Genomic DNA, 57671 nt, shown 5'->3' with positions numbered 1-57671 from the left:
CAATAAAGATTGCTGCGATACTTTGGTAAAGTGTAGAACCGTCGAGGTTAAATGAATAACCTGTTGGGATCACAAAACTGGAAATTGCTTTTGGCGCACCGTAAGCTTCCATTTTTTGCATAATACGTGGTAAAACTGTTTCCGAGCTTGCTGTTGAGAATGCTAAAATCAATTCATCTTTTAAAATCTTAAACAAGATAAAGATGTTGATTCCAAACATTTTTGCGGTAATACCCAAAACCACAAAAGCAAAGAAAAAGATAGCGGCATAAACCAACACTACCAATTTAGCTAATGGAATGAGTGAAGTAAAACCGAAGTTAGCAACAGTTACTGCGATTAAACCAAACACACCCACAGGTGCATATTTCATGATGATGTGCGTTACGCGGAACATCGTTTCTGAAACTGCATGAAACACATTTAACAATGGGTCTTTAGTAGTTGCTGGCAATGAAGACAGACCAATACCAAACAACACAGCAAAGAAAATCACAGGCAACATTTCACCGTGTGCCATAGAGTTAACAATATTGGTTGGAATCATGGACAAAATTGTCTGTACCAATCCATGTGACTGAGAACCAACTTCTTGAGCTGTATGCTGATATTGCGAAATATCAGTCGTCACTAACATCGCTTTATCTACACCAGCACCTGGTTGGAAAATATTTGCCGCAACCAAACCAACCAAAATAGCAATAGTCGTAATAATTTCAAAATAGAGAATGGTTTTAAAACCAAGTCGCCCTAAACTTTTCGTACTGCCAACACCTGCAATACCTAAAATCAAGGTAGAGAAAACGATTGGAATAACAATCATTTTAATCAGGCTAATAAAGATCTTACCAAGTGGGGTAAGAACATTATTCACAATACTGTCTCTGATTTCAGGCTGGTTATGTAAAACAGCCCCGACAACTATCCCTAGGATTAAAGCAATTAAAATTTGCCAAGCAAGGCTAAATTTAAAATTCTTCATAAGACAATCCTTATGCACCGCAAAGTATCAAATATGAGAGGGAGAAGAACACTAACTAAGAGTGAAACCTCAACATGTACAGTAATTTCCAAACAGAAATTTAAATGTACAAACAAATCACACCCCGCCGATCCGGCGAAGTAAAAAACAATGCCTGTTGACGATCCAACATGTCAACGATCGGCACATTCTATTGAGATTTATTAATTAAACAACCCCAATTTATCTTTAAATAAATTAAAGCCTATATTTATTCATCAATAATCTATAAAAACAAAAACTTAGATAAAAAAAATTTTGTATCTTTTTTCATTAAAAATTGCGCACATGTACATGAAAATTTATGAAGGCTTAACGCGAATTAAATAGATTTTAAAAATAAGATAATCTTGGAAATTTTTATATGATTTACAATAAATTTAATAAGGTATATAAAAATATCAACCCGAGTTCTGCGTCCTGCAAAACTCGGGTAAATGAGGTTGTGCTTTCAGGTTAATAATTATTTTTATCGTTTCCGTTCCAACATCTGATCCGTGATGCTATTCCATATCAGCTTTGTGTATCCTTACGTGGGATTATCCATTCCCGGTTCCGTGTGCCGATGAATGTAGAATAAGGTTTTTATAACACTCTGCCTATTCGCCCTAGACTCAAATCTTTGTACGATATTGCTTACATCACTTTTTATATTCTTTTTATTTATAAGGCTGTGCAATTTTATCAGTTACTACTTTTTCTTCAGCTTCAGCCTTTGCAATTCCTTCTTGGATAGCTCTTTGTGCCTCTTCTTCATCATCTTGAGTTTGTTCCAATTCCTCTTGAATATGCTCAAATATTCGACCAGTCTGCAAAACCACATAGACAGGAAAATGATCAGATCCGATATGAGGTAAACGCTGCATCTTCACTAAACCGAAATCTGTACTATGGAAAATATGGTCTAAAGACCAGCGCAATAAAGGATAGTCCGCATGAAAAGTATTAATAAAATGTCGCCCAACACGCGGATCCAGTAATCCACTAATTCGTTGAAATAACCGTGTAGTACGTGACCACGCTACATCGTTTAAATCACCCATCACAATACAGCTTTCATCTAGATCTTTAATTTGGTCGCCCACAATTAAAAGTTCAGCATCGCGTAAAGTCGAATCCTTCGCCTCAGTTGGACTAGGGGGCTTAGGATGCAAACAATAGAGTTGAACTGGCATACCAGACCGTAAAGTTACAGTGGTATGAATAGAGGGAATTTCATCACTGAGAATAAATTTAACTTCAGTATTTGATAAAGGTAGACGGCTATATAAATGCATGCCGTAGAGGTTATCTAAGGGTACAGGAACGCGATAAGGATAGTCACCTTCGATCTCCCTTAAAGCATTTTCCCATGTCGTATCGCTTTCCAATGTAAGCAGCAAATCTGGTTTTAATGTCCTGATCTGTTCAAGCAATAAATGATACTTATCATTAGGAGTGAGCACATTCGATACGATTAATGAAATCTGCTTTTGTGGATCTAATTGAGACGTCTTCACCTGTTTAACCTGTTTTTTCCAAAACAAGGTATAGGGCAAAATCATTTTAAGCTGATAGGCAATGGCAGCAATGAGCGCAGCCAGCACGACTTCACGCCAGAGATTCCATTCGGTTGGCCAAAACAGCATTCCTATAAAAGCTAAAAGACCAACAAATAGAATCTGCAACCTAGGAAAATCGGCACCACGAAACCACCACTCATCACGAGGAATAAGTGACCAGAAACTTAACCAAATCACCAGACCAGCTAGAACTTCGATATAAATCATTGAATTTTCTCTTTTAAGATGATTTGTTTTTTAAAGTTTTTGTCATCTTTATCAATTTTGTATGTAACATAAACAAGATATTCTACTCAATAAAGATGGTGTTTTGTTTCTGTAACGCTTGCAGTTGTGGACACTTTTGATACACTCAACTCCCCCTAACAATTTTAACGCACCGAGGCAAAATGACATGAAAGTAGGTCTGGTCGGTTGGCGCGGGATGGTCGGTTCCGTCCTTATGCAACGTATGGTTGAAGAGAATGATTTTGCTCATATTGAGCCATTTTATTTCTCTACCAGTAATGCAGGTGGTGAAGCTCCTTCATTTGGTGGTAAGACTGCCCCAGCACTTATGGAAGCTACAGACATTAATAGTCTGAAGCAAATGGATGTCATTATTACCTGTCAAGGTGGTGACTATACGTCTGAAGTTTTCCCACAGTTAAAAGCGACTGGTTGGGATGGCTACTGGATTGACGCAGCTTCAACTTTACGTATGTCAGATGATGCAATCATCGTTCTTGACCCAGTAAACCTTAACGTTATTAAAGACGGATTGGTTAACGGCACCAAAACTTTCGTAGGTGGTAACTGTACAGTATCACTTATGTTGATGGGTGTAGGTTCACTTTTCCAAAATAATTTGGTGGAGTGGATGACTGCTATGACTTATCAAGCAGCATCAGGCGCTGGCGCACAAAACATGCGTGAGCTACTAACTGGTATGGGCTACTTATACAACAATACTAAAACATTGTTAGATGATCCTAAATCTGCAATTTTGGATATTGATCGTCAAGTTGCTGACTTACAACGTGGTGAAGGTTTCCCTTCTGCTAACTTTGGTGTGCCATTAGCGGGTTCATTGATTCCTTATATTGATAAGCAACTTGAAAGCGGTCAATCAAAGGAAGAGTGGAAAGGTCAGGTTGAAACCAACAAGATCTTGGGTAACTCACAAATTGTTCCTATCGACGGCCACTGTGTCCGTATTGGTGCGATGCGTTGCCACTCTCAGGCGCTTACTATCAAGTTGAAAAAAGATGTGCCGCTTGATGAAATCGAAGATATGATTCGTACTTCAAGCCAATGGGCGAAAGTTGTACCAAACACTCGTGAAGCGTCTATGACTGACCTTACACCTGTTGCTGTAACTGGTACCTTAACTGTGCCTGTAGGTCGTCTACGTAAACTCAACATGGGTAAAGAGTATCTAGGTGCATTTACAGTGGGTGACCAGTTACTTTGGGGTGCTGCAGAGCCTTTGCGTCGCATGTTACGTATTTTAGTTGAATACAAAAGCTCATAATTTGATTTGAATTATTCAGTCAAAATAAAAAGCCGATCACATTAGATCGGCTTTTTCGTAACTGGTTTGTGAAAATTTTACAATTTATTTACATTTCATTATTGTATAATTTTGAATGACTTTACGACTTATTAGGTCATGGATTGAGATGACTGTTTATAACAAATTAAAAATTGCCATTTTCACCATTATGTCTTCGCCTTCTATTTATGCGATTACATTAGACCCTATACAAATTCAGTCCGCACCTGGCGATTTGTTATATGCCGAAATGAATTTTCAACAAGCTGACCCCAACGCCAATCTACAAGTCAGTCTAGCGACTCCTGAAGATTTAAGCGCGTTAGGGGTAACTCATCAGCCGCCCGGAAATCTTAATTTTTATACGCGCCAAAACGGTCAAGGCTCAGGGGTTATTGTGATTACCTCATCTCGCCCTGTGATTGATCCTGAACTAAATATTGTAGTAAAAATTAGTGAAGGTTCTGCCACCCGTTTGCAGCATATCAAAACCGTAATTAAGCCTTCTTCTATAAAAAAGACTGAAAATAACGAAAGTACTTTGTCACCTCAGTTTATTGTCAATGAAAAAGACATTGCTCTAAATCTGCCAGAAAGTACTCGATATGCATCACCAACCTCGGCCTCAACTACAAATAATTCGAATGGTGAACACAGTCTTACTATTAACTCTGGAACTGCTCCAGCAATAAACACAAATTCATCCAATACACTTAGTGCAAATTCTTCTACTCAACTTACCCAACAAGTTACAACAGCTACTACCCCAGATCAGACAGAAATTAAACCAACCAGCGCTAAGACACCTACAAATAATTCACCAAAAACTCCGGTCAAAAATCTAACAGCGCAAAAGAAATCTGTACCTCAAAAAGCACTTAACCAAAATCCTGCGAAGAAACAATCGTTAAGTTCCTACAAAGGACCAGCATCATCAGGTAAATATGTGGTACAGCGAAATGAGTCTTTATGGAGCATTGCTAATCGTATTGCCGCGAAAACAAAACAACCTGTTGCGAAAGTCATGCATGATATTCAAACACAAAACCGACATGCTTTTATTCAAGGTGATGTAAATCGTTTGCGTCAGGGAATCGCACTTAACCTAGCTCACTCTCCTGCAGCTAAACCTCAGCAAAACAAGTCAAAAACAGATATCGCACATACTGCAAAATCAACTTCTGGCAAAGCAAAATACCGTTTACAGCAAGCCGAAATGAGTATTGTGGCTGAAAACAGTCAAAATTCTACGCATGGAAGTGCTAAAAAGAGCACACAACAAAGTCAAAACAATACTGAGTTAGCAGTAAAAGTTATGACAACAAGAGAAAAAACCGTTACATTACAAAGGAATGTAACCAAACTAAATCAAACTTTACGTTTAAAAGACCAACGTATTCAACTTCTGAATGCACGTTTGGCAGAGTTACAACAGCAGTTACAAGCACAGCAACAGACTCATAAGCAAAAGCATTAAGTTAAAACCAGAGTCAGCTCGCTTTATATTGCAAATATTTATTTTTTAAGGGGAAAGTAATGTTATATGTGATTCCATTCATCATATTGCTCGTGGTCGCTGTCATTTTAAAAAAACGCGAAAATAGCCAAAAGCAAGAGTCGAATTCCCCTAAAACAATAAATAGAAAAACCAATAAAAAAACGAACTCTAAATCAACTAAAAACTCGCGTGAAAAAACTAAAGTAAATGTAGTTGATGAATCTATTCCCTCTACTCCACAAAGCAGTCCTGTTCCAGACGCTGTTCGTCAGAAGATTCAGCTACTTATTCAAGAAAGACAATTCTCAGCCGCTGAAGCTCAAGTCAATCAGGCGCTCAAAAAAGATAATACGCAACATGAACTTTATTTATTGCTACTTGAGATTCATATTGCACAAAAAGATGAGTTTGCAATAACTCAACTGATTAGCCATATTCGTAGCTTAGCGCTCAATGAAATAGCCATTCAAGCAGAAGCCAGACAAAAAGAATATGAGTCATCAAGACAACCAGATGCGATCGATTTTCCTCATGCTCAAACATACCAAGAGCCAAAAAATACATCTGATGCAACAGCTCAGTTTGACCAATTAACAACAAGTTCTTCTGAAACTTCTTTTGATGAATTGCAGCAAGACTATACCCCTGTAAAGCAAGAACCTGCTGTTGAAGTTGAACCTTTAGAGTTTAACTTTTCATTTGAGCAAACCACGACTACCGAAAGTACCAGCCAACCAACACAGAAATCAGAGTTATCGCCATCTCAAGAAACAAATGAGCTAGCTGACCTAGAGTTTTCTTTTGACTTGGCACCTCTGCATGAATCTGAGGAAAAAAACCAGACAATAGCGGCACCAGCAGCTCAAGAGAACACCAATGCTTTGGATTTTAATCTTGAATTAACCCATGAAGATCCAGAAGTAAAACCTAATGAACAGATCTCATCATTAGATGAGCTTCAACTCGTAGAACAAGCTCCATTAGAGTCGAATTCAATAGCACCTATTGAGTTTTCGCTAGACGAGCCTGCATTAGTTACAGCACCAGAGATTGAAACTCAAAACCTTGTAGACCTAGTAGGCGAAGAAACTACCCCAAATCAAACTAAAGATCCCCTTGTAGAAGCTTTTCCAGAATTAAAACAGTTAGATGAAAATGAGCTTGATTTAAAACTAGCTGAGCAATACATCAAGTTAGGAGCCTACCCAGCAGCTCAAGCCTTATTGGCAAGCAATGAGCAAAAATTCAACACAGAACAACAACAACGCGCGAAAAACTTACTTAATCGCATAGCTTCTTAGAACTGTTCGATTTACCATAAGCAGTCAGAGATGACTGCTTTTTTATGCCTGCAAAAATATGAAAAAAATAGCCTTATTTTATATGGGTGGTACTTTTGGTTGCATTGGTGAACCTTTAGCTCCTATGCCTTATGAGCAATTCTTGCCTCAACTTGAAAAAGTGATTCCCCCACACTTAACAGTTGACTGCTTTGCTGCACCCAATATTGTTGATAGCAGTGCATGTACGGCACCTGACTGGTTACACCTGATTCAACGTATACAACAACTACAACTTGAAGGTTATCAGCATTTCGTTGTTATTCATGGTACAGACACGCTCAGTTATGCGGCTGCGACCCTAGCCCGCTTTTTGGGCCAAAGCTGTCATATTGTGATTACCGGTAGCCAATACCCGTTACTCAATATTCAAGGCGATAACACCCGTGAATTTACTGATGCAATTGAGAACTTATATCTTGCATTAGAACAAGTGATTGCTTTACCTGTGGGTGCTTATCTCGCATTCCACCATCAAGTATTCCACGCGCAGACTGCATTAAAAACGCATACGACTGAACTCGATGCATTTTCAGGGTTAAGTAGTGAAGCTGAGTTTACGCCTCAGCAAAATGAATTGATCGTACAAGACGCCCAAATTGAACGAGCTGCTTCCTTCCAGATTTTAAACTGGATGATGCAACCCATTGCAACACAGCACTTAGTACAACAATTACGTCACTTACTTTCAGCCCCACCACACTTTTTAGTGTTACAAGGTTTTGGTACTGGCAATATTGCAGTAAACCAAGAATTACTCGCAACATTAGATGAACTTTACGCACGTGGCTGTATTCCAATTCTTACCACTCAGGTGACATTCGGTGGTATTGATCAACGTTATGCGATTAGTGCCTGGACCAAAACTGCAAAAATTGTCATCAGTGATGCTCATAGCCATGCAGATCTCTATGCAAAAACCCTTCAAATCTATTTAAAATACCCAACCCCAGAACAATGGCTCAGCCATTGGAATGAAAATTAGCATTAAATAGAGGTGAAGCTATGCAACGTTATGCAGTCGGTATTGAATTTAGCGGAGTTCAATACCGAGGTTGGCAAACACAACAGCCAGGCGTTGCCAGCGTTCAGGAAACGATCGAGCGTGTACTGAGTAAAATTGGAGATGAGCCCATTGCACTTCACGGTGCGGGTCGTACTGATGCGGGAGTACATGCAACGAATATGGTGGCACACTTCGACACGAACGCTATTCGTCCAGAAACGGGGTGGTTAAGAGGGGCAAATAGTCAACTACCTAAAGATATTTCTATTCAGTGGATTAAACTGATGGATGAAAGTTTTCATGCCCGCTTTAAAGCGACTGCCCGACGTTACCGCTATATCATCTATAACGCACCGCATCGCCCAGCACTATTACATAAGCAAGTTACGCACATTTACCAAAAGCTAGACGTGCAAAAGATGATTAAAGCTGCTAGTAAGTTCGAAGGAACGCATAACTTTGAAACTTTCCGCGCAGCAGCATGCCAATCAAACCAGCCTGTTCGACATGTAAAACATTGTCGTTTATTTGAACATGGACGCTATTTAGTTTTAGATATTCAAGCAGATGGTTTTTTACATCATATGGTGCGTAATATTGTCGGTTGCTTACTCGAAATTGGTCAAGGTATGTATGAGATTGATCATATCGATGCAATGTTTGCAGCGCAGGATCGTAAGGCAGCTGGGGTAACCGCCCCACCCGATGGCCTTTATTTTATTCAGTGTAATTATCCTGAGCAGTTTGATTTGCCGCAGCCACCACTTGGGCCACATTGGCTAAACTTACCTGAGTAAGCTTAGCCAACTTTACATATACTTATCTAACGATGCTGCTTACGCTTACGGTATTCAACAGGTGTTTCATTCGTCCAACGCTTAAATGCACGATAGAACGTACTTGGTTCAGAGAAGCCAGTTAAATACACAATACGTTCAACACTCTCATTGGTATTTGCCAGAAGCTTTTTAGCCAAACGACAACGATAGTCAGAAAGTATTTGTTGAAAACTGGTATTTGCCTCACTGAGCTGAGTACGTAAACGACGCGGCGTAATATTCAACTGAGCAGCAACCGTCTCTAAAGTTGTTTCTCCACTTTCAAGTGTCGAACCAATCGCACGACGAACCTCACCCACTAAATCATAACGGGCGAGTTCTTGTAACTTTTCAATCGCTAATTGTTCATGCAATTGAAGTAACTCTGGCTCTGCCTGCCAAAGCTGAAAATCTAAAATAGCTGGGTCAAAATATAAACGTGTCTCTTTCTGACCTAAGCTAACTGGGCAGCCAAATACACGGAAATATTCATCCTCAGAAGCTCCTTCGCTAAAATTAAAATCGATGAAGATAGGATGAAATTGTCCTTCAGTAATGAACTTAAAAAATCTAAGCACGCCCGAAATTGCACATTCAGAGAAATGACGATTGACGAGATTGTCAGCACCAATCTGTTCACCATTGGTTAAATAACAACGTCCTTCTTCAACTACTAGTTTTGCATCAAATGCATCACTAATCAGTCGCTGATAAGCTAAAGCTCGTTTTAAGCCTTCACCAAAGGTTTCACTACTAATAAATAGATGTTCAATCACCTGCCCTCGATACAAAGGCAAATGCTCACCTAAATGCAGACCGATGTCTGGATCTTTACTGACTTCCTGAGCGGCAGTCCAAAAGGCGTACTGTGCACTTAACGGTGTACGTGCATTGGTATCGACCTGATTTAAAGCAACTCCCGCTTTGGTTAATATTTCTTCTGTTGGCAAACCCGCACGACGAATCGCTTGGTAGCCAAAGCGTAATACAACTGATGCATCTGTTAGCTGACCCACGCAGTGCCCTTCCATGTAGATACTTCATTGATATTTAGGGCTGTTGACCTTTATGCAATTAACAGTCCCTAATAACTATGATTTTAGATTAGCGTTGATTGACCAAACTGACAACAGAATTACACTTCTTTTGTGAAAAAAATTACATCTTTTTTTATTAGTCATACTTTAACCAGATGCTTTAGCAGAAGTGTGTCTATCTTGTTTTTTTTAAAAAAATTGACTATAATTTGCGCCTTTCCAATTTGATCATCAGGTAGGCTATGGCCAATAAAGAGGAACTCATTGAGTTCGAAGGCGTTGTCACCGAAACGCTTCCTAATACGATGTTCCGTGTACGTCTTGAAAACGGTCACGAAGTTATTGCACACATTTCTGGTAAAATGCGTAAACACTATATTCGTATTCTTACTGGCGACAGTGTAAAAGTCGAAATGACTCCATATGACTTAACTAAAGGTCGTATTACGTACCGTGCTCGCTAATTAGTGAATGCAAAAAAGCCACTTTATGATGTGGCTTTTTTATTGCGTTATTTATTCACTTAAGCGACTGGTTTTACATCCCACCGTTTGGCATTCACGCAATCTTTCTTGCAGCCAATGGTTTCTTTCTTGCGTTGTCTGTAAACGACATTGCACGTCTACACTATTCCTATTTGAATCTGTACACTCGGCATCACGTTGACGTATCCATGCAAGCTGAGACTTCTTAAGAATATTTTTCTGCGCGGTGTTTAACTTTACTCGCAGTGCTTGATAATTCTTATTCAAATCTGCATCAGCACTCGCATAAATTTTATTTGTACAGTAAATATCATCATAAGTATTGCGGGCACTATCACAGTTATCTGCATAGACTGAAGTCATGCCAAAGCTGCATAAAAAAGCAAAAACTATTTTTCTCATACTATTCTTCCTTAAGTTTTCTATGAAATTATTATTAAAGTGATTCGAATGTAATTGATAAATCGAAAGACAAATTAACCTTCTATTTATCATAATCCTCCTTTTTTACTTTACAAGCTTGTAAATACAACCTATTGTTCTTTAATAATAAATATAATTTTATATAGTGAGAAAAATGAACATATATACCCGCTGCCAAATTGGCTTATTATCTTTCATCATTATTTGTCTTAACGGTTGTGCTAGCCACCCACGTCAATCCGTAGATTTACAGGAATATTTAAAAGGCTTTTTAGGTAAATCCTCGGCGACCATTCAACAAGATATCAATCTACGTAGTCTTGGTTTTCAAGTCGCCAATACACCGCAAAAAACATCCAATCAACTCATCTATACGATTTTGCGTCCTTTAAGCATTCCAATTCCGATGGTAAGTAATGTTGATATGAGAGGAAGCTCTATTCCCGTCCAATCAGGAAATCTGAGCGGCAATTCTTATGATATTAATTTCAATTGCAAAGTGATTTTCCAGCTTAAAAATGACATTGCCGAGTCAATTCAATATGAGGGTAAAGCCTGTTAAAACATAGGCATAAAAAAACGCAGCTCAACGCTGCGTTTTTTTATCATAAGCTTTTAAGCAAGAGCAGCTACAACAGCCTCACCCATTTCAGCCGTACCTACTTTTGTCATACCTTCAGACATAATATCTGCTGTACGCAAACCTTGATCAAGCACTTGACCTACTGCATCTTCAATTGCTTTTGCAGCAGCTTCTTCACGGAATGTGTAGCGAAGCATCATTGCAACTGAAAGAATAGTTGCTAATGGGTTTGCCACATTTTGACCCGCGATATCAGGTGCAGAACCATGACAAGGCTCATACATACCTTTGCCATTTTCATCTAACGAAGCCGATGGCAACATGCCGATTGAACCTGTAAGCATTGCTGCTTCATCAGATAAGATGTCGCCAAACAAGTTACCCGTTACGATCACGTCAAACTGTTTCGGTGCACGTACAAGTTGCATTGCAGCGTTATCAACATACATATGTGAAAGCTGAATATTTGAATAATTTGCTTGCTGTAAATCAGTAACTGTTTGCTTCCAAAGTTCTGTAACTTCCAAAACGTTAGCTTTATCTACGGAACAAACCTTTCCACCACGTAAGCCTGCAAGTTCAAAAGCTACTTTTGCAATACGCTTAATTTCGCTTTCAGAGTAAACGTCAGTGTTATACCCTTGCTTTTCACCGTTTTCGAGTTCACGAATACCACGTGGCTGACCAAAATAGATACCGCCAGTTAATTCACGAACAATTAAAATATCTAAGCCAGCAACAATTTCAGGCTTCAAACTAGAAGCATCTGCTAATTGCGGATATAAAATCGCTGGGCGCAAGTTAGCAAACAAGTTAAGTTCACTACGAATTTTTAAAAGACCACGTTCAGGGCGAATAGAGCGCTCAATAGTGTCCCATTTTGGTCCGCCTACCGCACCTAATAAAATTGCATCAGCTTTTTTTGCTTGTTCACTTGTTACTGCTGGGTACGGTTCACCATGCGCATCAATTGCCGCACCGCCTAATAAGCCATGTTCCCAAGTTAACGATAAATTAAATTTTTCATTTACTGTATTTAATACTTTTTCTGCTGCCCCAACAATTTCAGGACCAATACCATCACCAGCTAAAATTAAAATCTGTTTAGACATGAACTTTTTTCCATTTTCCAAAGACAAGCAGTGCTACAACTACCGCGGTGTTAGTTTTTTCTGCTCAAGGAATTCACCTAGTCCTGTTGTAACATCAAATGGTCGACAAAAACGGCGAATGACATGCCCATCTTGTTCTAAATCGACACATAATGGATCTGGTACAGAAACATTCAGCAAACTACCCGAACGGTTAGATTTGTCTCGGTACATTTTAAATGTATAGCGATGGTTAGCATTAAACTGGTGAATCACATGAAATGTTTCTGCACGATCCGGAGAGATCGGATAGAAACGGATCACCACTTCATATTGTTTAGCAGGCACAGATAAATATAAGCTGTTAGTTTGGCTAAGCACTGAACCTTGTAATCTCACAATCCCTTGATGAATTGCCTGATTACTAATTCTTCGTGTTTGCGCATCCACTACAGTAATATCATTTAGTCGTTCAAATTCACAACTCTTCGCGCCCGAACAATATATTGCTGCATTCTGCCCCAAATTTTCTTGTTCAGCCTGCTTAATGCGGACAGTATCCACTACATTGTAAGTGCTTTGACAAGCACTGAGTGTTATTGCGCACAGGCTCAACAAAAAGCTATGAGTAACGTTCCTCTTCATTGTTCAAGCCCAATCCTCATCTAGTGCATAATTCTAAGGTGTTTTTATGCTTTAGCATGTTAGCAAGAGTTTGAACGCTACGCCATGGCTATGTTTAAAATGTACCGAAAGGTTAATTCAACTCTTGGAATACCCAAGGACGAACTTGTTTAGTTTTTTCTTCATAAGCGCGAATTGCGTCCGCATTTTGAAGAGTTAAACCAATATCATCCAATCCATTTAACAAGCAGTGCTTACGAAACGGATCAACTTCAAATTTAAACGCTTCACCTGTTGGCGTACGTACTTCTTGAGCTGCTAAATCAATTGTTAATTGATATCCCTCATTAGCAGCACATTCTTTAAATAACTGCTCAACTGTTTCTTCTGGCAAAATGACAGGTAACATGCCATTTTTGAAACAGTTATTAAAGAAAATATCAGCAAAGCTTGGTGCAATAACGGTACGGAATCCATATTCATTTAATGCCCAAGGCGCATGCTCACGACTTGAACCACAACCAAAGTTAGTACGAGCAATTAAAACAGTTGCTCCTTGATAACGAGGCTGGTTTAAAACGAAATCCGGATTTTTTGGACGTACTGAATTGTCTTGCCCCGGATAACCTTCATCTAAATACCGAAGTTCATCAAATAAGTTTTCGCCAAAACCAGTGCGCTTAATCGACTTTAAAAACTGTTTTGGAATAATTAAATCTGTATCAACATTGGCACGATCTAATGGTGCAACGATACCTTGTTCAACTGTATAAGCTTTCATGGTTTGCTCCAGACCGAATTAAAATGAACGAACATCAACGAAGTGACCAGCGATTGCAGCCGCTGCTGCCATTGCCGGGCTCACCAAGTGAGTACGACCACCATTGCCTTGACGGCCTTCAAAGTTACGATTAGACGTCGAAGCACAGTGTTCACCTGGTTGTAACTTATCAGCATTCATTGCTAAACACATTGAACAACCCGGCTCACGCCATTCAAAGCCAGCTTCCAAGAAGATTTTATCTAAGCCTTCTTTTTCAGCTTGTTGTTTGACTAAACCAGAACCCGGAACAATCATGGCTTGCTTAATGGTGGATGCCACTTTACGACCCTTAACCACCTCAGCAGCAGCACGGATGTCTTCAATACGTGAGTTAGTACAAGAACCAATAAACACACGATCAAGCTGAATATCTGTTAATGCCTGACCTGCATTTAAACCCATATATTGATAAGCACGTGTCCAATCATTACGTTGAACGTCATCTTTCGCTTGTTCTAAAGTTGGTACAGCTTCAGTAACAGGAATAACCATCTCAGGTGAAGTTCCCCAAGACACTTGTGGTTCAATTTCTGCGCCATTTAATTCAACAACTGCATCAAACACAGCATCTTCGTCTGAATGCAATGTGTTCCAGTAAGCAACTGCTTGGTCCCATTGCTCGCCTTTTGGTGCGTAGCTACGGCCTTTCACATATTCAATAGTTTTGTCATCAACAGCAACCATACCGACACGAGCACCTGCTTCAATCGCCATGTTACATACCGTCATACGCCCTTCAATCGACATATCACGGAACACTTGGCCACCAAATTCGATTGCATAGCCTGTACCGCCAGCTGTACCAATTTTACCGATAATGGCCAACACAACATCTTTTGGTGTTACGCCTTTACCCAATACGCCATCTACACGAACTAACATGTTTTTAGATTTTTTCTGAATCAAGCATTGTGTTGCTAACACATGTTCAACTTCAGATGTTCCAATACCATGCGCCAAACAACCGAAAGCACCGTGAGTAGCTGTATGAGAATCACCACATACGACCGTCATGCCCGGTAAAGTTAAGCCCTGTTCAGGTCCAACCACATGCACAATACCCTGACGGATATCATTAATACTAAATTCAACAATATTAAAGGCTTTACAGTTGTCATCTAAGGTTTGAACTTGAATACGAGATGTATCATCTTCAATACCAGCGATGCCTTGGTCACGTTCCTTTTTAGACGTTGGAACATTGTGGTCCGGTGTAGCAACGTTTGCACTTAAACGCCATGGTTGACGATCCGCAAGTTGCAAACCTTCAAATGCTTGTGGACTTGTCACTTCATGCAATAAATGACGGTCAATGTATAGTAAACATGAGCCATCATCACGCTGTGAAACAACGTGGTCATCCCACAATTTGTCATATAAAGTTTTGCCTGCCATGTCGTCTTGCTCCATTGGACTGGGTAATTCTGATCTTTATTCGATTATAGCCAGAGTTTCACATAAATCTAATTTATCATTTTTATAAATTAGAAAACTTTTTGGAATAAATTATAATTTCCATAAGGTGCATCAAATTTAATAAATCGTTTTTGTTAATGATTATCATTTGCATAATCAATTTTTAATCTTATACTCTAATGCCTATACTAAAAATATCTAAAGTGGCTAAAGAGAAGGATCATGGCTAATATCCAAAAATTCGTTATAAATAATCAACGTACCTTAAAGAAAACCTTAAGCTATTACATTATGCATATTACTGTCGCAATGCTAGTCGCATACTTTGTAACAGGTAATATCTGGATGGCTTTAACATTAAGTATGCTTGAACCAACCGTACAAGCTTTTGCTTTTTTCTTCCATGAAAAAGTTTGGGCTGCTAAAGATCGCCGCATATCAGCCTTAGCTGAAAAAGAAACAACGGCTTAGGCTAAGATTAGTGCGGTAATTCACAACTTTCTCACTCGTTTTGCTGCAAGCATGATACGATTTTGGCTCGGCAACTTTAGCCCCTCGATTTTTCTATTCCAAGTTGAGTTGTATTATGAATCTTGCAGCCTTTGAAGCTTTTGTAAAAGTTATGGAAACAGGGTCTATCTCTGTGGCAGCAGATCAGTTATTTATTACTCAACCTGCTGTTACCAAACGAATTCACAGCTTAGAAGAATATTTTGGCGTAAAACTATTCGAATCTGCAGGTCGTGGTGTTCAAGCAACTCATGCTGCACATTCATTACTTCCTAAAGTTAAAAACTGGTTAAATGAGCTGGGTGATATTCACCATACGCTGAGCCATGAACAAACTCAGGTACAAGGCCGCTTGAAAGTCGGTACGAGTCACCATATTGGTTTACATCACTTACCTGCACCGCTTAAACATTTTGTTCAGCAATTTCCTCAAGTCACTCTAGATGTGCATTTTGTTGACTCAGAGCAAGCCCATGAACAAGTATTGGCTGGTGATTTAGAACTAGCATTTTTAACGCTTCCTCCTTCAGGAGATGAGCGTCTTAACTACATTACAATTTGGAATGATCCTTTAGTTTTTGTTGCTGCCCCTTTTCATCCGTTGGCGCAAAAAAAGAATCTCACCTTACAAGACTTAATTGAATATCCAAGTTTATTACCCGCTGCACAAACTTATACTGCCCAAATCACTTTAGCTGAGTTTGAAAAACAAGGACTTAAACCAAAAATTACCATGAGTAATAACCCTCTCGAGTCTATTCGCATGTTGGTGTCGATTGGTTTGGGTTGGTCAGTTTTACCTAAAACTCTGCTGAATCAGGATATGCAGCAGCTTGATTTGAATGTTGAGATGAATCGTCAATTAGGTATGGTTTGGCATCCTGCACGCACTCAATCTAGAGCCATGCAGGAGTTAATTAAAATGATGCAGGATGCATAAAAGGCTCTTATTTAAGCATCTACTCTAATTTAATTTATCCAAGCTTTAAGAGGCTTCGAATTTGTTGCACCATTTGGTTTTCATCAAGCATATGATGTGGAATCGTCATCGTTAATAGCTGATCTGATCGAAAATGGCGGTCTACTTCAAGCATAACGTGAGTTTGATTAGGTTCAGCAACGAAAGAAACTTCAACCTCATTAAATCCGCTAAACATATGTGAAGAGACAAATTCAAGCTCTTGGTAACAACCAATCGTTGATCTAAAATTTCGCGCAGTAAGCTGCCCTTTTTCTACATCTACTGTCGATAAAACAAAGCCACATCGCTGCATAGCCTGTAGAAATATTTGCATGGCTGAAGTTGGCAGAACCTTTAGATAATCACGATCAGTTGCATCTAATCCCCAATCAACATCCATATGGGTTTGAATCCAAACACGTGCACCATTTCTTCGGCAAGCAACCTCAGTAATCGGTGTCTCAAATGGTAGTTGAATACTAAAAGGGAAAGAATGCGCTTGATGTGCTGGCAAGAGGAATCGAGAGTTCACTAACCACTCTTGTAAAACTAAAGGTTGGTTAAACTCATGATCACCAGATTCGACTTCTGCCATCGTCACCAATTGCAAATAAAGACCATTAATCTCTTTATCAGATGATCCGCCTTTAAAGCTAATTTCTCCATGCAATGTGCTGCCTGCTTGCAAGCTTGGGTTCTGTAAAACAGTTTCTACCGTCACACCTTGAAGACCCAAACCAGACATAATTTTACTAAACATTTTTCTCTAACCTTTCGAATTATTTCATGTCATCTGTAGCAGCATACTTATTATTAAAGTGCATCATCTCCAGCGAGCTGAATCTTACCATCTGCAACTTCATTCATAAATTGATCATAGTCATTTAGATTACGTTCTGCATATTCTTCTGCATACGTTTGTAATACTTCTACTATCGTATTACCTTCGCCAAGGTATCCCATAAGTACATCTGCATTTCCAGATTTAGCGTGGGCATGAGCTAAGGCTAAACCACAACTTTCGGCATACTCATAGAAATACTCATCATCCATGTCACTAAGATCAACCGAGATTTTCATATCACGTAACTGACGTACATGAAAATGTTGATTTGATATGGAAGAGAACCCAAGAAATATATCACTTGCGGCCTGCATGAGCTGCTGACCATGCACTACACGCTCACCTTCGTGATTTACCTTGTCTACAAATAACGGGTTGAGAATTGATGGATTCGCTTCTTTCATTTGTAAAATTAACGGTTCCCGATCTGCATCTTGAAATAATGCAATCGCGGATCGTGTACCAACACTTCCGACACCCACCACTTTCAAAGCTACATCGGTACGTTGATAACGATCAAAAAGTACTTGGCGATCGTATTTCAAAGAATCACGGTATTGTTGAAAGAATACATCAACATCTTTACCAAATGGTTCATTTGCACTTGGATGCCATAATAACGGCGCATCATCCACAAAATGACGAAATCCTGTATCTTGATCTTGCTGGGTAAGCTTCGGCAAAACAGAGTACGCAGTTCTTTTCTGTGCTGAATCGAGGTGCTTCTCGCGTTTCTTTCTTAGTTTTCGACACTCAGTATTTTCTAATAATGTACTGGCATCAACTTTTTCATACCAAACTTGGAGTGGTGAAAGTTCTGTAATTTCTAATAAGTGCTGACGATAACTATTCAGCATTATTTTAATTGCTTTTAACCCGACTTTCTCTGCAAGATGAATATCACGTGCCGCGATTACAAAACTGGTTGCTAAGCGCTTTACATCCCATTCAAATGGGGCAACTAAAGTTTCGTCAAAATCATTAATTCCAAATAACAGGTTACGTTCGGGACTTGCAAAACCGCCAAAATTACTTAAATGACAATCCCCACAAATCTGTTGAAATAAGCCTGAGTTTACCGGCTCCCACGCTTGATCAAATAGCATCAAAGAAGGCATGCCACGATAAAATGTAAATGGAGAAACACTCATCCGTTTTGCACGAATCGGTTTGAGTTTTTCTAAACGACCTTGGTTACTCCAATCATAGATCGTTAAAGCAGTTGTACCTTTTGGTCGTTCAGAAAGTTTTGATAGGTGTTCACGTGGAACTTTTTTACGTTGAGCCTTACCTAATTTGAAACCTTCGCTTTTATTTAGTAGTTTCCCCTGATAGCTATGACGTGTTAAATCAATACTTTCATCATTCCAAAGTTGTTTTGGTAATTTAATTTGTACTGTTTTTGACATTATTTCCTCATTTTTAAATTAAATTTTTTTATATTCTGAAATCTTTGCCAAGATAGAATTTATTTTATTAATCAGAACAATATCTGTTTTTAGCTAAGATCTATAAGAGATATTAAAAAATGATTTTAAATATAATTAAGAGTTGGAAGACCTCAAAACTTTTCAAACTGTTCTTCCAACTCCATAATCTTAAATCGACCAGTCCTGAATGTCCCAGTTATGTTCTTGAGCCAGTTTTTCAAGACGATCATCAGGGTTTACTGCAATTGCATGCGTTGCATATTCAAGTAAAAAACGGTCATTAATTGAATCGGAATACGCCCAGGACTCAGACACGTTACGGCCTTCCAACCATGCATCTAGACGTGCAAGTTTGCCTTTTTGATAACACGCTAAACCAGCAACTTTACCCGTATATTTTCCGTCAGCCACTTCAGCATTGGTTGCTAAAATTTCGGTAATCCCAAATTCACGAAAAATCGGTGCAGTAATAAAATCACTTGTTGCCGTAATACCCACAATGGTATGGCCTAAATCTTGATGCTTTTTGATTGCATCAAAACCTTTTGGACGCATTTGCGGACGAATGACTTTTTGCATGAACAATTGGTGGAGCTCAGTTAAGTAGTCATTGTCATGCTGCGTTAAAAATCCAAAAACAAATTCATTATAAGCATATGGGTCAAGTTGGCCTGCTTTGTAATCTTCATAAAATTTATCATTCATCTGACGATGATGAACCGGATCAACCAAACCTTCATTGACTAAAAATTCACCCCAAGAATGGTCTGAATCGGTATTTAACAAGGTATGGTCTAAATCAAACAACGCCAGTTTCATGAAAATTCTCGTTTAAACTGAAATTTAAGAAAAAAAATGTAAATCTATCTCCGCTAGTCGATAGAAATTCGTTAAGATCGTATCAATTTAAACATTTTACTTTGATCTTTTCGAGCTGGACATAAAAAAGTGTTTGTCCCCGCGATTAAAGTCAACGATATAGACAATATTTAGGTAGCCAAATGATCGATTCAGAAGGTTTCCGACCGAATGTCGGGATCATTTTGGCAAACGATGATGGACAGGTTTTATGGGCAAAGCGCATTGGTCACAATTCTTGGCAATTTCCACAAGGAGGCATCCAGTTTGGAGAAACCCCTGAACAGGCACTTTTTCGAGAACTGAGAGAAGAAATCGGCTTATTGCCCGAACATGTCCAGATTATTGCGCAAACCAAAGGATGGCTGCGTTATCGTTTGCCACATCGGTACATTCGGTCAGACTCTGACCCCGTATGTATCGGACAGAAACAAAAATGGTTTTTACTGAAGTTAACTGCGCCTGCAAAAAATATTCAGTTAAACCTTTCCGACCCGCCCGAATTCGATGAATGGCAGTGGGTTAGCTATTGGTATCCTCTTGGACAAGTGGTGAACTTCAAGCGTGATGTTTATCGTAAAGCCATGGTGGAGTTGTGTACACAGTTGCCGATGCAACAATTACCCTAAAAATCATTTATCTAGCAAATGATTTTTATTAAAAGTGCTGTTATAAATACATTCATAGTCTAAAAAAATACTGGAGTATACATCCATGTCAAACATGCAACTCGACACTCTACGGCGCATTGTCCAAGAGGTTAATGCGTCCGTCAGTTTGCATGAATCATTAGACATCATGGTTAATCAGGTTGCTGAGGCCATGAAAGTGGATGTTTGTTCTATTTATTTACTCGATGAACGCAATCAGCGCTATGTATTAATGGCCTCTAAAGGCTTAAATCCAGAATCTGTAGGCCATGTTTCTTTGCAACTCGGTGAAGGCTTGGTTGGTCTGGTCGGGCAACGCGAAGAAATCGTTAACCTTGACAATGCGCCAAAACATGAGCGTTTCTTGTATTTACCTGAAACAGGCGAAGAAATTTATAACTCTTTCCTCGGCGTACCGGTCATGTATCGTCGTAAGGTTATGGGCGTTTTGGTTGTCCAAAATAAACTTCCTCAAGATTTTAGTGAAGCTGCCGAGTCCTTTTTAGTTACACTGTGTGCTCAGCTTTCTGGCGTTATTGCTCATGCTCATGCAGTAGGTAATATTGACGTATTCCGTAAGCCGAGTAATGGACCTGCCTACAAAACCTTTCAAGGCGCTTCAGGTGCAGGCGGTGTTGCCTTAGGTCGCGCTATTATTTTATATCCCCCTGCCGATTTGGGTTCTGTGCCTGATCGTGAAGCAGAAGATATTAGCGATGAACTTCGAATTTTAGATCAAGCCATTTCATCAGTACGTTCAGAGATTCGTTCTCTGGATGAAAAAATGCATGATTCACTCATGGCCGAAGAGCGCGCTTTATTTAGTGTTTTCTTAAGAATGCTAGATGAAAATGCATTGCCAGCAGAAATCAAAGAACTCATTCGTGATGGACATTGGGCACAAGGTGCAGTACGTCGTGTCATTGAAAAACACACTGCCCTTTTTGCACAAATGGAAGATGACTATCTTCGTGAACGAGTTTCCGACCTTAAAGATTTAGGGCGACGTATTTTAGCCTCTTTGCAAGAAGAAGACTCTAGCCATCGTGACCTGAGTCCAGACAGTATTTTAATTGGTGAAGAAATTAGTACTGCGGCTCTCGTTGAGTTGCCAGTAGACAATATTGCAGCGATTGTGACGTCAGAAGGCGCAGCCAATTCGCATATGGTGATTGTTGCCCGTGCATTAGGTATTCCAACCGTAGTTGGTGTAACTGAACTGCCAGTGAACACACTTGATGATGCAGAAATGATTGTGGATGCCTATCAAGGCCGTGTTTTTGTAAACCCTCCACGTCGTTTACGTCAACGCTATAAAGAAATCCAAAAAGAAGATGAGCAAATCGCAAAAGATCTCAAACAATACGAGACCAAAGAAGCGATTACACCAGATGGTGTGTCTGTTCAGCTCTATGTGAATACGGGCCTCATGATTGACGTAGTACGCGGAGTACAACGCGGTGCTCAAGGCGTCGGTCTATACCGAAGTGAAATTCCATTCATGTTACGGGAACGCTTCCCAGGTGAAGAAGAACAACGCGCAATCTACCGTCAACAATTGAGCCATTTCGCCAATAAACCTGTAGTGATGCGAACTCTGGATATTGGTGCCGATAAAGACTTGCCGTATTTCAGTATTGAAGAAGAAAACTCGGCATTAGGCTGGCGTGGTATTCGTTTCACGCTCGATCATCCCGAGATTTTTTCTTCGCAAATTCGCGCCATGCTCAAAGCCAGTATTGGTTTAAATAATTTGCATATTTTATTGCCAATGGTCACTACAGTCAGTGAAGTAGAAGAAGTACTTTATTTACTTGAGCGTGACTGGATTGCAGTGCAAGAAGAAGAGCAAGTTAAAATTACCAAACCAAAAATTGGGATTATGGTTGAGGTGCCGAGCGTACTGCTACAAATTGATGAGTTTGCCGAACTCGTCGATTTCTTCTCGGTCGGTTCAAATGACTTAACCCAGTATTTACTTGCAGTTGACCGTAATAATCCACATGTGGCAAACGTTTACTCACACTTTCACCCATCCATTCTACGTGCGCTAACCCGCTTAGTTAAAGAATGTCATGAATACAAAAAACCTATCAGTATTTGTGGTGAGATGGCAGGTGATCCATTATCAGCAATTCTGCTCATGGCGATGGGCTTCAATACCCTTTCGATGAGTTCGAGTAACATTTTGCGAGTAAGAAAAGCAATTTGTCATGTCCCTATGACAGATGCACAAAAATTGCTGGATGATGTCATGAAAATGAATAATCCACTCATCGTGAAAAGTTGGCTTGAGTACTATTTTAAAACTCACGGTTTAGCTGATATGGTGAAATCGAATCGAATCGTAAATGTTTAATATATAAACAATAAAGGAGAGCAATGCTCTCCTTTATTCATTTGAGATCGCTTCTACTACAACTCAATATAAAAAATTTCATCTCACTATTGCCGCCATCTTAATCTATTAAATAAACATATAATCGGTTTTTTAAATCAATATTGACAGTTTAATCCATTTGAAAAATAAGACTCCTACTCCTAGTATATTTACAGAGCGTTATTAAAAGATCTTACGTTGTTCCAACAATTGAAGAGGTAATTCTATGCATCGTTATTTACAAGTTTCATCTTATTTTTCCTCTTGTTTTTTAACCTTCATGCAGTAAATTGGAGGAATAACAAGTAAAGGAATCTGATGCATTATTAAATAAAAAATAATGGCCGACATCTCAGTGAAAAGACTTTTAAACGGTTTCTCTCACCATTTGTTCTCCCATTTCTTTATTTAGTAAACATGAGTTTTTAAACCAGAAGTCCAGGAAAATGAGCCCTAACATTTTACGAAGAGCTCAATAATTATTACCCAGAGAGAATATAACCATGTCAGACGAATCAAAATGCCCTTTTTCAGGCCATAAATCAAAATCAGAGGTAACGGTCGGTGGTGGCACGCCTAGTTTACACTGGTGGCCAAAACAACTACGCGTCGACCTACTCAACCAACATTCAGAACGCTCTAATCCACTCGGTAAAGAATTTAATTACCGTCAAGAATTTAAAAAACTCGACTACTACACCCTCAAAGCTGATATCAAAAATGTATTAACCGATTCTCAAGATTGGTGGCCAGCCGATTGGGGAAATTATACAGGCTTATTTATTCGTTTAGCGTGGCATGCTGCCGGTACATATCGCATGGGCGATGGTCGTGGTGGTGCTGGTCGTGGTCAACAACGTTTTGCGCCATTAAATAGTTGGCCTGACAATGCAAGCTTAGATAAAGCGCGCCGCTTATTATGGCCAGTTAAACAAAAATACGGTCAAAAAATATCGTGGGCAGATTTATTTATTCTTGCTGGAAACATCGCACTTGAATCTTCGGGTTTCCGCACCTTCGGTTTTGGTGCAGGTCGTGAAGATGTTTGGGAACCAGACAACGATGTAAACTGGGGCGATGAAAAAGAATGGTTAGCTCATCGCAACTCTGAAGCATTGGAAGGCAGCAATCTAGCTGCAACCGAAATGGGTCTAATTTATGTAAACCCTGAAGGCCCACAAGCCAGCGGTGATCCAAAATCGGCTGCACCATTTATTCGCGCGACTTTCGGCAATATGGCAATGGATGATGAAGAAATTGTTGCCTTAATCGCGGGCGGTCATACTTTAGGTAAAACTCACGGCGCTGCCTCTGCTGACCATGTTCAGGCTGATCCTGAGGGAGCATCAATTGAACAAATGGGCTTTGGCTGGTCAAACAGTTTTGGTACTGGTGTGGGTAAAGATGCAATCACCTCAGGTTTAGAAGTGATTTGGTCACAAACGCCAACACAATGGAGCAACTACTTCTTTGAAAACCTATTCAAATACGAGTGGGTACAAGAGCGTTCACCTGCTGGTGCAATTCAATGGGTAGCAGCAGATGCTGAGGCAATCATTCCAGATCCATTCGACCCATCAGTTAAACGTAAGCCAACAATGCTTACTACAGATTTGACCTTACGTTTTGATCCTGAGTTTGAAAAGATCTCTCGTCGTTTCCTTAACGATCCACAAGCATTTGCCAATGCTTTTGCTCGCGCTTGGTTCAAATTAACTCACCGTGATATGGGGCCAAAAGCACGTTATTTAGGTCCTGAAGTTCCGGCTGAAGATTTAATCTGGCAAGACCCATTACCTGCTGCCAGCGCTATACCATCTGCTGCTAGCATAGATGATGCAAAAGCAAAAATTGTTGCATTGGGATTATCTGCTGGTGAGCTAGTTTCCCTTGGTTGGGCTTCAGCATCCACGTTCCGTGGTGGAGACAAGCGTGGCGGTGCAAATGGTGCACGTATTGCTTTATCGCCACAACGTGAATGGGACGTAAATAAAAAAGCCGTTGAGACTTTAACTAAAATTGAAGAACTCAAAGCTTCTACTCAATTATCATTAGCTGATTTAATCGTGCTTGCAGGTAATGTTGGTGTAGAACAAGCTGCTCAAGCGGCAGGTTTCAACATTAGCGTTCCATTTGCCCCTGGTCGTGTTGATGCATTACAAAGTCAAACTGATGTCGAATCTTTCCAATTACTCCTTGGCCTTGCCGATGGTTTTAGAAACTGGAAAAAAGAGGGTGTCAGCGCAACAACTGAGGCATTATTAATTGATAAAGCACAACAACTGACTTTGACTGCACCAGAGTTAACTGCATTGATTGGTGGCTTACGTGTACTGGACACCAACTGGGATGGCTCACAACACGGCGTATTCACTCAGCAAGTTGGTGTACTCAGCACAGACTTCTTTACGAACTTACTCGACATGTCAACTGTATGGGCACCTGTTGACTCAACAAGCGAAGTATTTGAAGGCAAAGATCGTAAAACAGGCGCAGTAAAATTTACCGCAACACGTAATGATTTAGTCTTCGGTTCAAACTCAATCTTACGTGCATTAGCCGAAGTTTATGCTCAGGCAGATGGTAAAGAAAAATTTGTTCAAGACTTTGTTGCTGCATGGACTAAAGTCATGAATCTTGACCGTTTTGACTTAGCCTAATTTAAGTCAAAATAGTAAAAAGCCAGTTCAATTTGAACTGGCTTTTTTAATATCAAGCATCGTTTTTTAAACAGTAAGTTTGTGTCCTTCCCGAATGCAATAAAAAGGATTTGCAAGCTTTGACGAAGCTTTAATTGCCTGTGCTAGAGCATGCTCTGGATCTTCTCGGTCTTCATCAGTCAACTGGAAAGTCCGATAATGAATCGCAATAGAACGATGAGCCTGTAAATCGAAGTGCGCATGTAGCGCATCTTGCGGGTTCATATGAACATAGCTCATCAATTCACGTGGCTCATACGCACCTATTGGAAGTAAGGCAACTCGCGGTGCGCCATAACGGGCATGTATTTGCTTAAAATGACCCGCATAACCGGTATCACCCGCAAAGAAACAATGACCTGTTTTAGCCACGACCGAAAAGCCGCCCCAAAGTGCCTTATTCTGGTCGCGCAAACCACGACCTGAACCATGCTGTGCAGGTGTATAGATTATTCTTAATTCGTGATAGGGAATTTCTTGCCACCAATCCATCTCAATGACATGAAACTCTTTAGGTAGATAAAACCCATTCCCAAGTCCAGTGTAAATTGGCATTGCGAATTTTTTATGTAGCCATTCAAGTGTTGCCAAGTCCATATGGTCATAATGATTATGGCTGAGCAAAACTCCATGAATCGTCGGTAATTGTTCTAGTGCAAAACCTGCTGGGCATACACGGCGTGGGCCACGCCCTTGTGAAGGACTTGCATAATCACACCACACTGGGTCGGTAATAAAGTTATAAGGACCAATCTGAACCAATACCGTTGCATGCCCAACGAACCAGACTTGCCAATCATCCAGATCTGCCTGAGGTCGATTTTGCGGCAAAGCTACAGCCGTATTTACACGGGTTTCATATTCATTTTGAATATCCACATTCCATGTAAAAGACTCACGCGTAACCAACCAACGCAATAACTCTTTTGAGCCACGAGCAGGTGATTTAGGTTGTTGATTATAAAAACGTGTATCCGTTTCATGCCCAGACTCGGGATGACAAAAAGGAGGTTTTATCCATGTATGCGTCCAACAGGACTGAGTCGGCAATTGATATGTTAATGTCGGCTTGTCTTTCATGGGCTTTTCTATGTTTTAGCATCAGCAGAATGGATGTGATCAGGTTTCTATCTTAACGATTAAAACAAATTAAGCTATGGCACTTACACTTATTTATCATATAAATATCCATTTTATCGTGGTCATAGCCAACCTAAGTTAAATTAGAGTGCCATAAAAAACACTTAGATGTGTTGAGTTTATGCGTCAGTAATTACCATTCTTACTAAGACTTCTTGTATAACATAACAATTAGAAGATGACGAAAAGCCGCCATAGAACCTGTCTATTTCATCTTTGTCACCCGTAATTTTTAACTTAAGATTCTTCTGTGCAATAAAAACAATATATTTAGTAACAATTACATTTGGGTAGATCTTAGCGACCTCTAGGTTATAAATTTATTTTATTATTCTAGTTTTTGCATAATATGAGAATTTCTTAAATGAATATTTAAATCCTTTAGAAAATTCTTTGATTAATTAAAAATAATGTATTTATTATTTAATTATTAATATATTTTATGAATTATTAGAGCTTATATTCCTATATTAAATCTTTAATGAAAATTAAAATTCCATTTATTTTATAAATACCTAAATCACCTTCACGCTATATCTATTTATGCTTTATACTTCACTTAAATCATAGTAAGACATTTTTTGGATTAGTCTTATGGAACTACGCCATCTCCGATATTTCATTACCGTTGCTGAAGAATTAAATTTTAGTAAAGCCGCTCTTAAACTTTTTACCGCACAGCCCTCTCTTAGCCAACAAATTAAAGATTTAGAAGAAGACGTTGGTGTACGACTTTTAAACCGCACAAAACGCAAAGTTGAGTTAACAGAAGAAGGCGAAGTATTTTTAGAACATGCTCGACTCACCCTCGCTCAGGCTGAAAAAGCGGTCGCTATGGCACGACAAGTTTCTAAGGCTAAACAGCAATTGTTACGTATCGGTTTCGTTCCCATCGCAGAAATGAAAATTTTCCCTTATGTGCTTCCTAATCTGCGACTACAATACCCAGACCTTACTATTGAACTATCTAATTTAAACAATACTGAACAGCTTAAAGCCTTAAAAAAAGGAGAGCTGGACATTACGTTTACCCGTGAAAATACAGATAGTGATGAAATACAAAGCCAATTTGTTTTAACTGAACCCCTGATTTTCTTACTTCCTAAAAATCATCCACTTGCTCAATATGATCGAATCCCAGTCCATGCCTTACAAGGTATTGACTTTATCATTCCGGCAGCCGAACAATCACAAACCTTACATAACACCATTTTAGATTTCGCTAAAACTCATAACATCGAACTGAATATTGTTCAAAAAGCAGACAGTATATTATTCAATATTAACTCTCTTGGTTCTGGATTAGGCTGTACAATTTTACCTGCCTATGTTGCGCCTTTAGGCATCAAAAACACGATAGTTCGTCCACTTGATGTCGACTTACCAACACTTGATTTATTCGTAAACTATCGTAAAAACTCACAGTCTTTAGGCGTTCAAAAATTCATTGACCAGCTCACTAAAGTATTTCATTTAGATAAAAACTTAAACCACGCTTAATTATTACGAATAATTTTATTATTAAGCGCATGATTAATAAGATCATCTTTATAAAAAAGTATAAATAAATATTCCTTTTATTTATTTTATACTTTTTATAAACAGTTTAATCCACGGTAATGTCCTATTTTACCTAATAGGTAAAATTAAATATCTCATGAATATAAATGAAAAGAATTGAAATAAAATCTATATAAAACCATATATTATTTTCACCATTTAATAAAAAATAATATATTTCCCGTGTAATAAAGGAGACTAGGAAAATGGTTGGCTTATTTCAACATCTAGGACGTAGTGTACAAAACCGCCCACATTTCTTTATTGCTTTATTCATAGGTATTGTCACAGCCGGTATTTTGACATGGTTAACATCATGGAAGTGGTCAACTATTTTATTAGTCAGCTGGAATGCTTCCGTTAGCATATATTTACTACATGTTTGGCAACTCATGAAAAGTGCCGACCATTCACAAATGCAACAGCAAGCTAAAAAACAAGATGAAAGCAAATGGGTCATTATGCTGATTGTTTTATTAGCATTAATCATGTGTTTGGTTGCTATTCTAATTCAACTGTCACAACTCCCTTCCGATAGTTCTGCAAAGTTAGGTCATGTGGCTTTAGCTTTACTCACCATTGTGTCTGCATGGCTTTTTATGCATACCGTTTTTGCTCTACATTATGCCCATGATTTTTATATGGCTTTATCTAGAAATGAGGAAAATGGAGGGTTAGATTTCCCTGGTACAAAACAGCCAACTTATCCTGATTTTCTATATTTTAGTTATATTATTGGTACTTCTGCTCAAACTGCGGATGTGTCAATTACCACCAAGCACATGCGTCTTTTAAACTTATTTCACGCTGTGTTGTCTTTTGGATTTAATACCACCATTTTAGCGATTTGTATTAACGTTGCTGCTGGTTTTCTTACCAATTAAAATCTTTATTTGAAAACAAAAAAGCCACCCCTTTGGGTGACTTTTAAGAATATTAGGTTTACAGCAGTTGCCCCATAGTACTTTGTTTTAAGCCTTCACGCTGTTTGATCGTTTCAACATAACGGGTAATAGCAGGATGTGATTCAATCGCATTCATTTTTAACTGCCATAAAAGCATTGCTCCCACACTTACATCTGCTGCGGTAAATTGCTCACCACATACATACGGATTCGCTTCACTCAATCCCTGAACTAAAGCTTGATAAGCATCGTTGTAATCGCCATAGCCAACAAACATTTTTTGCTCAGGTGATACTTCTATTCCTAAAGCTTTATCAACACCCGCAGCTTCCCAAGGGCCCGCCATCACAAATAACCAACGGTAGTACAAACCACGTTTCGGATCATTCAAGGCTGGTGCCAAACCTTTATCACTAAACTTGTCGGCTAGATACGCACAGATTGCACCCAACTCATAAATCACTACATCGCCATCTACCAATACAGGTACTTTTCCAAAAGGATTAAGTTTTAGATATTCAGGCGACTTCATCTCGGTCTTATATGCGACTTCAATTCGTTCACATTCAACACCCAACTCGACCAAAAGCCAGTCAATAACTACACCACGTGACTCTTTGTTAGTATAAAGTTTAAGGCTCATTCTTATTGCTCCTTGTTTATCGTAGTTCCTAGTTTACAAATAACTTTTGTCAGTTTTTGTCAGTAGTCCTTTGCATTTCTTGTTTCCACCATCTTTGAAACAGATGTTTTTTAAATTCAGGATATATTTCCTCACTCATTTGCAAGTCATGGATACGATCTATCCGAAAATGGCGAAATGCCTGCCGCAATTCACACCAAGCAGCAAGTACAACTTTGTCATGTAAATACCCTAAAGCAAAAGGCCAAAGTGAACGTTCACTTAACCGTTTTTGTTCATCGCAATAATCGACTTTTATTTTTACTTGTTTACGAATCGCTAAACGTACTTGTTCTACTAAAGCTTCATCAACCGGATGCCAGTAATGTGTAATGCCTAGCGTCATGTCATCGATCAAATATTTCCGGTGCTCAGGTAGAACTGCATAAAGTTTAGAATAGATTGAAACGGCTGCCGATTTCATTGCCTGATCTGGAACGTCTTTCAACCACTCTAAAGCTAAAAATAGAGCTTCGGCTTCATTCTCATTAAAAGTAACCGGTGGTAATAAGATGTCTTCTTTAAGCTGAAAACCTAAGCCTGCTGAGGCATCAATTCTTACACCTTGCTCACGTAAGCTATCAATATCTCGATAGACACTTCGAACACTAATGTTTAGGCTTTCAGCCAAGACTTGTGCTGTGATTGGGTAACGGGCTTCACGGAGCTGTTGTAAAAGATTTAATAGACGAATTGAACGGCTCATTTTTCTCTTCTTATTGTTTTGTTATTCAGCTTAAAGAGAAAGAGGGAACGTATTCCCTCTTTAATACTATTTCAATTTAAGCGACATCTACAGTAGGTAACTGAGCATACCCTCTCAAAAAGTTGTGAAGCTCTTGTACATCTTTAGCAATCGTTAAAGGTTGGAACTTTTGCAGAACTTCAACCGAATGTACGCCATAGCCTACTCCAATACGCGGCATCCCTAAACGCTGTGCCATCTCAAGATCATAGCTGCTGTCACCAATCATAACCGCTTGCTCAACATTCACACCAGTTACAGTCAATATTTCTTGCAGCATGAGCGGATCTGGTTTTGAACGTGTTTCGTTGGCTGCCCGAGTCACATCAAAAAGATGAGTACTTTGTGTTTTTGCGATTACACGGTCTAACCCACGGCGGTTTTTACCCGTTGCAACTGCAAGCTTTAAACCTTGGGCTTTTAAATCATGAAGTAGTTCAGAAATACCCTCAAACCATGCGTCACTAGTCGAGTTCGCAATATAGTGATCGCCATATGCCTTTAAGATCGAGTCATGCAATTCTGGCGCTTCTGGAAATAAGGTCTGCATCACCTCAGGCAAGCCTAACCCAATAATACTTTTTGCAGCTTCATCGCTTAGAGACAATTCATGTTGCTCTGCTGCATGTTGTAGGCTCGCAACAATCTGGCCAACAGAGTTATATAAAGTTCCATCCCAATCAAAAATTACTAATTCGGTTTTCAGACTCATTTTGCTACTCTCAAAGCCTTTAATAACTGGGTCATGTCTTCTGGCAACGGCGCTTCAATCGGTGGATAACCCGGAATATCTAAACGCATCGCGTGTAAACATAAACGTCGTGCCTGCGGACCTGCGTACTCAGTGGTATGTCCATATTTATCATCACCCAACAACGGATGTCCAATACTTAAACCATGTACACGAATTTGATGGGTACGACCTGATAACGGCGATGCATGAACCAAAGTGGCATTTTTAAAACGCTCTGCAACAACCCATTCGGTTTTACTTGGCTTACCTTCTTTGGACACACGTACACGACGCTCGCCATTGGCTAACTCATAACGAAATAAAGGTGCATCAATGAGTTGTTTATCGAGACTCACCTGACCTTTTACAATTGCCGCATAAGTCTTACGAATTTTGTGCTCACGCAACATATCTTGTAGCAGCTTTAAAGTACTACGTTTCTTGCTAATCATGACCAGACCAGAGGTGTCACGGTCGATACGGTGAATCAGTTCTAAATATTTTTTACCTGTCGCGGCGCGTAAAGCCTCAATCAAACCATACGCCACACCACTACCACCATGTACAGCAATACCTGATGGTTTATTAATGACTAACAAGCCTTCATCTTCATAGACCACACGACTGAGTAGGCTCTGTGCTACACTGTCACTTACAGGAGCAGCGGTTTCATCCTTTTGTTCATAGCGGATCGGTGCAACACGAATCTGATCTCCAATCTCTAATTTGGTCTCAGCTTTAATACGTTTTTTGTTTACTCGAACCTGACCTTCACGAATCAAACGATAAATACGACTCTTAGGTACACCCTTTAAACGCGAAAACAGGAAATTATCAATTCGCTGTCCTGCTTGATGTTCATCCACCTCAAACCAAGTGACACTTTGCCATTGCTGTGTAGAATTCATACTAATATTTAAACCTGAAATTTTGCTAAATTTGATTAATAAATGACCGATTAGCTTAGTTTTTTCACAAGAAATCTAAGCTTAGCCCATAGGCAGATGCTGCAAGGTTTGATATAGTCAGCGCACGGATACCGCCGTAAGTGAACATCTAATAGGGAATTTCCCTGATTGAAACCTCAATCAAAATGATGCTTTCATCACCAGCTCGGATTGGTCCTAAAGAATTATGCCGACGCCGAAGGCTTATTATATCGGCAAAATGACAAACTGTTGCGTTTAATTCAGTTTGTTCAAAAAAATATGTTACCAACTCTAGTTGGTTATGGAACGTAAACTGATACACATCAGACAAATCGCTCCTTAATGTTGCCTTCAGGCTAAAGCGTTGATGCATTGGAACTGCCGAAAGCACCGATACGATGAACATTCCGTATCAAACTTCCAAAAAGAAGTCACTTCGCGCCCAATGACAGTGAAAGTCATTAACCAATGCCCCGCTCCCCCGCCAGTGAAGCACTAAGGAAGTCCGATTTAAAGGTTGAAGCAGTATTGCCTACATCACAGACGAGAATCGAAGCTAAGGCTAAATGTAGCCGGTAACAGATGACTCAGACCACAAATATTTTGAGATCTGGGAAATGATCCGTCATGTTCGATGTTCGTTCAGAACCTTTAAGTTTGTGCGATATGTTTGTGTGGGTCACTATTAGGTGTCACACCCATGAAACGTATGTTGATTAATGCAACTCACGCAGAAGAAGTCCGCGTTGCACTTATCACTGGTAATCGTCTTTACGATTTTGATTTAGAGAATCGTACCCGAGAACAGAAAAAATCCAATATCTATAAAGGCCATGTAACCCGCGTAGAACCCTCTTTAGAAGCTGTTTTTGTTGAATACGGCGCAGGCCGTCAAGGCTTCTTGTCTATGCGCGAAATTGCTAACAGTTATTTCCAAGCAGACCCACGACAAACTTCAAACATTCGTGAACTTATCACTGAAGGTACTGAATTACTTGTTCAAGTCGAAAAAGAAGAACGTGGCAATAAAGGTGCGGCCCTTTCTACATTTATTTCACTTGCAGGACGTTATTTGGTTCTTATGCCAAACAACCCGAAAGGTGGCGGTATTAGTCGTCAAATTTCAGGTTCTGTACGTGAAGAATTAAAAGAAATTTTAGCTTCTTTAAATTTACCACGTGGTATGAGCGTTATTGTACGTACCGCTGGTATTGGCCGTACCCAAGAAGAATTACAGTTAGACTTACAGCATTTGCTTGACCTTTGGGCTCAAATCCAAGGTACAGCGAGCTCTGGTCCTTCTCCAATGCTGGTTCATCAAGAAGCTGGTGTTGTTACTCGTGCTATCCGCGATTATTTACGTGATGATGTTGCAGAAATTTTAATTGATAGCGAACAGGCTTATAACGAAGCTTATAACTTTGTTAAAGCAGTGATGCCTCGTCAATTAGACAAACTTAAAACTTATACTTTAAACGAGCCATTGTTTGCTCATTTTGGTATTGAAAGCCAAATTCAAACTGCTTATGAACGTGAAGTAAAACTTCCTTCTGGTGGTTCAATCGTAATTGACCAGACTGAAGCTTTAGTTTCAATCGACATTAACTCTGCGAAATCAACTCGTGGACATGACGTTGAAGAAACTGCGCTGAATACTAACTTAGAAGCAGCAGAAGAAATTGCTCGCCAACTTCGTCTTCGTGACATTGGTGGTTTAGTTGTAATCGACTTCATCGATATGACTAAAGAGCGCAACCAACGCATGGTTGAAGCAAAACTTCGTGAAGCAACTCAAAGCGATCGCGCACGTATTCAGTTTGGCCAACTTTCTCGTTTTGGCTTAATGGAAATGAGCCGTCAACGCTTACGTCCATCTCTTGAAGAAGCAACAGGTTATGTGTGCCCTCGCTGTCATGGTACAGGCATGGTTCGTGACTTACGCTCACTTTCGCTTTCTATTATGCGTAAAGTAGAAGAGATCGCGCTTCGTGAACGTCATGGTGAAGTACAAGTAGAAGTACCTGTTGAAATTGCGGCATTCTTGCTCAATGAAAAACGTCATAGTCTTGTTTATTTAGAACAAACTTCTAGTGTTCGTGTGACTGTTTTGCCTCACCCGCACTTAGAAACACCTCACTACGAAATTCAGTACAATCCAGATGGATTTGCCCCATCTAGCTACGAACGTACTGAAGCAACTCGTTCAAGTGAAAAAGAGTTAGGTTATGAATCTTCTGAATGGCATTTAGAAGAAGCTGATCATGGCCATACTCATGCAGCCCCTGCTGCCAATAACGCAGCCAACCAAAAGAAAGCAAATCAAGCAGCTCAACCTGCTGCTCAGGCAAGCGCTCAAAAAGCAGCAAGCCCTTGTGCATGGTTAGAAAACCTTTTTGTTCAAAAACAAGCTCAAACAGTTGATCAATCTCGCTCAGCACAAAATGCTGCTGCCGCAATTGAACAAATGGTGAATACTGGCGCTGTTAGCCGTGGGCAGTTTGGACAAGTTGTAGCACCAGCAGTTGCTGAAGTTACTTCGGCTCCATCTAACAATGCTTATATTTCTCAATCTCCTGTTAAGCAGGAAGCACGTGAGAATGTTGAAAAAGACGATAAAGTACAACAGCAGCGTCCAAACAACAAAAAACGTAAGCACAAAGAGCAACGTGAACAACATCACCACAATCAAGAACCACAGCAACAACAGGTTCATGAAGAAGTTGTACAGTTATCACGCCAAGAGCAACGTGAATTAAAACGTCAACAAAAGCGTCAACAACAAGATCAGCCGCATGCGCAACATCAAAATGATGGGCAACAAGCTGAACATGCTGTACCGCGTCGTGACCGTAATAATCAACAACGTCCAAACCGCCCGAATCGCCACCGCGATCCAAGCGTATTAAATGAAAATCAAAATACGCCAGCACCAGCAGTTGTTGATGAAAAACAAATTAAGGTTGATTTGATTGATGCTCCACAGCATGAAGTCATGAATACAGCCTTAGTCATCAATGTTGATCAAGCACAAAGCGAAATTATTGCTTTAACGCCTGAGCAACCTGTTGAACGCACTGAAAAAGCACCTGTTGTTGAAGCTACTCAAGAATCAGCTCCAGCACCAGTTGTGGCAGTGGAAGAGACGGTAACTGCTGAAGCAGAAGCTCCTCAACCAAAGGCTGAGAAAACTCAACCGCAAGTTCAACGTGCAAGTAATGATCCTCGTATGCGTCGCCGTGAACAACGCAATGCAAAACGTGCTAAAACTGCTGCACCATCAATTGCCCCATCGCAAATTCCAACGTTGGCGCAATATACAATTGGTAGCTTGATCCGTCATGTTTACGGTGAAGACTGCACAGTACTGATTGAACAGTTTGGTTTAGTTCCAACATTCAATCGTGCATTGCAGAAATTTGCAGAGCAATATGCAAGTACTCTAGTGACTGAAGTCGCATCTGAAGCTGAAGACAAAAAGCCTGTTACTCGTGATGCCGAGCTTCCAAGCAATAAGCCTTCACAAGAAGCAGAACCTGCACCAGTACTTCCGTTGACGCCACCAAAAGAAGCGACACCACGAGTTGCTAATGATCCGCGTGAACGCCGTCGTTTAGCGAAACTTGCAGCTGAACAAGCTTTTGAGCAAGTTAAACAACAACATTCTGCACCAGAAGAAGCTGCCCCTGTAGCTGAGACTGTGGAAGAAGCCGTTGTTGCTCCTACTGCTGAAACACAAGCACCTGTTGAATCAAAACAACAACCGCTTGAGCTTGATCAGCAAGTTGAAGTAGTAGCTAATGTAGAAGAGACACCAGCTGAACCTGTATTAGAAGCTCCGGTTGCAAAACAGCCAAAAGCAGCTGCAAAAGCCAAAGCAGCTACAGAACAAGCTGTAGAGCCAACTGAAGCTCCTGCCGAGAGTGAATCGGAAGATTCTAAAGCTGATAAGGACAAACCAAGTCGTCCTCGTCGCCCTCGCGGTCGTCCACCAAAGAAAGCAAATCCTGTAGCTGAGTAAATCATTTGCTCAATTGCAGCTAATTTAAACAAACCTAGTCATTTCGATGACTAGGTTTTTTTTGTTATTTTTAACCAATTAGGTTGATTGCACTAGAAGAAAAGTTTTAAAAGCATGGTGAACCATGAAAAATACTGTACTTTTGCCAACGCAACCTTTTTTGGATTGATCGAAAAATAAATAGGATTGATATGAGCCAGACAACACAGACCGATATCATTACGCTTGGGGATGTTGCCACCAGACTTCCTAGCTTCATTCCCAAAGTACCCCATATCCTGAATGGTCTTAAACAGGCTTATTTAAGAACAGCAAATACACCAACTGGATTAGGTGTAGCTTTTGAGAAAGCTGTTAAGCGAAATCCGAAAGGTATTGCTTTATTATTTGAAGATCAAAGTTACTCATATGAAGCTTTAAATGAATGGGCTAACCAGATTTCTCACTATTATTTATCTCTCGGCGCACGTAAAGGCGATGTGATTGCCGTAATGGTTGAGAACCGTTCTGAGCTTATTGCCACTATTGTGGGCTTAGCTAAAATTGGGGTAACGATTGCGCTTGTAAATACATCGCAAGTCGGTAAAGTTCTCGCTCATAGTATCAATCTTGTAAAACCAATTGCAGTCATTGCGGGCGAAGAGGTCCGTGCTGCAATCGATGAAATTCGTCAAGACTTAAACGTTCCTAAAGACCGTTTCCACTGGTTTGCAGATCAGGCTACTCGTCAAGATGCAGGAACAGCACCTCAAGGTTATACCAATCTTGCAATAGAAATTGAACAATTCCCGAAATTCAATCCATCAACCACACATTCTGTTCATGGAAATGATGGTCTGTTTTATATTTATACTTCGGGTACAACGGGCTTACCAAAAGCAGTTATTTTTAAACATAGCCGCTGGACACTTGCCTATGGCACTTACGGCCACATTTTAAACCTTGGCCCAGATGATGTGATGTATGTCACTTTGCCGCTGTACCATGCAACAGGTGTGGTGGTGTGCTGGTGTGGTGTGATTGCAGGAAGCTCTACGCTTGCCATTCGACGTAAATATTCAACCAGTGCTTTCTGGAAAGATGTTCAGAAGTTCAATGCGTCTGCAATCGGTTATGTAGGTGAACTTTGCCGTTACTTGATGGATGCTCCAACTACAGAGCTTGACCGTGCTCACCGTGTAACCAAAATGATTGGTAACGGCATGCGTCCAAACATCTGGGATAAGTTCAAACAGCGTTTTGGTGTTGAAGAAGTTCTAGAGCTTTATGCTTCAAGTGAAGGCAATGTCGGCTTTAGTAATATTTTCAACTTTGATAATACGGTAGGCTTCTCCCCTATGCCGTATGCAGTCATTCAATTTGATAAAGAAAAGAATGAGCCTGTACGCGATAAAAATGGCTGGTGTAAAAAAGTTAAAGCAGGTGAAGTCGGTTTATTGGTAGGAAAAATTACCAGTCGCTCTCCATTTGATGGCTATACCGACCCAGAAAAGAATAAATCTGTGATTATGCAAGATGTCTTTAAAAAAGGTGACTCATATTTCAACACAGGTGATCTTGTTCGTAATATTGGTTTCCGTCATGCCCAGTTTGTTGACCGCTTAGGTGATACCTTCCGCTGGAAAGGCGAAAATGTATCTACCACCGAAGTTGAAAACATGGTGTGTGAATATGACAAGATCGCTGAAGCTGTCGTTTATGGTGTAGAAATTCCAAATACCAATGGTCGTGCAGGTATGGCAGCAATCACACTTGCTGATGGTGCCGAGTTAAATGACGCTGATTTAACAGAAATGGTGACTGTATTTAAAAAATGCTTACCTGCTTATGCGGTACCAGTGTTTTTACGTATACAAGCTAAAGTTGAAACCACAGGTACTTTTAAGTACCAAAAGAATAAATTGAAGGAAGATGCGTTTAATCCAAGCAAAACTTCTGAACGTTTACTCGCTTTATTGCCTGGTGCAAGCAGTTACTGTGACATCACAACTGAAATTTTTGACAACATTCAGGCATATAAATACCGTTTTTAGTTCATTTTTTAGCTAAACAAGAGGAAATCGTGCTTTTTATAGGCAATCATGCAAATGTTTTTAAATTTCCTCTTGTGTTAGTTGAATAACTTGCTAAAATACGCGACATCAAAACAAAGGTGGTGTTAGAAAACTTTTAGTTATCTTGCACTTCACATTCAAATGATATTTGAATGTTTGTTCAGGGTCGTTAGCTCAGTTGGTAGAGCAGCGGACTTTTAATCCGTTGGTCCCGCGTTCGAGTCGCGGACGACCCACCACTTATCTGTTTTGAACCTATTTGGGTCGTTAGCTCAGTTGGTAGAGCAGCGGACTTTTAATCCGTTGGTCCCGCGTTCGAGTCGCGGACGACCCACCACTTATCTGTTTTGAACCTATTTGGGTCGTTAGCTCAGTTGGTAGAGCAGCGGACTTTTAATCCGTTGGTCCCGCGTTCGAGTCGCGGACGACCCACCACTTATCTGTTTTGAACCTATTTGGGTCGTTAGCTCAGTTGGTAGAGCAGCGGACTTTTAATCCGTTGGTCCCGCGTTCGAGTCGCGGACGACCCACCAAATTCTAAAAAGCCTCTCAGTTCGAGAGGCTTTTTTTATTGTTAATGTATTTTAATTTTATGACTAAAAGATGACGATGCACTTCTTATATAGAACATCCCTAGCCCATTCCATAAAGATTTCCAAACGTTTAGGAATATAACTCCGGTTCGGATATAAAATATTAAGTGGAAGTGATTGAGCGGTATAGGTACTTAGTACTTCAACTAAAGTTCCCTGCTCGATTTTATCCTGAACATCGTAGTATGGAAGTTGAATAATTCCCAAACCTGCAATAGCCGCTGCAATATAGGCTTCCGTATTATTTACGCTTAAAGCACTATCCATCATCACAGCTCCATCTTGATATAAAAATACGCCCTGTTTTTCTCCTACTGCTCCCGCATAGTTAATGAGTTTGTGTTGAGATAGATCTTCTAATTGTTCAGGAATACCGTACTGTTCTAAATAGTCAGCACTTGCACAGTTCACCATAATCAAGTTACCAACGAACTTCGCAATTAAACTACTATTATCTAGCTGCCCCACCCGAACAACACAATCGATTCCTTTCTCGATTAAGTCAGTGATGTCATCAGAGCTATGAAGTTGTAAATGGATATCTGGATAGCGGCTATAAAAATCGGGCAGTTCAGGAATAATCACTTGATGCACGATTCGGCTGGGCATTGAAATTTTTAGCGTGCCACGATAATGCTGCTTTTGTGCCTGTATAAGCTGTTCGAGCTGTTCATAATCAAATAATAGATTTTGACACTCAGGTAATATTCGTTGTCCATCTTGGGTAAGGCTTACTTTACGCGTAGTACGATGAAATAAGCGTACTCCATAGTGAGTTTCTAGCTGTTGAATTGCGCTCGTCACTGTCGAACGAGGCAAATCAAGCTGATTCGCCACTTCACTAAAGCTTTGTCGTTTAGCGACTTCTGTAAAAATAAAAAATTGCTGCAACCGATCCATTTAATTGTTCGTATTTTTTGAATAGTTAAACCAAACTAGCATAATTGATCAAAAATTACCGCCAATCTAGACTAAAAACACATTAAAACAAGTCAGCATAGGAACAACCATCATGACAACTCATACTCTTAAAGATAAAGTTGTATTGATTACAGGCGGTGCAAAAAACTTAGGTGGACTGATTAGCCGTAAATTTGCAGAACAAGGCGCCAAAATCGCGATTCACTACAATAGCGCTGAAACTCAAGCAGATGCAGAACAGACACTTGCAGATGTAACAGCATTCGGTGTAGATGCCGTTTTAATTCAGGCAGACCTAACGGATATTGATAATATCGAGAAGCTATTCTTAGACACTAAGCAGCATTTTGGCGGAATTGATATTGCCATTAATACAGTTGGAAAGGTTTTAAAGAAATCTTTTTTAGATACCACAGAACAAGAGTTTGATAGCATGAGCGATATCAACTCAAAAATTGCCTATTTCTTTATTCAATCGGCAGGTCGTCATTTAAATGACGGCGGCAAGATTTGTTCAATCGTGACGTCTCTTCTTGCAGCCTACACTGGACTCTATTCAACCTATGAAGGTTTAAAAGCACCTGTTGAGCATTACACACGTGCTGCATCAAAAGAATTTGGTGATCGCCAGATTTCCGTGACTGCTGTTGCACCAGGCCCAATGGATACACCTTTCTTTTATGGCCAGGAGTCTGCCGAAGCAGTGGCTTACCATAAATCAGCTTCAGCTTTAGGTGGACTCACCAAAATTGAAGATATTGAACCTTTAGTTCGCTTTCTGGTAACCGAAGGTTGGTGGATTACAGGTCAAACAATTTTTGCAAATGGCGGCTATACCACTCGCTAAAATCAAAAAAGCCGCATCTCAATGTGCGGCTTTTTAATTTGCTTCTTTATAAGAACTCTTCTAGTACCGAATTTAAGAAAATATGCCCCTGCTCTGTACAAGCCAAACAAGAATGATCCTCTACCAATAGCTTTCTAGCTCGTAGTGAAGTGAGTACCCCATTTAAGTGATCTAGGCTTAAACCTGTGCGCTGCTCATATAACTCAGCTTTTACCCCATCATTTAGACGTAAAGCATTCATCATAAATTCAAAAGGTAGCTCTTCTGCTTCAATCTTTTTCATTTGCAAATGTTCGGCTGGAACCTTAGCCAAATAGTCTTTCGGTAAACGAGTCTTTTGGAAACGATACACGCCATCTGGTCGGGTTACTTTGCCATGTGCTCCTGCACCAATTGCAAGGTAATCACCAAATTCCCAATAATTTAAATTATGAGCTGAAGGCTGCTCTTTACGCCAAGCCGACACTTCATAATTTATAAAACCATTGGCTTTTAGATAAGCTTCACCCTGCTCTTGAATATCTTCTAGCACTTCATCTTGAGGTAAAACGGGCTGCGTACGGAAGAATACTGTGTTTGGCTCAATAGTCAGTTGATACCAACTGATATGTGTCGCGCCATGCTCTACAGCCATCTTTAAATCATAAAGTGCTTGCTCTAGCGTTTGCTCAGGTAGGCCATGCATTAAATCGACATTAACTCGCTTAAAGCCTGCTTGTCGTGCCTGCTCTATTGCATCCATAGCATTGTTGGCTGAATGAATACGCCCAAGCTTTTGCAAGTGCTCTGTATTAAAAGTCTGCACACCAATCGATAAACGGTTAATACCTGCGTCTAAATAGCCTGCAAACGGATCATGTTCTAGTGTTCCGGGATTTGCCTCTAGGGTGATTTCACAGCCATCTTCAAATTTGAGCAATGACTTAAGCTGTTCAAACAGCCACGCATAGCCTTTAGCAGAAATAAGTGAAGGCGTTCCACCACCAATAAATACACTATGAATTGAACGTCCCTGAGCCATCTCAACTTGAGTTTCAAAGTCGGCCACCAATGCTTTTAAATAGGTTTGCTCGAGTTCTGCCGAAAGCGCTCCATCTGGTACGGCATGCGAGTTAAAGTCACAATATGGACATTTACGCACGCACCAAGGCATATGGATATATAAAGATAAAGGAACAGAAGCAGGATTTAATACGGCCAAGGAGCAAGTCCAATTTACACAATATTTCTATTTTAACATGACTGCATCAATGGGCTTATGAAAACATACCTTAATTGCTTTAGACTGTCTTTAAACATACTTAAATATTGATAAAAATGATGAAATTCTCTAGTCAACTTTTCCTGATCTTACCTCTAGCTATGGGAATCGGTGTTGCCATGGCTTTTCAGACTGCAATCAATGCTCAACTGCGCGAGCAACTACACTCACCCTTGCAGGCAGCTTTATTATCATTTTTCATAGGTACAATTGTTTTAGCCATTATGGTTTTCTTTCAAAGTGCCGAGAAGCCCACTTTAAGTGAAATATCAAATATTCCATGGCTTCTTTGGACGGGAGGATTTCTTGGGGTTTATGCAATCAGCATGAGCATTTATACTGCACCTAAACTTGGTTTTTTAACCTTTACAGGGCTAGTCGTTTTTGGGCAATTGGTCATTTCAATGTTGCTTGACCATTTTGGCTGGTTAGGTACAGAAAAGACACCTGTTACATGGCAACGGTTTCTTGGTGGCGTGATCATCTTTGTCGGTGTGTTACTCACTTTACAACGTTAGCTTCATTTTTATATTTAAAAAGAGTACCTTTTGTGTCGAATGTCACATCTTTTCGGTCTGAATTAAAACAACTCTTCCACTTAATGCTACCGATTTTAATTACCCAGTTTGCTCAAGCGGGATTTGGGTTAATTGACACTATTATGGCTGGGCATTTATCTGCAACCGATTTAGCAGCAATTGCGGTAGGTGTGGGCTTATGGATCCCAGTCATGCTCCTGTTCAGTGGCATTATGATTGCAACGACACCTTTGGTCGCTGAAGCAAAGGGTGCAAGAAATACAGAACAAATTCCTGTCATTGTCCGTCAATCGTTATGGGTCGCCATCATTTTAGGCGTAATGGCTATGCTCATTTTGCAGCTTATGCCATTTTTCTTACATGTGTTTGGCGTACCAGAAAGCTTACAGCCTAAAGCAAGTTTATTTTTACATGCGATTGGTTTAGGCATGCCAGCTGTGACCATGTACGCAGCCCTACGCGGTTATTCTGAGGCTTTAGGCCATCCACGTCCTGTAACGGTCATTAGCTTACTGGCCTTAGTGGTTTTGATTCCTCTTAATATGATTTTTATGCATGGATTAGGGCCAATACCTGCATTAGGTAGCGCAGGCTGTGGTTTTGCAACCTCCATTTTACAGTGGCTCATGCTAATTACTTTAGCTGGCTATATTTATAAAGCTTCGGCTTATAGAAACACGTCTATTTTTAGCAGATTTGATAAAATTAACCTGACTTGGGTAAAAAGAATCTTACAGCTTGGCCTACCCATCGGTTTAGCCGTGTTCTTTGAAGTCAGTATTTTTAGTACAGGTGCATTGGTACTTAGCCCACTAGGTGAAGTCTTTATTGCAGCGCATCAAGTTGCAATTTCAGTTACCTCTGTGCTGTTTATGATCCCGCTTTCACTTGCGATTGCCTTAACTATTCGCGTGGGAACCTATTATGGTGAAAAGAACTGGGCTTCGATGTACCAAGTGCAAAAAATTGGTCTAAGCACAGCAATATTTTTTGCCTTATTGACCATGTCTTTTATTGCCCTAGGTCGTGAACAAATTGTCTCGGTTTATACTCAAGATATAGATGTGGTTCCTGTTGCCATGTATTTACTCTGGTTTGCCATGGCTTATCAGTTGATGGATGCATTGCAAGTGAGTGCCGCAGGCTGTTTAAGAGGTATGCAAGATACCCAAGCACCGATGTGGATTACGCTTATGGCATATTGGGTGATTGCGTTCCCTATCGGACTTTATTTAGCACGTTATACCCATTGGGGTGTAGCTGGTGTGTGGCTAGGCTTGATTATTGGTTTAAGCATTGCTTGTGTTTTATTACTTTCAAGGCTTTATTTAAACACTAAACGTTTAAGTCAAACCTAATAAAAAAGCCGATAAATATCGGCTTTTTTTCACTATGCAGACTTTGCCCGCGGGCTTGCTCCAATTTGCCAGACAAACGGTAAATCTGTACGGTTAACTTCCCAATCTCCAATCACCTTTTCTTTATAGATGAGTGGATTATGTGAAGACACAGTCCGTGCATTACGCCAGAAACGGTCGAGTTGTTTGACCTGACTACTTGCCGATGCGCCTAAAGCATTAAATAATTGGCTGGTTAAATCGAGTACCAAATTAGAAATCACCACCTGTCCTTGCGCCGACTCAAGCTCTGCATCCACATTAAACTGATGTTCTTTCACTTCTAACTCACTAAAGTGACTTTCGTAAGCCTTCTGTAAAGCTTCTGCTGTTTTAATCGTAATTGCTAGACTTCCATAGGCTTGAGCAGAGGCTTTACCCACCACCTGTAAAACTTGTGGGTCGTGACGGACAAGGTCACCATTACCATGACTAAAAATACGCTTTCGCTCTCGTATTTCTTGACTAAAAGTTTCTACTGCCGCATGTGCAATACCCGTTAAAGTTGCAAGATGGACGACCTGATAAAAAGCAGTTTGATATTTAAAACGCTGGTCAAATGGAATAAGGTGCGAAGCCGGTAAATGAACCTGATGTACTTTTAAAGTACCGCTGCCCGTTGTCTTTTGACCAAAGCCATCCCAATCATCAATCACACTCACGCCCGTTTCATGGCGATAAATAGCAGCAATCACGTGGCGGTCATTTACTTCATCGTAAGCAAATAAATCGATCCAGTCTGCAAAGATACTTCCCGTTGAATAGTACTTCTCACCATTCACTACCAAGTTGCCCGAAGCATCTTTGGTTACTCGGGTAACGACATCACCGATTTGCACATTTCCAACTTCGGTCCATGCATTCCCAACTAAATCACCCTGCACAAAACGCTGAAACCAGACTTCCTGCGAATGCTCTTTATGAGCCACTAAACGGTCTTCAACAAAAGCGAAGTGTCCACGCAAAGCTTGCACAATATTCGAGTCTGCTTGTGCTAACTCTGCTAAAAGCTGGAAAAGTTGCGGTAATGACACCCCATCTCCACCATATTTAACGGGCACCCGTACTGCACCTAATTTGAGTTCTTTTAACCACTGAATCGGTTCAAAAGGCAAGATTCGTTCTTTTTCCCGTTGAATTGCACCTTGGGCAATTTTTTCAAAAACTGGACGAAATCTACTTGCTACCTTTTCATAATCGGCGCCTACCGATAGCTCTTCTAATTCAATTTGGGTAATTGTCATCTTTATTCTCCTAATCTTATTTTTTCTTCACTTTAGCTCCATGCATGACGAGGTGGATGAACACCATTGAGGTAGTAATTACCGACAATGTGATATTTCCAACGCACTGGATCATGCAAGGTGTGAGTGCGAGCATTACGCCAATGACGGTCCAGATTAAGCTCTGATAAGGTCGATCTTGTTCCAGACAACTCAAAAAGCTTATTCGCTGCTAAAATCGCAACTTCTGTAGTGAGTACTTTTGCTTCAGCAACCAGTAATGTCGCTTGGTTTACATGCTCTTCTGTCGTGTCGGCAATCGCCTGATCGATCGCATCTCCTGCTAAATCTAATACCGCTTCTGCCGCACGCAGTTTTATTTTTAAATCACCAATATTTGCAATCGTATATGGATCATCACTCGCTTTTTCTAAACCTGAATCAACCCATGCACGGCTATGATTTTTGACATAGTGGATTGTTTCTTCAATTGCACCACGTGCAATACCAGCATCAACAGCAGCTTGAATAAATTGTGAAATTGCACCTGCTGGAGTAGGACGTTCGAAAGCCTGATAAATCGGAATTAGATATTCTTCACGTACTGGAACCTGATTAAGTTCAACAGTTCCACTGGCCGTAGTTCGTTGTCCAAAGCCAGACCAGTCATTAATAATATTAACTCCTGAAGTTTCCCGAGGGACAAGTGCCGCGTAAGACTGCCCCTGTTCATTTACAGCAACAATTGGAACCCAATGCGCAAGCAATGCACCAGTTGCAAAAAACTTCTTGCCATTAATTTCATAACCGTGCTCGGTCTTTCGTAATGTGGTAGTGAGGTCAGCCACCGTTTTGCTATGCTTTTCTGAAAAGGCATTGCCAAAACGAATCCCCCTCAACACTAAGTTAAAGAAAAACTGTTGTTGTTCAGGTTTCGCATCAAGGCGTAAATGCTCAATAAAAGCTAAATGGTTTTGGGGAAGCTGTGCAAGAGATGGATCAACACTCGCAATTGTTTTGATGACCTCAGCCAAGGTTCGATATTTAACTTGGGCACCACCAAATTGCTTGGGAACCGTAATAGCCCATAAGCCACTTTGTGAGAACTGTTGAATTTCGTTTAAAGGTAAACGGCGCTCTCTGTCTCGCTCAGATGCTTCTTGTGCAAACTCTTGAGCAAGTTGTTTGGCAAGCTCAATTGCCTCTTCATCAGAACGAATAATATGCGCATCTTTTGACTGCTCAAACACAGATAAAGGAACCGCCTGAGACCGCCCATGGGCCGAACTTAAACTTGTCATAACTTTTGTTATCTCTATTTTTATTTAACCTGTTATTCACATTACCACCAAAAAAACAGGCACTTTATAGATATTAAAGCTTTGTTTATGAAATAGATTTTCACAAGCTTTTCATATTTTTTACTATAAAAATAACATTTTGTTTTTCGAAAATTTTCTTACATGAGATAAACAATTTCATATAGGCTTTTTAAGCTTTGTCACCTATGATCAAAACTAGGCAATATTATGTTGTAGTCAATGAGGTATCGAAGATATGGCAAAGAATGCAAGTTCACCCGGCAAACGATTTATGAAACTTGCAGGAATGACCGCGAGCATTGCAACGAAAACCGTTTCTAACTCGATTCGAAACTTGACCGCAGACGAAGAGCAAAAGCTAGCTTCAAAAACTAAGCTATTTCAGGATATTGGTTTGCAAATTGCCGACACCTTAGGCGAAATGAAAGGTGCCGTCATGAAAGTCGGCCAAATTGCATCACAATATAAAGATATTTTCCCACCCGAGGTCGCTAAAGCAATTTCTAAGTTACAGCGCCAAGCTCCGCCTATGCCCTTTGCTTCTATTCAGCAACAAGTTGAACGTGAGCTTGGAAAGCCGCTGAATGTTGCCTTTAAATCTTTTGATCAAGAACCTTTTGCAGCTGCTTCAATTGGACAAGTTCACAAAGCTGTCTTGCCAAGTGGTGAACAAGTCGTGGTTAAAGTGCAATATCCGGGTGTTGATGAAGCCTGTGAAAGTGACTTAAAACAAGTACGTTTGGCACTTCGTTTAATGGGTGTGCTTAAAATTGATAAAAAGCTACAAGATCAGCTTTTTGCAGAGATTCAAGATAGTCTGTCAGCAGAGCTTAACTATGAAATCGAAGCTCAAAACCTTGAAGTTTTCAAAACATTCCATAGTCAGTTAGATGACAAAATTATCATCCCGACCGTTTATAAAGATTACTCTTCAAGACGTATTTTAACCTTGAGTCTCGAACAAGGTGACAGCATTGAAACTGCTAGCGCTTGGCCTATTGAAATTCGAAATACGATTGGACGCCGCTTGATTCGTGCTTTAGGTCAGGAAATGTTCTTTTTAAAACGTTTTCACTGTGACCCTCATCCGGGTAACTTTGCTTTTCGCCAAGATGGCAGTGTCATTATTTATGACTATGGCAGTGTTAAAACGCTCTCAAATGAAATCGTGCAGCACTTTAAACGCTTAGTAAATGCAGCTCGCCATGAAAATATTGAGCTAATCGAAACAGAATTATTTGAACTACATTCACTTGCTGAAAAAGGCAAATTCCCGAGTGATCTATATAAACTCTGGATTGAAGTATTATTACGTCCGCTTACCACCACTTATAATTTTGCAGAGAACTCATCACATCATGATGGCATGTTACTTGTGAAAAAATCTTTGAAGTATTGGGATGTCTTTAAACCATCACCAGATACTTTAATGGTCAACAGAACCATTTCAGGACATTACTGGAACCTGATTCACTTAAAAGTTCATGACAATCTAAACGATCTATTTGAAGAGCTTGTTCCACCTTCTAACTAACTTAATTTACTGATCAGTGTAGCCTTTTATGGGTTACATTGACTTTTTAATTGTTATGTTATAACATTTCTTTAATCAAAAATAATTTAGGACAATCTCTCATGCGTAAAGATATTCATCCTGCTTATCAACAAGTGTTATTTCATGACACCAATGCAGACGTGTACTTCTTAATTGGTAGTACTCTTCAGTCTAAACAAACCAAAGAATATCAAGGGAAAGTCTACCCTTATGTCACTCTTGATATTTCAAGTGCATCGCACCCTTTCTACACAGGTGAAGTACGTCAAGCAAGTAACGAAGGCCGTGTAGCAAGCTTCAATAAACGCTTCGCTCGCTTTAATCGTAAGAGTTAATCTTGCGTTAAGATTTGACCAATACACTTAAATCATTGGAAGCCTAAGACTATCTCCTCCACTTAGGCTTCTTTTTTTTTATGTGTATTTTTTCGATCATTTCCAAACTGTGTATAAAAGAAAACTTATCCACAAGTTGCCTAAAAACTCTTCTGATTTTTTTTCATAACCTCCTCAATTTTTATAATTGCCAAGCTTTCAAAGCATGTATTCAATGCTATGCTTAAGCCCCATTTGATAGGAAGTTTAAGATTATGGCACAAGAGTTACTTGCCCAATTACAAGCCGGCACAGCAAAATTTTCAGACGTTTTAGCTCATATTGAAGTACGTTACCAACATACTCCAACGGCTTTTCAAAATGGTGCACAGCATAACGCTGCTACTGAAAATCAAGGCAGTGCAAAAGTTTTCTCTTTTGCCAAGTTACAAGGTTTAGACCAAGCACAAACTTTAAGTTTATTTGCAGAACACTACGCATCTGTATTGGCTACACCAGAAGGAACTGATCATCAAAATATTCGTCAGTTTATGCAAAATGGTTGGGATGGTGTGAAGTTTGAAGGTCAAGCTTTAACTGAAAAGTAATAGATTTAAATAAATAATAGAAACGACTTAATTTTTATTATGAGCACTGCCTTAAATGGAAGTGATATCCAAATGATGGATTGTATAGGCTAAGCTTACTTTTCAAGGATGAAAAGTAACAAAAATCCTTTGTTGCGCTGATGCTACATCCATGTAGCACAGCGAAACGACGGCATCCATGCCGTCTGTCACGATAGTAAATGCCTTATTTTTCATAATTATTTTATTAGCCTCTTACATTTGATACGCGTGATACGCGATAACATCATTCGCAGCCTGCGTGGTGTCAATAAAAGATCGTTTTTGCAAAGCATAAGATAAATGGATTCAGTGAACAGGTTGTGCGAATGACAGATGCCTTTGGTTACTTTGGGCAAAACCAAAGTAACTTAATTAGCTGCTTCCATTAGATAACTCAACGATAAGACTCCGTCGTGAAAATCCTACCCAACACTCAACTTCGATGAGCTCTCATAACTTGAAATCATGGTCAATTCTTAAATATAAAAACTCAATGCCCCGCTATCCAATGATAAGCCGCCAAACCCAAACACGTAAAAATTAACGATCCAATTAAATGGATGGAAATCCCCAACATCGCCATACCCAACTTACCACTTTGCAATAAGGTGACGATCTCAATAGAGAACGTTGAAAAGGTAGTTAAAGCTCCACAAAAACCAGTAATCACAAAAAGCTTATAGTTCGGGCTTAAATCACTTTGAGCAAAGTAGGCAATCGCAAAACCAATAATAAAACCACCGACCAAATTAACAGTGACAGTACCAAGTGGAATCTGCGGGTAAATCGGGTTGAGTTTTAAACCTAAAAACCAACGCAACCATGCCCCTAGAACTGAGCCTAAAGCAATTGAAAGTAGAGAGTAATACATAGGACCACCCCTTTAGATAGACGCTAAAAGAGCAAAAAATAATGAAGGGAAATATGACACAGCGTACTCCAAAACTAAGCAGAGTACGCAATAACCTACGTACCCAGCGATATAAATACATGAGGGTAACGTAGGCATCATTAGCCAATACGGCGGTTTTTCAAGGGAGGAATGCCATCTCCCTGTTTTAAGTATATTAGATCATCTAAAATTTGATTTAAACATACTTTTTAAAATCATGGACGTTCAGCAAATTGTGGTAAATCGTCACAAATACTTTCCCATTCCGCCTTAGAAGCAGCAAAAATATGCATTGTCGGCTTTTGGTCTAGTGGTGTATCAAGTGTCCCAATTCTTAAGCGATATAATTCAGGCTGCGCATCACGAGAACTAATCAAAGGTGAACCACATTCGCTACAAAACCAACGATATACCCCGTTCACAGCAAATTTTTTGACAAGGTCTTCACCTTGGGTAATTTTAAAATCTGTACTTTTAACAGGAGCATTTGTTGCAAATGCTGTTCCATTAGCTTTTCGGCAGCGTTGACAGTGACATTGAATAATATCTCCGATATCGCCCTTAATTTCATAGCGAATACCCTGACATAAACAACTTCCTTGATAAACTGGTGATGCTTGAGACATGTTCTCGTAAATCCTATTATTATTGATCGCTCAAAAATAGCACTTTTCACATATCAAACATAGCACCAAATTATCCTGTTATTTCTTTAAAAATGAATGCACACCTTCGCCAGCTGCTCGCCCTGTAGCAAAGCATGCCGTAAGCAAATAACCGCCTGTAGGCGCATCCCAATCCAGCATTTCACCGCAGCAAAATACACCTGACATTTGTTTGAGATTTAAACTTTCGGATAGCGCTTCTTGCTTAATGCCTCCCGCACAACTAATCGCTTCTTCGATGGGTCTAAACCCTTCTAGCTTAATTTGAAGTGCTTTAATTTGCTGAGCCATAATCTCTGGTTGGCTCCATAGCGCTTTATCGACCACTTCTCTGATTAAGTTAATCTTGGCTGTGTCTAAGCCTGCTTTACGCCAAATATTGGTGAGCGATTGTTTTTTGCTAGCCTGTAATTTTTTAACTAACTGTGACGACTCTACATCAGGCAATAAATCTAAAAACAAATTTAAGCTTTGCCCTTGTTTCTGTTGTTCTCGTAAAGCACGTCCAAGTTTATAAATAACACCACTTTCTAACCCATAGTGAGTAATCACAATATCACCATGATTAACTTGGCTGGGTTCAACCCACGCATTGATACGTTTTAAAGGTTCACCAAAACAGCTTTCCATAAAAGCTGACCAAGCGTGCAATACTCCTGCATTACTCGCTTGAAAAGCTTCAATATTGGATTGATCCATCCATTGCTGCCAAGCACCATCACTACCTAATTGTGACCAAGACACAGCACCACAAGCCAATACTACTGCATCGTATTGCTGGGTAAAGGTTTCAGCGCTTTGATTATTTTGGTTTTCTAAAGTTACCGTTGTGCCTTGCAAATTAATACAACGATGACGATAAAAGAATTTAACTTGCTGTTCTGCTAAGCGTTTTAGCCAAGCACGTAACAGAGGGGCCGCTTTCATTTCGACAGGAAAAATGCGACCTGAGGTGCCAACGTAGGATTCTATTCCCAGATTTTTCATCCAGCTTTGAATCCAGACTGCATCCCATTTTTCAATCCACGGTTTGAGCCATTCTGTACGGTCATAGCGCTCAATAAACTGCGCTAAAGGTTCGGCATGCGAGATGTTTAACCCCGTTTTACCTGCCATCAGAAACTTACGCGCCGCTGAAGGTTTCTGCTCGTATACATCAATATCATAAGCATATTGGCTCAACACCTCAGCTGCCATTAAACCAGCCGGACCTGCACCAATAATGGCAACCCGCTTATTCGCCATGCACTTGACCTTGTAATGGGGCAAACTCATCAAAACGTGTGCTGTAACCTTCAGGTTTAGTGATCACAAGCTGTTGGCAAAGTTCTCCACGTTCTAAATACTTAATTTCAAAATGAGTACGTGCAGATGTTTGAGCAATTTTTTCTTTTTGATAAGGCAGCTTCCAGACATTAATTAATTGTTGTTCAGCTTCTTCAATATATTCAGGGATATTACTTGCCAAAGTAATGGTTCCACCCGTGTGTAGGCGTGACAATAAGAACTCAAAAAATGGCATATTCAACCAGCGCTGTGCTGGATTATGGGGTTCTGGGTTTGGATAGAGAATAAAGAAATGTTCAACTTGAGCAGGATGTAGTGCATGTACCACCCACGGCAAAGCATCTGCATGTACAGGAATTAAATTATCTCTTGGTTCCAGACCGTGCTGTTTTTGCATTGCCAAGAATTTTTCTCGGGTTCGTTCAATTGCATACAATGTGTGCTGCGGCTGTAGCCCGCTAAAAAGCAAAGCATGTTTACCCTTGCCCGCTCCAATTTCTACACAAATCGGCGTATTTTCAATTGGGGTAAAATCGCGAGGCGCTTGCATACGTTGTGCTTGAAATTGACGAATCTGCATAATCACATCAAACTAAATAAAAATCGGCATAAGTCTAACAAGTCACCTGACTTTTGCCTAATCTATTTCTCTTCACTTTGAGGATATCGCTTTATGCCACGTACATTCCCCTGCCCACGTTGTGGTGAACCAAGTGTTTGGGAAGGTAACGAATTTCGTCCATTTTGCTCTGAACGCTGTAAATTAATTGATTTAGGTGCTTGGGCAAATGATGAATATAGACTGCCTACCCAAGATGCGCCTCAGCATAACAAGGGTAGTCAAAATGAAGATGATTATGAGGATTAACCAGCTTTACCCGCGACAAACGGGTTAAATTGTTTTTCATAGCCAATGGTACTCATTGGACCATGTCCAGAAATAAACTGAGTATCATCTGGCAAACTAAAACACTCACGTTTAATCGATTCAATCAACTGATCATGGTTTCCACGCGGGAAGTCTGTTCTGCCAATCGAGCCTTTAAACAAGACATCACCAGTCCAAAGTAAACCATGATTTTTATTATAGAAAATAACATGTCCTGGTGTATGACCCGGCGCAAAACGTACCTCAAACTCATCTTCACCCAGTTTTAGCACTTCACCGCCTTCAAGCCATTGATCGACTTTAACAGGCTGTGGAATTGGAAAGCCATAACGTGCTGAAACTTCCTGAATCATATCTAGCCAAAACTGATCTTCTTTATGGGGACCAATAACTGGAACATTCCATTCTTTGGCAAGTTCACCCACTGCTCCTGCATGGTCTAAATGCCCATGAGTGAGCCAAAGTGCCTTTACCTTTAAACCTAAGGCTTCTACTTCTTTTTTCAAAACCGAAGCGTCACCACCCGCATCAATCAAAACTGCTTCTTTAGTTTCACTGTCCCAAACAAGAGAACAATTTTGGGCAAATGCAGTAACTGGAACAATTTTGACTTGCAGCATAAGAACCTCTGGCTAAAACGCAATTAACGGTGGGCTAAGGTATAAGTAAGGGCATCAAGATTAGCCTGAACTAACCCTGCAAGCAAATCAATATGAGCTTGATCGCTATTTAAAGCAGGAATATAAGCATAGCTACCACCACCCGCCTCTTGAAACAACTCAGCATTTTGTATGGCTAACTCTTCAAGTGTTTCCAAGCAATCAGCAGAAAAAGCTGGGCTTAATACCTGTACTGACTTAACGCCTTGCTTCGCCCAATCTTGTAAAAGTTGGTCTGTATAAGGCTTAACCCACTCTTGTTTCCCAAAACGTGATTGGAAGCTAATCGCCCATTCATCATCTTTCAAATGTAAGGCTTCAGCGACTAACTTTGCTGTGATGCGACAACGGTCTGCATAAGGATCGCCTTTGTCTGCATAAGGCTGTGGAATACCATGAAATGACATCAACAGTTTTTCAGGTTTCCCATGTTGCTCTTGGTAAGCTAAAACACTTTCTGCCAATGCCTGAATAAACATTGGATGCTGATAGTAGTCTTTAATAATTGTTAGACCCGGCAAGTTTCGCTGGGCTGGAATCCACTTGGCAAATGCATCGTATAGCGGTGCTGTAGAAGTGGCTGAATATTGAGGAAATAAAGGCAATAGAATGACATGCTCTTGCGGGTTAGCGGCCAGTTTTTCTAAAACTGCATCAATACCCGGATTACCATAGGTCATCGCCGGTATCACGGTTAAATCAAACTGATTATTTTCTCGCTGCAAATAAGCCTGAATACGTTGAGTTTGCTCAAACACAATTTCACGCATGGGCGAATCTTTTGACCATACCGAAGCATAGGCATGTGCTACCCTTTTTGGGCGAAAAGGTAAAACAAACAGATTTAAAATAATCCACCAAATGAATTTCGGTATTTCAATTACACGTGAATCAGATAAAAACTGCTTTAGAAAACGGCGAACCGCAGGAACAGTGGCCTCATCCGGTGTACCTAAATTCGCTAAAATGACAGTAACTTTCGGTTTTTGTTCAAACGACATGTGTAAATGCCTTTCAATTCATCTTATGTCACTAATGTAACAGCTTTTATTGTCATATATAAATTGAATCGCTCTAAGCTTTTAATCGAATGCCCCGATGGCTCCATTTATAGCTAAGTAATAACTTTTGAGCTTTAGCTGTGACTTTCCATAAGCTATAGGATTGTTCAGTCTGAGTTGGAACAATCCAGCCCTGTGACTGCATTTGCTTTTTTATCCGAAACAATGCCTTATGGTTAATCTGAGCGCAGGCGACCGCATGAGCACGAGGTAACTCCTGACGAGCATCTTCTAGGCCAACCTGATTTAAATATTCATTTAAACATGTCCCAAAATTCTCTTCTGGTGTCGCTGTTTCAAACTGCTTTGCCAATATGCTTAACAACTGGGACCAAGTCATTTGTCGTTGTCGTTTCAGCTCTTTAAAATTGCCATCCTGAAATGCTTGAATTTGATATTCAAATGCAAAAACATCTTGAGGAGCAACTTCGTTTACTTGAGCTGATGACTCTGTTAATTGCTGTTCTAACTGTAAAATTTTACTTTTTAATAGCTTAATTTCATCTTCTAAGTGATGAGCCTGATGAGCAGGAACCCAACCTTGTCCCATATGCTGTTCAACCATTAAAGGCATATTTAAACGGACAGCCAACTCTAGTTCACGTGGAGTTTTAAAGTAAAAAATATGATTTACATCAAGTAATAATTTTTTTCTAAATGCGAGAAATTTATCTTTAAGCTGTGGATGTGTTTCTTGTAAATGTATTTCACGACTTTCGGGCTGCTCATGCATGAACACAATAATGGGTTTAGCCTGACTTAACGCATATTCATATTCTAAAGACAAATAACTCACACCCGAAATCGACTGCTCTCCATACTGGCTACCTAAAAGTAGGATTACATAATCACATTCATCAATTTGTCGACGTGCAAGCGTAGTGGTGAGGGGGGTTCGATGTTCTAATCCCCAAGCAAAGAAACCCATCCCTACCAAGGTTTGAGACAGAACCATCCGCTCTGGCTGCATGTCGCGGCCGGATGTTGAAATAAAAATCTGATAGCGTGTATCGAGCATAACAATACCCTTTCGCCCCATGATCTGTCCGTGACTTAATATCAGCCAAGATCATGAACCGCCCCAAATAAAATAATAAATCTAAAAAACACTGCTTTCTAAATGATGCTAAAAGATCAGTTCAGATTATGAAGTGTCCAAGTTAACTCTTGTGGAATCATATGTTGTAAAACAGGTTGCAGTGCCTCAGCATTATTACCGCTGACATAACATTCAATACGTGCAACATTCTGACCTATTTTGTCACATAATAACTCATTTTTTATTAAAATACGGGCTGTTTGTCGGGCAACTGCCAACCCAGAATCAACCAGTGTGAATTGGTTATCAAAAAGATGATGAATTGCTTGATTTAAGAAAGGATAATGCGTGCAACCGAGCACTAAATAGTCGGCACCTTGCTCAGCAGCGGGCTGTAAAACTTCTTTTAATGCCTTTAAACATATTTCACCCATTTGCTGACCTGCCTCTACACAAGGAACGAGTTCAAGGCTAGTTAAAGTCATCACCTTAACGCCTGCTGGAACAGCAAACTTCTCGACTACATCTTTAATAAGCTGGCCGCGAAAAGTAGCAGGCGTCGCCAATACAGCAACCACTTTAGAACGTGTCTGTAATACTGCAGGTTTTAATGCTGGCACCAATCCAACAATTGGAAAGTGTTCACCATAATGCTCACGCAAATGATCAAGGCTAAATGCAGAAGCCGTATTACAGGCTACGACTGCAATTTTACAACCTTGACGATATAGCCAATCGACTGCTCGAGCCGTGAGTTCTCTGATTTCTTCATCCGAGCGTGGTCCATAAGGAACGTAAGCAGTATCGGCATAATACACAATATGTTCATTTGGTAAATATCTGGCAATTTCTGCTGCAACTGACATCCCTCCAATTCCCGAATCAAAAATACCAATTGGGGCATCTGCTGATGCTTTAGGCATAGGTTCTAGCTCGGAAAATAAAGGTTGTATGGCGGTCATAGCTGTACTGAAGTGTCAGAAAATTTCACTCCCTAAAGCTTAAACCTCAAGTGCCTAATTGCAAGAGCAAATTACCACTTTTTAGCTCTAAAATGGTTTCACCTTTATCGTTTTCAATCAGTGTTCCATAGTTCACCAAATGATAGAAAGCCTGACGTTGAATCAGCGCATTAATCCCAAAACGGACATGCACATAAGGACGCAACTCTCCTGCATATTCACGCATAAAAATAGGATGTTCTGCATCAACCAAAATTACATCTTGGTTGGTGGTGGTCAGTTGTAAAAACTGCTCACCTGAAATTTCGACCTGATCCGCCTGATTGACTAATAAAGGTTCATCTTCAACTTCGATTTCAATTTGTTCTACAGGGGTTTTCAGGTAGAATTTGCCTTCTTCTTTCCATAGGACTTTGGTAAACAGATCTAATAGAGCTTGGCGCTTGATTAATTGACCTTCGTGCCACCATTCTCCATTGGATTTCACCGTCAAATCCATTTTGCCGCAATGCTTTGGATGCCACTGCTCTAAAGGTGGAATTGACCTTTTGTGACTTTGCTGTACACCTTTTAAGTATTGTGCAATGTTCATTAAGTTTTTATCATCAGATAACGGTATTTTTCCCATATCCGATGGTGAATTATTTTGATTTACCATAGTTTATGCCTTGCTGACGAAAAAATGTTACGACTCAGCCAATTGGCTAGATCATGGTTTAAAACTATACTAGCCCAAACGATAAAAGGCACAATAGCATATTTGCGCCTATGGATTAAAACACTCACGGCAGCACCGAATTATCTGAATATGACGGTTGCCACCTTTAAGTATTGAGGAGTCCTACATGGAACACATCGAACGTGAATCGATGGAGTTTGACGTTGTCATCGTAGGTGCAGGACCTGCAGGTCTATCTGCTGCGATTAAGATCCGTCAATTAGCGATTGAAAAAAACTTACCCGATCTTTCTGTTTGTGTAGTTGAAAAAGGCTCTGAAGTAGGTGCGCATATCTTGTCTGGTGCTGTGCTTGAGCCACGTGCCATCAATGAACTTTTCCCAAACTGGAAAGAAGAAGGCGCGCCTCTTAATGTCCCTGTAACTGAAGACAAAACTTTCTTCTTACTTTCAGACACCACTTCTAAAGAAGTACCTCACTGGATGGTTCCTAAAACCATGCACAACGACGGTAACTATGTGATCTCTTTAGGTAACGTAGTTCGCTGGTTAGGGCAAAAAGCTGAAGAGCTAGAAGTTT

Annotated in this window: 53 protein-coding genes, 4 tRNA genes and 1 riboswitch (2 of these 58 cut by a window edge); of the genes, 28 read left to right on the top strand and 29 right to left on the bottom strand. The window is 40.0% G+C overall.

All coding sequences use genetic code 11. The features are described 5' to 3' along the window. A protein-coding gene (gltP, locus tag J580_RS18120) for a glutamate/aspartate:proton symporter GltP (protein ID WP_014208293.1) crosses the window boundary here: on the bottom strand, nucleotides 1-982 show its 5' portion. 305 nt of this gene lie to the left of the window's left edge; 982 of the gene's 1287 nt are visible here — the first part of the coding sequence; the start codon lies at nucleotides 980-982; its stop codon lies off the left edge, out of view. A gap of 698 nt (nucleotides 983-1680) precedes the next feature. After that, nucleotides 1681-2790 carry an endonuclease/exonuclease/phosphatase family protein gene (locus tag J580_RS18115; protein ID WP_032005147.1) on the bottom strand — a complete coding sequence of 370 codons (1110 nt, stop codon included), beginning with the start codon at nucleotides 2788-2790 and terminating at the stop codon, nucleotides 1681-1683. A 187-nt stretch (nucleotides 2791-2977) separates the two neighbouring features. Here J580_RS18115 and asd point away from each other — a divergent pair, with 187 nt between their 5' ends. From asd to truA, 5 genes are all read left to right on the top strand, one after another. Continuing rightward, nucleotides 2978-4096: an aspartate-semialdehyde dehydrogenase gene (asd, locus tag J580_RS18110; RefSeq protein ID WP_032005146.1), complete on the top strand. Its 1119-nt coding sequence runs from the start codon at nucleotides 2978-2980 to the stop codon at nucleotides 4094-4096. 148 nt (nucleotides 4097-4244) lie between these two features. Beyond that, a complete protein-coding gene (locus tag J580_RS18105) occupies nucleotides 4245-5594 on the top strand; it encodes a FimV family protein (RefSeq protein ID WP_032005145.1) in 1350 nt (449 codons plus the stop codon). Nucleotides 5595-5653: 59 nt separating this feature from the next. Beyond that, nucleotides 5654-6916, top strand: coding sequence for a hypothetical protein (locus J580_RS18100; RefSeq protein WP_032005144.1), 1263 nt, complete (start codon nucleotides 5654-5656; stop codon nucleotides 6914-6916). A 58-nt stretch (nucleotides 6917-6974) separates the two neighbouring features. After that, on the top strand, nucleotides 6975-7940 hold the full coding sequence (locus tag J580_RS18095; RefSeq protein ID WP_032005143.1) for an asparaginase: 966 nt from the start codon (nucleotides 6975-6977) through the stop codon (nucleotides 7938-7940). 20 nt (nucleotides 7941-7960) lie between these two features. Beyond that, the gene (truA, locus tag J580_RS18090) at nucleotides 7961-8758 is read left to right on the top strand and encodes a tRNA pseudouridine(38-40) synthase TruA (RefSeq protein ID WP_032005142.1); all 798 of its coding nucleotides are present in this window, start codon (nucleotides 7961-7963) and stop codon (nucleotides 8756-8758) included. Nucleotides 8759-8784: 26 nt separating this feature from the next. On the opposite strand, the gene J580_RS18085 is transcribed toward truA, so the two are convergent. After that, nucleotides 8785-9795 (bottom strand): AraC family transcriptional regulator, encoded by a 1011-nt coding sequence (locus J580_RS18085; RefSeq protein WP_005066032.1) that lies wholly within the window; start codon nucleotides 9793-9795, stop codon nucleotides 8785-8787. Nucleotides 9796-10058: 263 nt separating this feature from the next. On the opposite strand from J580_RS18085, the gene infA reads away from it, so the two are divergent. Continuing rightward, the gene (gene infA, locus J580_RS18080; RefSeq protein WP_001284370.1) at nucleotides 10059-10280 is read left to right on the top strand and encodes a translation initiation factor IF-1; all 222 of its coding nucleotides are present in this window, start codon (nucleotides 10059-10061) and stop codon (nucleotides 10278-10280) included. Nucleotides 10281-10331: 51 nt separating this feature from the next. Here the strand turns inward: infA and J580_RS18075 are convergent, their stop codons facing one another. Next, nucleotides 10332-10703, bottom strand: a complete 372-nt coding sequence (locus tag J580_RS18075; RefSeq protein WP_005079207.1) for a lysozyme inhibitor LprI family protein — start codon at nucleotides 10701-10703, stop codon at nucleotides 10332-10334. A 175-nt stretch (nucleotides 10704-10878) separates the two neighbouring features. On the opposite strand from J580_RS18075, the gene J580_RS18070 reads away from it, so the two are divergent. Next, on the top strand, nucleotides 10879-11286 hold the full coding sequence (locus J580_RS18070; protein WP_017482006.1) for a hypothetical protein: 408 nt from the start codon (nucleotides 10879-10881) through the stop codon (nucleotides 11284-11286). A 53-nt stretch (nucleotides 11287-11339) separates the two neighbouring features. Here J580_RS18070 and leuB read toward each other — a convergent pair whose 3' ends face one another. The 4 genes from leuB to leuC form a co-directional block, all read right to left on the bottom strand. After that, nucleotides 11340-12419, bottom strand: a complete 1080-nt coding sequence (leuB, locus tag J580_RS18065) for a 3-isopropylmalate dehydrogenase (RefSeq protein WP_002114882.1) — start codon at nucleotides 12417-12419, stop codon at nucleotides 11340-11342. Nucleotides 12420-12458: 39 nt separating this feature from the next. Next, on the bottom strand, nucleotides 12459-13043 hold the full coding sequence (locus tag J580_RS18060) for a hypothetical protein (RefSeq protein ID WP_005066026.1): 585 nt from the start codon (nucleotides 13041-13043) through the stop codon (nucleotides 12459-12461). Nucleotides 13044-13155: 112 nt separating this feature from the next. Next, entirely contained in the window at nucleotides 13156-13803 is a 648-nt protein-coding gene (leuD, locus tag J580_RS18055; protein ID WP_032005141.1) for a 3-isopropylmalate dehydratase small subunit, read from the bottom strand. A gap of 18 nt (nucleotides 13804-13821) precedes the next feature. Beyond that, nucleotides 13822-15240 (bottom strand): 3-isopropylmalate dehydratase large subunit, encoded by a 1419-nt coding sequence (leuC, locus tag J580_RS18050; RefSeq protein WP_032005140.1) that lies wholly within the window; start codon nucleotides 15238-15240, stop codon nucleotides 13822-13824. 243 nt (nucleotides 15241-15483) lie between these two features. On the opposite strand from leuC, the gene J580_RS0104410 reads away from it, so the two are divergent. Continuing rightward, the gene (locus J580_RS0104410) at nucleotides 15484-15732 is read left to right on the top strand and encodes a DUF2061 domain-containing protein (RefSeq protein ID WP_005079212.1); all 249 of its coding nucleotides are present in this window, start codon (nucleotides 15484-15486) and stop codon (nucleotides 15730-15732) included. 115 nt (nucleotides 15733-15847) lie between these two features. After that, the gene (locus tag J580_RS18045; RefSeq protein ID WP_005066023.1) at nucleotides 15848-16711 is read left to right on the top strand and encodes a LysR family transcriptional regulator; all 864 of its coding nucleotides are present in this window, start codon (nucleotides 15848-15850) and stop codon (nucleotides 16709-16711) included. A 34-nt stretch (nucleotides 16712-16745) separates the two neighbouring features. Here J580_RS18045 and J580_RS18040 read toward each other — a convergent pair whose 3' ends face one another. From J580_RS18040 to J580_RS18030, 3 genes are all read right to left on the bottom strand, one after another. Then, nucleotides 16746-17492 (bottom strand): sporulation protein, encoded by a 747-nt coding sequence (locus J580_RS18040; protein ID WP_032005139.1) that lies wholly within the window; start codon nucleotides 17490-17492, stop codon nucleotides 16746-16748. Nucleotides 17493-17545: 53 nt separating this feature from the next. Next, entirely contained in the window at nucleotides 17546-18985 is a 1440-nt protein-coding gene (locus tag J580_RS18035; RefSeq protein ID WP_032005138.1) for a DUF2252 domain-containing protein, read from the bottom strand. Between the two features lie 189 nt (nucleotides 18986-19174). Continuing rightward, nucleotides 19175-19825, bottom strand: a complete 651-nt coding sequence (locus J580_RS18030; RefSeq protein ID WP_002115098.1) for an HAD family hydrolase — start codon at nucleotides 19823-19825, stop codon at nucleotides 19175-19177. Between the two features lie 182 nt (nucleotides 19826-20007). Here J580_RS18030 and J580_RS18025 point away from each other — a divergent pair, with 182 nt between their 5' ends. The 3 genes from J580_RS18025 (at nucleotide 20008) to katG (ending at nucleotide 25554) form a co-directional block, all read left to right on the top strand. Next, nucleotides 20008-20493, top strand: coding sequence for an RNA pyrophosphohydrolase (locus J580_RS18025; RefSeq protein ID WP_032005137.1), 486 nt, complete (start codon nucleotides 20008-20010; stop codon nucleotides 20491-20493). An 85-nt stretch (nucleotides 20494-20578) separates the two neighbouring features. Then, on the top strand, nucleotides 20579-22873 hold the full coding sequence (gene ptsP, locus J580_RS18020; protein WP_005066019.1) for a phosphoenolpyruvate--protein phosphotransferase: 2295 nt from the start codon (nucleotides 20579-20581) through the stop codon (nucleotides 22871-22873). Between the two features lie 524 nt (nucleotides 22874-23397). Then, nucleotides 23398-25554 (top strand): catalase/peroxidase HPI, encoded by a 2157-nt coding sequence (gene katG, locus J580_RS18015; RefSeq protein ID WP_032005136.1) that lies wholly within the window; start codon nucleotides 23398-23400, stop codon nucleotides 25552-25554. 66 nt (nucleotides 25555-25620) lie between these two features. Here the strand turns inward: katG and J580_RS18010 are convergent, their stop codons facing one another. After that, entirely contained in the window at nucleotides 25621-26673 is a 1053-nt protein-coding gene (locus J580_RS18010; RefSeq protein WP_032005135.1) for an MBL fold metallo-hydrolase, read from the bottom strand. A gap of 654 nt (nucleotides 26674-27327) precedes the next feature. Here J580_RS18010 and hcaR point away from each other — a divergent pair. Together hcaR and J580_RS18000 are read left to right on the top strand one after the other, a co-directional pair. Beyond that, a complete protein-coding gene (gene hcaR / locus J580_RS18005) occupies nucleotides 27328-28233 on the top strand; it encodes a DNA-binding transcriptional regulator HcaR (RefSeq protein WP_005079222.1) in 906 nt (301 codons plus the stop codon). Between the two features lie 266 nt (nucleotides 28234-28499). Further along, a complete protein-coding gene (locus J580_RS18000) occupies nucleotides 28500-29177 on the top strand; it encodes a DUF1345 domain-containing protein (RefSeq protein ID WP_032005134.1) in 678 nt (225 codons plus the stop codon). A 58-nt stretch (nucleotides 29178-29235) separates the two neighbouring features. Here the strand turns inward: J580_RS18000 and J580_RS17995 are convergent, their stop codons facing one another. From J580_RS17995 to J580_RS17980, 4 genes are all read right to left on the bottom strand, one after another. Next, nucleotides 29236-29841 (bottom strand): glutathione S-transferase family protein, encoded by a 606-nt coding sequence (locus J580_RS17995; protein ID WP_005079230.1) that lies wholly within the window; start codon nucleotides 29839-29841, stop codon nucleotides 29236-29238. A gap of 49 nt (nucleotides 29842-29890) precedes the next feature. Next, the gene (locus tag J580_RS17990; protein ID WP_032005133.1) at nucleotides 29891-30586 is read right to left on the bottom strand and encodes a helix-turn-helix transcriptional regulator; all 696 of its coding nucleotides are present in this window, start codon (nucleotides 30584-30586) and stop codon (nucleotides 29891-29893) included. 76 nt (nucleotides 30587-30662) lie between these two features. Continuing rightward, nucleotides 30663-31337 carry an HAD-IA family hydrolase gene (locus J580_RS17985; RefSeq protein ID WP_032005132.1) on the bottom strand — a complete coding sequence of 225 codons (675 nt, stop codon included), beginning with the start codon at nucleotides 31335-31337 and terminating at the stop codon, nucleotides 30663-30665. Then, complete coding sequence (locus J580_RS17980; RefSeq protein WP_005066005.1) at nucleotides 31334-32266, bottom strand: RluA family pseudouridine synthase; 933 nt, start codon at nucleotides 32264-32266, stop codon at nucleotides 31334-31336. The genes J580_RS17985 and J580_RS17980 overlap by 4 nt, the downstream gene beginning before the upstream one ends. A 721-nt stretch (nucleotides 32267-32987) precedes the next feature. On the opposite strand from J580_RS17980, the gene J580_RS17975 reads away from it, so the two are divergent. From J580_RS17975 to J580_RS17950, 6 genes are all read left to right on the top strand, one after another. Beyond that, nucleotides 32988-36305: an Rne/Rng family ribonuclease gene (locus J580_RS17975; RefSeq protein WP_032005131.1), complete on the top strand. Its 3318-nt coding sequence runs from the start codon at nucleotides 32988-32990 to the stop codon at nucleotides 36303-36305. Between the two features lie 191 nt (nucleotides 36306-36496). Then, nucleotides 36497-38338: a long-chain-acyl-CoA synthetase gene (locus J580_RS17970; RefSeq protein ID WP_032005130.1), complete on the top strand. Its 1842-nt coding sequence runs from the start codon at nucleotides 36497-36499 to the stop codon at nucleotides 38336-38338. 184 nt (nucleotides 38339-38522) lie between these two features. After that, nucleotides 38523-38598: transfer RNA gene (locus J580_RS17965), tRNA-Lys, on the top strand. A gap of 22 nt (nucleotides 38599-38620) precedes the next feature. Continuing rightward, nucleotides 38621-38696, top strand: a tRNA-Lys gene (locus tag J580_RS17960). Between the two features lie 22 nt (nucleotides 38697-38718). Next, a tRNA-Lys gene (locus J580_RS17955) sits at nucleotides 38719-38794 on the top strand. Between the two features lie 22 nt (nucleotides 38795-38816). Continuing rightward, nucleotides 38817-38892 (top strand) — tRNA-Lys (locus tag J580_RS17950). Between the two features lie 63 nt (nucleotides 38893-38955). Here the strand turns inward: J580_RS17950 and J580_RS17945 are convergent. Continuing rightward, nucleotides 38956-39852, bottom strand: coding sequence for a LysR family transcriptional regulator (locus J580_RS17945; RefSeq protein WP_032005129.1), 897 nt, complete (start codon nucleotides 39850-39852; stop codon nucleotides 38956-38958). A gap of 112 nt (nucleotides 39853-39964) precedes the next feature. Between J580_RS17945 and J580_RS17940 the strand changes: the two genes are divergently transcribed. Continuing rightward, a complete protein-coding gene (locus J580_RS17940) occupies nucleotides 39965-40720 on the top strand; it encodes an SDR family oxidoreductase (protein ID WP_032005128.1) in 756 nt (251 codons plus the stop codon). Between the two features lie 46 nt (nucleotides 40721-40766). Here the strand turns inward: J580_RS17940 and hemW are convergent, their stop codons facing one another. Continuing rightward, a complete protein-coding gene (hemW, locus tag J580_RS17935) occupies nucleotides 40767-41921 on the bottom strand; it encodes a radical SAM family heme chaperone HemW (protein WP_032005127.1) in 1155 nt (384 codons plus the stop codon). A 116-nt stretch (nucleotides 41922-42037) separates the two neighbouring features. Here hemW and J580_RS17930 point away from each other — a divergent pair, with 116 nt between their 5' ends. Beyond that, complete coding sequence (locus tag J580_RS17930; RefSeq protein ID WP_032005126.1) at nucleotides 42038-42499, top strand: DMT family transporter; 462 nt, start codon at nucleotides 42038-42040, stop codon at nucleotides 42497-42499. 32 nt (nucleotides 42500-42531) lie between these two features. Continuing rightward, nucleotides 42532-43878: a multidrug efflux MATE transporter AbeM gene (gene abeM / locus J580_RS17925; RefSeq protein ID WP_032005125.1), complete on the top strand. Its 1347-nt coding sequence runs from the start codon at nucleotides 42532-42534 to the stop codon at nucleotides 43876-43878. A 32-nt stretch (nucleotides 43879-43910) separates the two neighbouring features. On the opposite strand, the gene J580_RS17920 is transcribed toward abeM, so the two are convergent. After that, entirely contained in the window at nucleotides 43911-45161 is a 1251-nt protein-coding gene (locus J580_RS17920; RefSeq protein ID WP_005301987.1) for an acyl-CoA dehydrogenase family protein, read from the bottom strand. Between the two features lie 32 nt (nucleotides 45162-45193). Further along, nucleotides 45194-46441 carry an SfnB family sulfur acquisition oxidoreductase gene (locus J580_RS17915; RefSeq protein WP_032005124.1) on the bottom strand — a complete coding sequence of 416 codons (1248 nt, stop codon included), beginning with the start codon at nucleotides 46439-46441 and terminating at the stop codon, nucleotides 45194-45196. A 256-nt stretch (nucleotides 46442-46697) separates the two neighbouring features. Between J580_RS17915 and J580_RS17910 the strand changes: the two genes are divergently transcribed. The 3 genes from J580_RS17910 to J580_RS17900 all read left to right on the top strand — a co-directional run bounded on the left by J580_RS17910 (nucleotide 46698) and on the right by J580_RS17900 (nucleotide 48939). Beyond that, nucleotides 46698-47996 (top strand): ABC1 kinase family protein, encoded by a 1299-nt coding sequence (locus J580_RS17910; RefSeq protein WP_032005123.1) that lies wholly within the window; start codon nucleotides 46698-46700, stop codon nucleotides 47994-47996. 101 nt (nucleotides 47997-48097) lie between these two features. Next, nucleotides 48098-48352 carry a type B 50S ribosomal protein L31 gene (locus J580_RS17905; protein WP_002114896.1) on the top strand — a complete coding sequence of 85 codons (255 nt, stop codon included), beginning with the start codon at nucleotides 48098-48100 and terminating at the stop codon, nucleotides 48350-48352. A gap of 254 nt (nucleotides 48353-48606) precedes the next feature. Next, on the top strand, nucleotides 48607-48939 hold the full coding sequence (locus tag J580_RS17900) for a HopJ type III effector protein (protein WP_032005122.1): 333 nt from the start codon (nucleotides 48607-48609) through the stop codon (nucleotides 48937-48939). 511 nt (nucleotides 48940-49450) lie between these two features. On the opposite strand, the gene crcB is transcribed toward J580_RS17900, so the two are convergent. The 4 genes from crcB to J580_RS17880 all read right to left on the bottom strand — a co-directional run bounded on the left by crcB (nucleotide 49451) and on the right by J580_RS17880 (nucleotide 52390). Further along, complete coding sequence (crcB, locus tag J580_RS17895) at nucleotides 49451-49831, bottom strand: fluoride efflux transporter CrcB (protein ID WP_032005121.1); 381 nt, start codon at nucleotides 49829-49831, stop codon at nucleotides 49451-49453. 124 nt (nucleotides 49832-49955) lie between these two features. Continuing rightward, a riboswitch (Fluoride riboswitch) is annotated at nucleotides 49956-50022 on the bottom strand. Between the two features lie 45 nt (nucleotides 50023-50067). Next, nucleotides 50068-50478 (bottom strand): GFA family protein, encoded by a 411-nt coding sequence (locus J580_RS17890; RefSeq protein WP_032005120.1) that lies wholly within the window; start codon nucleotides 50476-50478, stop codon nucleotides 50068-50070. Nucleotides 50479-50556: 78 nt separating this feature from the next. Then, complete coding sequence (locus J580_RS17885; protein WP_032005119.1) at nucleotides 50557-51762, bottom strand: TIGR03862 family flavoprotein; 1206 nt, start codon at nucleotides 51760-51762, stop codon at nucleotides 50557-50559. After that, entirely contained in the window at nucleotides 51752-52390 is a 639-nt protein-coding gene (locus J580_RS17880; RefSeq protein WP_079380909.1) for an SAM-dependent methyltransferase, read from the bottom strand. The genes J580_RS17885 and J580_RS17880 overlap by 11 nt, the downstream gene beginning before the upstream one ends. Nucleotides 52391-52477: 87 nt before the next feature. Between J580_RS17880 and J580_RS17875 the strand changes: the two genes are divergently transcribed. Next, nucleotides 52478-52672, top strand: coding sequence for a DNA gyrase inhibitor YacG (locus tag J580_RS17875; protein ID WP_002114956.1), 195 nt, complete (start codon nucleotides 52478-52480; stop codon nucleotides 52670-52672). Here J580_RS17875 and J580_RS17870 read toward each other — a convergent pair. From J580_RS17870 to J580_RS17850, 5 genes are all read right to left on the bottom strand, one after another. Next, entirely contained in the window at nucleotides 52669-53313 is a 645-nt protein-coding gene (locus J580_RS17870; RefSeq protein WP_005065967.1) for an MBL fold metallo-hydrolase, read from the bottom strand. The genes J580_RS17875 and J580_RS17870 overlap by 4 nt on opposite strands. A 23-nt stretch (nucleotides 53314-53336) precedes the next feature. Beyond that, nucleotides 53337-54353 (bottom strand): ferrochelatase, encoded by a 1017-nt coding sequence (gene hemH, locus J580_RS17865; RefSeq protein WP_005065964.1) that lies wholly within the window; start codon nucleotides 54351-54353, stop codon nucleotides 53337-53339. Between the two features lie 73 nt (nucleotides 54354-54426). Further along, entirely contained in the window at nucleotides 54427-55431 is a 1005-nt protein-coding gene (locus tag J580_RS17860; RefSeq protein ID WP_032005118.1) for a DUF4062 domain-containing protein, read from the bottom strand. 116 nt (nucleotides 55432-55547) lie between these two features. After that, the gene (murI, locus tag J580_RS17855; protein WP_032005117.1) at nucleotides 55548-56414 is read right to left on the bottom strand and encodes a glutamate racemase; all 867 of its coding nucleotides are present in this window, start codon (nucleotides 56412-56414) and stop codon (nucleotides 55548-55550) included. A 46-nt stretch (nucleotides 56415-56460) separates the two neighbouring features. Further along, complete coding sequence (locus J580_RS17850; RefSeq protein ID WP_002114653.1) at nucleotides 56461-57072, bottom strand: DUF1285 domain-containing protein; 612 nt, start codon at nucleotides 57070-57072, stop codon at nucleotides 56461-56463. A 187-nt stretch (nucleotides 57073-57259) separates the two neighbouring features. Here J580_RS17850 and J580_RS17845 point away from each other — a divergent pair, with 187 nt between their 5' ends. Beyond that, a protein-coding gene (locus tag J580_RS17845) for an electron transfer flavoprotein-ubiquinone oxidoreductase (RefSeq protein WP_032005116.1) crosses the window boundary here: on the top strand, nucleotides 57260-57671 show its beginning. Its footprint extends 1301 nt past the window's final position; 412 of the gene's 1713 nt are visible here — the first part of the coding sequence; it begins with the start codon at nucleotides 57260-57262; its stop codon lies beyond the right edge, outside the window.

This window comes from Acinetobacter sp. 1542444, assembly GCF_000581835.1.
GTDB classification, from domain to species: Bacteria; Pseudomonadota; Gammaproteobacteria; order Pseudomonadales; family Moraxellaceae; genus Acinetobacter; species Acinetobacter pittii.
This window is presented reverse-complemented; position numbering and strand designations above follow the sequence as displayed.

Bases quoted from the DNA above. Each gene is read 5' to 3' on its own strand.
- katG (WP_032005136.1), top strand. From the start codon at position 23,398: ATGTCAGACGAATCAAAATGCCCTTTTTCAGGCCATAAATCAAAATCA.
- J580_RS17910 (WP_032005123.1), top strand. From the start codon at position 46,698: ATGGCAAAGAATGCAAGTTCACCCGGCAAACGATTTATGAAACTTGCA.
- crcB (WP_032005121.1), bottom strand. From the start codon at position 49,831: ATGTATTACTCTCTACTTTCAATTGCTTTAGGCTCAGTTCTAGGGGCA.
- J580_RS17860 (WP_032005118.1), bottom strand. From the start codon at position 55,431: ATGCTCGATACACGCTATCAGATTTTTATTTCAACATCCGGCCGCGAC.
- truA (WP_032005142.1), top strand. From the start codon at position 7,961: ATGCAACGTTATGCAGTCGGTATTGAATTTAGCGGAGTTCAATACCGA.
- J580_RS17980 (WP_005066005.1), bottom strand. From the start codon at position 32,266: ATGAATTCTACACAGCAATGGCAAAGTGTCACTTGGTTTGAGGTGGAT.
- J580_RS18070 (WP_017482006.1), top strand. From the start codon at position 10,879: ATGAACATATATACCCGCTGCCAAATTGGCTTATTATCTTTCATCATT.
- J580_RS18105 (WP_032005145.1), top strand. From the start codon at position 4,245: ATGACTGTTTATAACAAATTAAAAATTGCCATTTTCACCATTATGTCT.
- J580_RS17995 (WP_005079230.1), bottom strand. From the start codon at position 29,841: ATGAGCCTTAAACTTTATACTAACAAAGAGTCACGTGGTGTAGTTATT.
- J580_RS17945 (WP_032005129.1), bottom strand. From the start codon at position 39,852: ATGGATCGGTTGCAGCAATTTTTTATTTTTACAGAAGTCGCTAAACGA.
- leuB (WP_002114882.1), bottom strand. From the start codon at position 12,419: ATGTCTAAACAGATTTTAATTTTAGCTGGTGATGGTATTGGTCCTGAA.
- J580_RS17900 (WP_032005122.1), top strand. From the start codon at position 48,607: ATGGCACAAGAGTTACTTGCCCAATTACAAGCCGGCACAGCAAAATTT.
- J580_RS18025 (WP_032005137.1), top strand. From the start codon at position 20,008: ATGATCGATTCAGAAGGTTTCCGACCGAATGTCGGGATCATTTTGGCA.
- J580_RS18115 (WP_032005147.1), bottom strand. From the start codon at position 2,790: ATGATTTATATCGAAGTTCTAGCTGGTCTGGTGATTTGGTTAAGTTTC.
- J580_RS17970 (WP_032005130.1), top strand. From the start codon at position 36,497: ATGAGCCAGACAACACAGACCGATATCATTACGCTTGGGGATGTTGCC.
- J580_RS17850 (WP_002114653.1), bottom strand. From the start codon at position 57,072: ATGGTAAATCAAAATAATTCACCATCGGATATGGGAAAAATACCGTTA.
- J580_RS18100 (WP_032005144.1), top strand. From the start codon at position 5,654: ATGTTATATGTGATTCCATTCATCATATTGCTCGTGGTCGCTGTCATT.
- leuC (WP_032005140.1), bottom strand. From the start codon at position 15,240: ATGGCAGGCAAAACTTTATATGACAAATTGTGGGATGACCACGTTGTT.
- J580_RS18010 (WP_032005135.1), bottom strand. From the start codon at position 26,673: ATGAAAGACAAGCCGACATTAACATATCAATTGCCGACTCAGTCCTGT.
- J580_RS18035 (WP_032005138.1), bottom strand. From the start codon at position 18,985: ATGTCAAAAACAGTACAAATTAAATTACCAAAACAACTTTGGAATGAT.
- J580_RS17990 (WP_032005133.1), bottom strand. From the start codon at position 30,586: ATGAGCCGTTCAATTCGTCTATTAAATCTTTTACAACAGCTCCGTGAA.
- J580_RS17905 (WP_002114896.1), top strand. From the start codon at position 48,098: ATGCGTAAAGATATTCATCCTGCTTATCAACAAGTGTTATTTCATGAC.
- J580_RS18040 (WP_032005139.1), bottom strand. From the start codon at position 17,492: ATGTTTAGTAAAATTATGTCTGGTTTGGGTCTTCAAGGTGTGACGGTA.
- J580_RS17920 (WP_005301987.1), bottom strand. From the start codon at position 45,161: ATGACAATTACCCAAATTGAATTAGAAGAGCTATCGGTAGGCGCCGAT.
- J580_RS17930 (WP_032005126.1), top strand. From the start codon at position 42,038: ATGATGAAATTCTCTAGTCAACTTTTCCTGATCTTACCTCTAGCTATG.
- infA (WP_001284370.1), top strand. From the start codon at position 10,059: ATGGCCAATAAAGAGGAACTCATTGAGTTCGAAGGCGTTGTCACCGAA.
- J580_RS17890 (WP_032005120.1), bottom strand. From the start codon at position 50,478: ATGTCTCAAGCATCACCAGTTTATCAAGGAAGTTGTTTATGTCAGGGT.
- J580_RS18000 (WP_032005134.1), top strand. From the start codon at position 28,500: ATGGTTGGCTTATTTCAACATCTAGGACGTAGTGTACAAAACCGCCCA.
- J580_RS17915 (WP_032005124.1), bottom strand. From the start codon at position 46,441: ATGACAAGTTTAAGTTCGGCCCATGGGCGGTCTCAGGCGGTTCCTTTA.
- leuD (WP_032005141.1), bottom strand. From the start codon at position 13,803: ATGAAAGCTTATACAGTTGAACAAGGTATCGTTGCACCATTAGATCGT.
- asd (WP_032005146.1), top strand. From the start codon at position 2,978: ATGAAAGTAGGTCTGGTCGGTTGGCGCGGGATGGTCGGTTCCGTCCTT.
- J580_RS17985 (WP_032005132.1), bottom strand. From the start codon at position 31,337: ATGAGTCTGAAAACCGAATTAGTAATTTTTGATTGGGATGGAACTTTA.
- ptsP (WP_005066019.1), top strand. From the start codon at position 20,579: ATGTCAAACATGCAACTCGACACTCTACGGCGCATTGTCCAAGAGGTT.
- J580_RS18095 (WP_032005143.1), top strand. From the start codon at position 6,975: ATGAAAAAAATAGCCTTATTTTATATGGGTGGTACTTTTGGTTGCATT.
- J580_RS17940 (WP_032005128.1), top strand. From the start codon at position 39,965: ATGACAACTCATACTCTTAAAGATAAAGTTGTATTGATTACAGGCGGT.
- J580_RS17875 (WP_002114956.1), top strand. From the start codon at position 52,478: ATGCCACGTACATTCCCCTGCCCACGTTGTGGTGAACCAAGTGTTTGG.
- J580_RS18030 (WP_002115098.1), bottom strand. From the start codon at position 19,825: ATGAAACTGGCGTTGTTTGATTTAGACCATACCTTGTTAAATACCGAT.
- J580_RS17870 (WP_005065967.1), bottom strand. From the start codon at position 53,313: ATGCTGCAAGTCAAAATTGTTCCAGTTACTGCATTTGCCCAAAATTGT.
- J580_RS18060 (WP_005066026.1), bottom strand. From the start codon at position 13,043: ATGAAGAGGAACGTTACTCATAGCTTTTTGTTGAGCCTGTGCGCAATA.
- murI (WP_032005117.1), bottom strand. From the start codon at position 56,414: ATGACCGCCATACAACCTTTATTTTCCGAGCTAGAACCTATGCCTAAA.
- hemH (WP_005065964.1), bottom strand. From the start codon at position 54,353: ATGTCGTTTGAACAAAAACCGAAAGTTACTGTCATTTTAGCGAATTTA.
- J580_RS17975 (WP_032005131.1), top strand. From the start codon at position 32,988: ATGAAACGTATGTTGATTAATGCAACTCACGCAGAAGAAGTCCGCGTT.
- J580_RS0104410 (WP_005079212.1), top strand. From the start codon at position 15,484: ATGGCTAATATCCAAAAATTCGTTATAAATAATCAACGTACCTTAAAG.
- J580_RS18045 (WP_005066023.1), top strand. From the start codon at position 15,848: ATGAATCTTGCAGCCTTTGAAGCTTTTGTAAAAGTTATGGAAACAGGG.
- J580_RS18075 (WP_005079207.1), bottom strand. From the start codon at position 10,703: ATGAGAAAAATAGTTTTTGCTTTTTTATGCAGCTTTGGCATGACTTCA.
- hcaR (WP_005079222.1), top strand. From the start codon at position 27,328: ATGGAACTACGCCATCTCCGATATTTCATTACCGTTGCTGAAGAATTA.
- J580_RS17885 (WP_032005119.1), bottom strand. From the start codon at position 51,762: ATGGCGAATAAGCGGGTTGCCATTATTGGTGCAGGTCCGGCTGGTTTA.